At 62.7% G+C, this 57671-nt stretch carries 51 protein-coding genes (1 of these 51 cut by a window edge); 20 read left to right on the plus strand and 31 right to left on the minus strand.

Features of this window, described 5'->3' with window-relative positions; genetic code table 11:
- Nucleotides 1-186: the 3' end of an ABC transporter ATP-binding protein gene (locus tag ABWO17_RS10770; protein ID WP_353118399.1), read on the plus strand. The gene continues 816 nt to the left of window position 1, outside the view; 186 of the gene's 1002 nt are visible here — the last part of the coding sequence; its start codon lies off the left edge, out of view; it ends in the stop codon at nt 184-186.
- A 13-nt stretch (nt 187-199) separates the two neighbouring features.
- Nucleotides 200-1219, plus strand: coding sequence for an ABC transporter ATP-binding protein (locus ABWO17_RS10775; protein WP_353118400.1), 1020 nt, complete (start codon nt 200-202; stop codon nt 1217-1219).
- An 83-nt stretch (nt 1220-1302) separates the two neighbouring features.
- On the opposite strand, the gene ABWO17_RS10780 is transcribed toward ABWO17_RS10775, so the two are convergent.
- The 7 genes from ABWO17_RS10780 to ABWO17_RS10810 form a co-directional block, all read right to left on the minus strand.
- Entirely contained in the window at nt 1303-2520 is a 1218-nt protein-coding gene (locus ABWO17_RS10780) for a MalY/PatB family protein (protein ID WP_353118402.1), read from the minus strand.
- A gap of 135 nt (nt 2521-2655) precedes the next feature.
- Nucleotides 2656-4701, minus strand: a complete 2046-nt coding sequence (locus ABWO17_RS10785; RefSeq protein ID WP_353118404.1) for a ribonucleoside triphosphate reductase — start codon at nt 4699-4701, stop codon at nt 2656-2658.
- Nucleotides 4601-5317 (minus strand): radical SAM protein, encoded by a 717-nt coding sequence (locus tag ABWO17_RS10790; protein WP_353118405.1) that lies wholly within the window; start codon nt 5315-5317, stop codon nt 4601-4603. Before ABWO17_RS10790 ends, ABWO17_RS10785 begins: the two co-directional genes overlap by 101 nt.
- A gap of 562 nt (nt 5318-5879) precedes the next feature.
- Entirely contained in the window at nt 5880-6344 is a 465-nt protein-coding gene (locus ABWO17_RS10795) for a chemotaxis protein CheX (RefSeq protein ID WP_035067211.1), read from the minus strand.
- A 403-nt stretch (nt 6345-6747) separates the two neighbouring features.
- Nucleotides 6748-7074 carry a tetratricopeptide repeat protein gene (locus ABWO17_RS10800; protein WP_353118406.1) on the minus strand — a complete coding sequence of 109 codons (327 nt, stop codon included), beginning with the start codon at nt 7072-7074 and terminating at the stop codon, nt 6748-6750.
- Between the two features lie 197 nt (nt 7075-7271).
- Entirely contained in the window at nt 7272-7550 is a 279-nt protein-coding gene (locus ABWO17_RS10805; protein WP_353118408.1) for a DUF2325 domain-containing protein, read from the minus strand.
- A gap of 385 nt (nt 7551-7935) precedes the next feature.
- Nucleotides 7936-8130 carry a ferredoxin gene (locus ABWO17_RS10810; protein ID WP_353118410.1) on the minus strand — a complete coding sequence of 65 codons (195 nt, stop codon included), beginning with the start codon at nt 8128-8130 and terminating at the stop codon, nt 7936-7938.
- Between the two features lie 99 nt (nt 8131-8229).
- On the opposite strand from ABWO17_RS10810, the gene ABWO17_RS10815 reads away from it, so the two are divergent.
- The gene (locus ABWO17_RS10815) at nt 8230-8862 is read left to right on the plus strand and encodes a hypothetical protein (protein WP_353118411.1); all 633 of its coding nucleotides are present in this window, start codon (nt 8230-8232) and stop codon (nt 8860-8862) included.
- Between the two features lie 297 nt (nt 8863-9159).
- Here the strand turns inward: ABWO17_RS10815 and ABWO17_RS10820 are convergent, their stop codons facing one another.
- Nucleotides 9160-9429 carry a hypothetical protein gene (locus tag ABWO17_RS10820; protein ID WP_353118413.1) on the minus strand — a complete coding sequence of 90 codons (270 nt, stop codon included), beginning with the start codon at nt 9427-9429 and terminating at the stop codon, nt 9160-9162.
- Nucleotides 9430-9821: 392 nt separating this feature from the next.
- On the opposite strand from ABWO17_RS10820, the gene ABWO17_RS10825 reads away from it, so the two are divergent.
- The 5 genes from ABWO17_RS10825 to ABWO17_RS10845 all read left to right on the plus strand — a co-directional run bounded on the left by ABWO17_RS10825 (nt 9822) and on the right by ABWO17_RS10845 (nt 19142).
- Nucleotides 9822-10610 (plus strand): type III pantothenate kinase, encoded by a 789-nt coding sequence (locus ABWO17_RS10825; RefSeq protein ID WP_353118415.1) that lies wholly within the window; start codon nt 9822-9824, stop codon nt 10608-10610.
- A 277-nt stretch (nt 10611-10887) separates the two neighbouring features.
- Nucleotides 10888-12192, plus strand: a complete 1305-nt coding sequence (gene eno / locus ABWO17_RS10830; protein ID WP_353118417.1) for a phosphopyruvate hydratase — start codon at nt 10888-10890, stop codon at nt 12190-12192.
- Between the two features lie 313 nt (nt 12193-12505).
- Entirely contained in the window at nt 12506-13372 is an 867-nt protein-coding gene (gene folD, locus ABWO17_RS10835) for a bifunctional methylenetetrahydrofolate dehydrogenase/methenyltetrahydrofolate cyclohydrolase FolD (RefSeq protein WP_353118418.1), read from the plus strand.
- A gap of 487 nt (nt 13373-13859) precedes the next feature.
- Nucleotides 13860-15365 (plus strand): flagellar hook protein FlgE, encoded by a 1506-nt coding sequence (locus ABWO17_RS10840; protein WP_353118420.1) that lies wholly within the window; start codon nt 13860-13862, stop codon nt 15363-15365.
- 336 nt (nt 15366-15701) lie between these two features.
- Nucleotides 15702-19142: an AAA family ATPase gene (locus ABWO17_RS10845; protein ID WP_353118422.1), complete on the plus strand. Its 3441-nt coding sequence runs from the start codon at nt 15702-15704 to the stop codon at nt 19140-19142.
- Here the strand turns inward: ABWO17_RS10845 and ABWO17_RS10850 are convergent.
- The 7 genes from ABWO17_RS10850 to ABWO17_RS10880 form a co-directional block, all read right to left on the minus strand.
- Complete coding sequence (locus tag ABWO17_RS10850; RefSeq protein WP_353118423.1) at nt 19128-20087, minus strand: glycosyltransferase family 9 protein; 960 nt, start codon at nt 20085-20087, stop codon at nt 19128-19130. The genes ABWO17_RS10845 and ABWO17_RS10850 overlap by 15 nt on opposite strands.
- Nucleotides 20088-20099: 12 nt before the next feature.
- On the minus strand, nt 20100-21044 hold the full coding sequence (locus ABWO17_RS10855; protein ID WP_353118425.1) for a tyrosine-type recombinase/integrase: 945 nt from the start codon (nt 21042-21044) through the stop codon (nt 20100-20102).
- Nucleotides 21045-21395: 351 nt separating this feature from the next.
- On the minus strand, nt 21396-22343 hold the full coding sequence (locus tag ABWO17_RS10860; RefSeq protein WP_353118427.1) for a DMT family transporter: 948 nt from the start codon (nt 22341-22343) through the stop codon (nt 21396-21398).
- Nucleotides 22344-22734: 391 nt separating this feature from the next.
- Complete coding sequence (locus ABWO17_RS10865) at nt 22735-23136, minus strand: Ros/MucR family transcriptional regulator (RefSeq protein ID WP_353118429.1); 402 nt, start codon at nt 23134-23136, stop codon at nt 22735-22737.
- A 398-nt stretch (nt 23137-23534) separates the two neighbouring features.
- Nucleotides 23535-24149: a VOC family protein gene (locus ABWO17_RS10870; protein WP_353118431.1), complete on the minus strand. Its 615-nt coding sequence runs from the start codon at nt 24147-24149 to the stop codon at nt 23535-23537.
- Nucleotides 24150-24185: 36 nt separating this feature from the next.
- Nucleotides 24186-25061 (minus strand): redoxin domain-containing protein, encoded by an 876-nt coding sequence (locus tag ABWO17_RS10875; protein WP_353118433.1) that lies wholly within the window; start codon nt 25059-25061, stop codon nt 24186-24188.
- Nucleotides 25062-25108: 47 nt separating this feature from the next.
- A complete protein-coding gene (locus tag ABWO17_RS10880) occupies nt 25109-25795 on the minus strand; it encodes a TlpA disulfide reductase family protein (protein ID WP_353118434.1) in 687 nt (228 codons plus the stop codon).
- A gap of 165 nt (nt 25796-25960) precedes the next feature.
- Between ABWO17_RS10880 and ABWO17_RS10885 the strand changes: the two genes are divergently transcribed.
- The 3 genes from ABWO17_RS10885 to ABWO17_RS10895 all read left to right on the plus strand — a co-directional run bounded on the left by ABWO17_RS10885 (nt 25961) and on the right by ABWO17_RS10895 (nt 28915).
- Complete coding sequence (locus ABWO17_RS10885; protein ID WP_353118436.1) at nt 25961-27028, plus strand: DMT family transporter; 1068 nt, start codon at nt 25961-25963, stop codon at nt 27026-27028.
- 236 nt (nt 27029-27264) lie between these two features.
- Nucleotides 27265-27630: a helix-turn-helix transcriptional regulator gene (locus tag ABWO17_RS10890; RefSeq protein WP_353118438.1), complete on the plus strand. Its 366-nt coding sequence runs from the start codon at nt 27265-27267 to the stop codon at nt 27628-27630.
- A complete protein-coding gene (locus ABWO17_RS10895; RefSeq protein ID WP_353118440.1) occupies nt 27620-28915 on the plus strand; it encodes a type II toxin-antitoxin system HipA family toxin in 1296 nt (431 codons plus the stop codon). Before ABWO17_RS10890 ends, ABWO17_RS10895 begins: the two co-directional genes overlap by 11 nt.
- An 87-nt stretch (nt 28916-29002) precedes the next feature.
- Here the strand turns inward: ABWO17_RS10895 and ABWO17_RS10900 are convergent, their stop codons facing one another.
- Both ABWO17_RS10900 and pspF read right to left on the minus strand, forming a co-directional pair.
- On the minus strand, nt 29003-30970 hold the full coding sequence (locus ABWO17_RS10900) for a molybdopterin biosynthesis protein (RefSeq protein WP_353118442.1): 1968 nt from the start codon (nt 30968-30970) through the stop codon (nt 29003-29005).
- A 64-nt stretch (nt 30971-31034) separates the two neighbouring features.
- Complete coding sequence (gene pspF / locus ABWO17_RS10905; RefSeq protein WP_353118444.1) at nt 31035-32234, minus strand: phage shock protein operon transcriptional activator; 1200 nt, start codon at nt 32232-32234, stop codon at nt 31035-31037.
- 188 nt (nt 32235-32422) lie between these two features.
- Here pspF and pspA point away from each other — a divergent pair, with 188 nt between their 5' ends.
- The 3 genes from pspA to pspC all read left to right on the plus strand — a co-directional run bounded on the left by pspA (nt 32423) and on the right by pspC (nt 34306).
- Entirely contained in the window at nt 32423-33163 is a 741-nt protein-coding gene (pspA, locus tag ABWO17_RS10910; RefSeq protein WP_353118445.1) for a phage shock protein PspA, read from the plus strand.
- 250 nt (nt 33164-33413) lie between these two features.
- Nucleotides 33414-33722 (plus strand): envelope stress response membrane protein PspB, encoded by a 309-nt coding sequence (gene pspB, locus ABWO17_RS10915; protein WP_353118447.1) that lies wholly within the window; start codon nt 33414-33416, stop codon nt 33720-33722.
- 2 nt (nt 33723-33724) lie between these two features.
- Complete coding sequence (gene pspC, locus ABWO17_RS10920; RefSeq protein ID WP_353118449.1) at nt 33725-34306, plus strand: envelope stress response membrane protein PspC; 582 nt, start codon at nt 33725-33727, stop codon at nt 34304-34306.
- Between the two features lie 132 nt (nt 34307-34438).
- Here the strand turns inward: pspC and ABWO17_RS10925 are convergent, their stop codons facing one another.
- From ABWO17_RS10925 to ABWO17_RS10980, 12 genes are all read right to left on the minus strand, one after another.
- Nucleotides 34439-35524, minus strand: a complete 1086-nt coding sequence (locus tag ABWO17_RS10925) for a tetratricopeptide repeat protein (protein WP_353118451.1) — start codon at nt 35522-35524, stop codon at nt 34439-34441.
- Nucleotides 35482-36618, minus strand: a complete 1137-nt coding sequence (locus tag ABWO17_RS10930) for a ThiF family adenylyltransferase (RefSeq protein ID WP_353118453.1) — start codon at nt 36616-36618, stop codon at nt 35482-35484. Before ABWO17_RS10930 ends, ABWO17_RS10925 begins: the two co-directional genes overlap by 43 nt.
- Before the next feature lie 4 nt (nt 36619-36622).
- Nucleotides 36623-37753, minus strand: a complete 1131-nt coding sequence (locus tag ABWO17_RS10935; protein ID WP_353118455.1) for a ThiF family adenylyltransferase — start codon at nt 37751-37753, stop codon at nt 36623-36625.
- Nucleotides 37754-37966 carry a hypothetical protein gene (locus tag ABWO17_RS10940; RefSeq protein ID WP_353118457.1) on the minus strand — a complete coding sequence of 71 codons (213 nt, stop codon included), beginning with the start codon at nt 37964-37966 and terminating at the stop codon, nt 37754-37756.
- 152 nt (nt 37967-38118) lie between these two features.
- Nucleotides 38119-39195: a 3-isopropylmalate dehydrogenase gene (leuB, locus tag ABWO17_RS10945; protein WP_353118459.1), complete on the minus strand. Its 1077-nt coding sequence runs from the start codon at nt 39193-39195 to the stop codon at nt 38119-38121.
- Between the two features lie 259 nt (nt 39196-39454).
- A complete protein-coding gene (locus ABWO17_RS10950; protein WP_353118461.1) occupies nt 39455-39946 on the minus strand; it encodes a 3-isopropylmalate dehydratase small subunit in 492 nt (163 codons plus the stop codon).
- 53 nt (nt 39947-39999) lie between these two features.
- Nucleotides 40000-41256: a 3-isopropylmalate dehydratase large subunit gene (gene leuC, locus ABWO17_RS10955; protein ID WP_353118463.1), complete on the minus strand. Its 1257-nt coding sequence runs from the start codon at nt 41254-41256 to the stop codon at nt 40000-40002.
- A complete protein-coding gene (locus ABWO17_RS10960; protein ID WP_353118464.1) occupies nt 41257-42801 on the minus strand; it encodes a 2-isopropylmalate synthase in 1545 nt (514 codons plus the stop codon). It lies immediately after the preceding gene.
- 228 nt (nt 42802-43029) lie between these two features.
- Entirely contained in the window at nt 43030-43779 is a 750-nt protein-coding gene (gene pssA / locus ABWO17_RS10965; RefSeq protein ID WP_353118466.1) for a CDP-diacylglycerol--serine O-phosphatidyltransferase, read from the minus strand.
- A gap of 58 nt (nt 43780-43837) precedes the next feature.
- Nucleotides 43838-44482: a phosphatidylserine decarboxylase family protein gene (locus tag ABWO17_RS10970; protein WP_353118468.1), complete on the minus strand. Its 645-nt coding sequence runs from the start codon at nt 44480-44482 to the stop codon at nt 43838-43840.
- 236 nt (nt 44483-44718) lie between these two features.
- Nucleotides 44719-45507: a TVP38/TMEM64 family protein gene (locus tag ABWO17_RS10975; RefSeq protein ID WP_353118470.1), complete on the minus strand. Its 789-nt coding sequence runs from the start codon at nt 45505-45507 to the stop codon at nt 44719-44721.
- Nucleotides 45508-45914: 407 nt separating this feature from the next.
- On the minus strand, nt 45915-46586 hold the full coding sequence (locus ABWO17_RS10980; RefSeq protein WP_353118472.1) for an HAD family hydrolase: 672 nt from the start codon (nt 46584-46586) through the stop codon (nt 45915-45917).
- A 287-nt stretch (nt 46587-46873) separates the two neighbouring features.
- Here ABWO17_RS10980 and ABWO17_RS10985 point away from each other — a divergent pair, with 287 nt between their 5' ends.
- The 6 genes from ABWO17_RS10985 to ABWO17_RS11010 all read left to right on the plus strand — a co-directional run bounded on the left by ABWO17_RS10985 (nt 46874) and on the right by ABWO17_RS11010 (nt 54143).
- Entirely contained in the window at nt 46874-47869 is a 996-nt protein-coding gene (locus ABWO17_RS10985; protein WP_502914908.1) for a YbgA family protein, read from the plus strand.
- Nucleotides 47870-48261: 392 nt separating this feature from the next.
- Nucleotides 48262-49350 carry a metal-dependent hydrolase gene (locus ABWO17_RS10990; RefSeq protein WP_353118476.1) on the plus strand — a complete coding sequence of 363 codons (1089 nt, stop codon included), beginning with the start codon at nt 48262-48264 and terminating at the stop codon, nt 49348-49350.
- 310 nt (nt 49351-49660) lie between these two features.
- The gene (locus ABWO17_RS10995) at nt 49661-49936 is read left to right on the plus strand and encodes an HU family DNA-binding protein (RefSeq protein WP_012612903.1); all 276 of its coding nucleotides are present in this window, start codon (nt 49661-49663) and stop codon (nt 49934-49936) included.
- Nucleotides 49937-50114: 178 nt separating this feature from the next.
- Nucleotides 50115-50843, plus strand: coding sequence for a chemotaxis protein CheD (locus ABWO17_RS11000; protein WP_353118478.1), 729 nt, complete (start codon nt 50115-50117; stop codon nt 50841-50843).
- 316 nt (nt 50844-51159) lie between these two features.
- The gene (locus tag ABWO17_RS11005; RefSeq protein WP_353118480.1) at nt 51160-52023 is read left to right on the plus strand and encodes a glycosyltransferase; all 864 of its coding nucleotides are present in this window, start codon (nt 51160-51162) and stop codon (nt 52021-52023) included.
- A gap of 437 nt (nt 52024-52460) precedes the next feature.
- Nucleotides 52461-54143 carry an aldehyde dehydrogenase family protein gene (locus tag ABWO17_RS11010; protein ID WP_353118482.1) on the plus strand — a complete coding sequence of 561 codons (1683 nt, stop codon included), beginning with the start codon at nt 52461-52463 and terminating at the stop codon, nt 54141-54143.
- 188 nt (nt 54144-54331) lie between these two features.
- Here the strand turns inward: ABWO17_RS11010 and ABWO17_RS11015 are convergent, their stop codons facing one another.
- Nucleotides 54332-55555, minus strand: a complete 1224-nt coding sequence (locus tag ABWO17_RS11015; protein WP_353118483.1) for a class I SAM-dependent methyltransferase — start codon at nt 55553-55555, stop codon at nt 54332-54334.
- A gap of 1 nt (nt 55556) precedes the next feature.
- On the minus strand, nt 55557-57656 hold the full coding sequence (locus ABWO17_RS11020; RefSeq protein WP_353118484.1) for an ATP-binding protein: 2100 nt from the start codon (nt 57654-57656) through the stop codon (nt 55557-55559).
- Nucleotides 57657-57671: the final 15 nt, after the last annotated feature.

The following is a 57671-nucleotide window of genomic DNA, read 5'->3' on the forward strand; positions in this document are numbered from 1 at the left end:
GCCGCGCCGCGTGCGCGCCGCCGCCTGAACCAGATTCCCGGCAGCATGCCCAGCCTTTCCGACGTGCCGCGCGGCTGTCCGTTCAACAACCGCTGCGAACTGTGCGAAACCGTGTGCACCACCACCCGGCCGCTGCTGGAAAAGAAAAGCGACGGGCGTTTGGCCGCCTGCCATATGGTAGCCTAAGGGGGACGCCGGAATGACCAACCAGAATACCGCACTGCTTTCGCTGCGCAACGTCGTCAAGCATTTCGACATATCCGGCGGGCTGCTGGACCAGCTGCGATTCTCGGGCGGGCGCATCATCCGCAAGCACACCGTGGTGCACGCCGTCAACGACGTGAGCTTCGACATCCTGCCCGGCGAGACCCTGAGCGTGGTGGGCGAATCGGGCTGCGGCAAGTCCACCCTGGCGCGCACCGTCATCGGCCTGTACCGGGCCACCGGCGGCGAGATACTGTACCGGGGCGAGCGCATCGACAACCTGAGCGACAACGGCATGCTGCCCTATCGCACCCGCATGCAGATGGTCTTTCAGGATCCCTACGCCTCGCTGAACCCGCGCATGAAGGTGCGCGAAATACTCGAAGAACCCGTCCGCTTCCACAACCCCGGCATTTCCGACGCCGAGGTGCGGGCCCGCGTGGCTGCCGTCATGGAGCAGGTGGGCGTCAACCCGCTGTGGGGCGTGCGCTATCCACACGAATTTTCCGGTGGGCAGCGCCAGCGCATCTCCATCGCCCGCGCCCTGGTGGTGGACCCCGAGTTCATCGTGGCGGACGAACCCATCTCGGCGCTGGACGTATCCATCCAGGCCCAGGTGCTGAACCTGATGATGGACCTGCAAGAGCAGCGCAACCTGACCTACCTGTTCATCAGCCACGACCTGTCGGTGGTGGAGCATATCTCCACCCGCGTGGCCGTGATGTACCTGGGCAGCCTGTGCGAGCTGGCCGACGCCGCCGACCTGTTCGGCAGCCCGCGCCACCCCTACACCCAGGCCTTGCTTTCGGCCATTCCGCGCGTGGGCGGCAAGGCCGCCGCGCACATCAAGCTGCCCGGCGACGTGCCCACGCCCATCAACCTGCCCTCGGGCTGCGTGTTCCATGGCCGCTGTCCGCACGCCAACGCGCGCTGCATGCAGGAAGTGCCCAAGGCCCGCCAGCTTGAAAGCGGCGCGCTGGTGGCCTGCCACGGCGTGGAGGAAGGGCGGATCTAGACCATTCAAGACCCTGAAAGAAACCGGGGGAAGGAGCCGTGCAACGGTTCCTTCCCCCGGATCTTTTTTGGGCGTGGCTGGCGTTACTTGTCCAGCACATCCGCCATGCGTTCCAGCGCGGTGCGCAGCAGCGCGCGCGGGCAGCCCAGGTTCAGGCGCAGCCAGCCTTCACCTTCCGGCCCAAAGCTGGAACCGGGGCTGGGCACCACGCCTGCCTCGTGGCGCACCCGGTGCAGCAGGTCCGCCTCCGCAAGACCCAACGGGCGAAAGTCCACCCATGAAAGGTAGGTGCCCTGCGGCGGCATGACGCGGACTGCGGGCAGGCGCTGCCCCAGCACGTCGCGCACCAGCGCGGCGTTGCCCGCGATGTAGTCCATCAGCGCGTCCAGCCACGGGCCGCCGTGGCGGCAGGCGGCCTCGGTGGTGGCCAGCCCGAACATGTTGGGATGGCGGATGCCAAGGCCGGTGAGTTCCGCGCGAAAGGTGCGGCGCAGGGTGTCGTCTTCGATAACCACGTGCCCCAGCCCCGCGCCGGGCACGTTGAAGGTCTTGGCGGCGGAAACGGTGGTGATGGTGCGCTCGGCAACTTCCGGCGACAGGCTGGCCAGCACGGTGTGTACATGGCCGGGCAGCAGCAGGTCGTGGTGGATTTCGTCGCTGACCATGAGCGTGCCGTGCTTCAGGCACAGTTCGGCCACGCGGGTCAGTTCCTTGCGGGTCCAAACCCTGCCGCCGGGGTTGTGCGGGCTGCACAGCAGCAGCACCTTGGCCCCGCGCCCGCCGTCGGCAAGGGCCGCATCCAGCGCGTCGAAATCCATTTCGTGGAAGGGGTTGCCGTCGGCATCGGTGGTGAGGGCCAGCGGGTTGGCCAGCACCCGGCAGCCTGCGTCCTGCACCGCCGCGCGGAAAGGCGGGTAGATGGGCGTCTGGATGACCACGCCGTCACCGGGCCGGGTGAACAGCCGCACCGCCAGACACAGCGAGGCCACCACGGTGGGCACGGGCAGCAGGTGGCGCGGGTTTACGGTCCAGCCGTGCCGATCGGCCAGCCAGTGGGACACGGCTTCGCGGCAGGCGATGCCATCCGCCGGGTAGCCGAACACGCCAAGCTCGGCCAGTCGGGCCACGGCATCGCGTATCGCCGGGGGCGAGGCAAAGTCCATGTCGGCCACCCACAGGGGGATGGCGGTGGCGGCTTCATCCGGCGAAAGGTTGAACATGCGCCCCATGTCGTCCCATTTCAGGCTGCCGGTGTTGCGCCGGTCGGGGGCGTGATCGAAGTCGAAGTTGCGGTCGGGCATGGCGATGGGTGACGCGGTCGTCGGGTTTGGCGGGAACTGCCCGCATACGTGAAAGAGCCGCCCGGTAGGCGGCTCTGGATTTCTGTCCGGAGAGAGGGCAGTCCGCATTCACGGAAGCTGCCGAAGCACAGCCGCCTAGAACCCGTTGTAGCAGACGCGGTCGTCGTATTCGACCTGCTTGCCCTTGTTCCACTGCGACACGGGGCGGTAGTAGCCCACGATGCGGGTGTACACTTCCGTGGTCTGGCCGCAGTCGGGGCATGCATGCTGTTCGCCTTGCAGGTAGCCGTGGTCCTTGCACACCGAGAAGGTGGGGGTGACGGACAGGTACGGCAGGCGCGTCTGGGTGAAGGCCTTGATGATGAACTTCTTCAGGGCCTCGGTGTCGGCCACGGATTCGCCGAGGTAGGTGTGGAACACCGAACCGCCGGTGTACAGCGGTTGCAGCTTGTTCTGGTGGTCCAGCGCGGCGAACACGTCTTCGGTCATGCCCACGGGCAGGGCGGTGGAGTTGGTGTAGTACGGGGTGCCGTTGCCCGAGGCCTTTATTTCCGAGTAGAGCGACTTGTCGATCTTGGCCAGCCGGTAGCTGGTGCCTTCGGCAGGGGTGGCTTCCAGGTTGTACAGGGTGCCGGTTTCTTCCTGAAAGCGCGCGGTCAGGTTGCGCAGGTGGTTCAGGGTGCGCTGCATCAGCCGCACGCCCGATTCGGTTTCTATGCCCTTGCCCAGCAGGTTCTGGCAGGCTTCGTGCCCGCCCACCAGCCCGATGGTGGAAAAGTGCCCGGCAAAACCGTTCTTGAGGTACCGGCGCGACCACGGGAACATGCCGCGTTCAAGGTTGGCGGTGACCAGCTTGCGCTTGAATTCCAGCGAATCGCGGGCCAGTTCCGCGTACTCGGTCACCATGTCCAGAAAATCCTCTTCCCCCTGGGCGAGATAGGCGAGCTTGGGCAGGTTCAGGGTGACCACCCCGATGGACCCGGTCAGGTCGCCCGCGCCGAACAGCCCCCCCACCTTGTTGCGCAACTGCCGCAGGTCCATCTGCAACCGGCAGCACATGGAGCGCACGTCTTCGGGGTTGAGGTTGGAGTTGATGAAGTTCTGGAAGTAGGGCGCGCCGTACTTGGCGGTAAGCTTCAGCAAGAGGTCGCCGATCTCCGAATCCCACGGAAAGTCCTTGGTGACGTTGTACGTGGGAATGGGAAAGGAAAAGATGCGGCCATGGAAGTCGCCGTCCAGCATCACTTCCAGGAAGGCGCGGTTCAGCATCTCCATTTCCGGCGCGTATTCGCCGTAGACCGAATCCTTGTATTCGCCGCCGATGATGATGGGCTCGGTGGCGATGTGCTTTGGCGGCACAAGGTCGAAGGTCAGGTTGGTGAACGGACTCTGGCCGCCCCAGCGCGAGGTGGTGTTCAGGTTGAACACGAACTTCTGCATGGCCTGGCGTACCTGCTTGTAGGTCAGGCCGTCATTGCGCACGAAGGGGGCAAGGTAGGTGTCCACGTTGTTGAAGGCCTGGGCGCCTGCCCATTCGTTCTGCAACGTACCGAGGAAATTGACCATCTGGCCCATGGCGGTGTCCAGATGCCTGGCGGGTCCGGCGCTGGACCGGTTTTCGAGGTTGAACCCTTCCAGCAACAGGTCGCGCAGGCTCCAGCCCGCGCAGTACCCCGCAAGGCCAAAGGACAGGTCGTGGATGTGGAAGTAGCCGTGGTCGTGGGCCTGGCGCACTTCCTCGGGGTACTTCTCGAGCGCGTACTTGGCCTGCAACGTGCCGGAAAGGTGCAGCATCAGGCCCTGGAACGAGTGCGTCATGTTGGCGTTCTCGTGCACGCGCCAGTCGGCCTTGGTGAGGTAATTGTCGATGGTCTCGGAAATGTCGAGGAAGGCGGCTTTCTGCTCGCGCAGGGTGCGGCGCGTTTCGCGGTAGATGATGTACCGCTTGGCCACGGCGTACAGGCGCGATTCCATCAGCACCTGTTCCACGGTGTCCTGCACCTGTTCCTGCTCGGGAACCTCGCAGTCCGCGAGTTTCAGCTCCACCCTGTGGGCGATGCGCTTGGAGAGCAGCGGGTCCTTAATGCCGTTTGCTTTCAGGGCCTTCAGGATGGCTTCCGCGATGCGGTCCGTGGACCACGTCTCCAGCCGTCCGTCGCGTTTCAGAATCTGCTTCGGCATGCTTCCTCCGGGGGGGCACGTAATCCTGTATCTTCAGTTCGAAGCCGACGGGAAGCTGGCGGCGGGCCTGCTCCACGTCGTCATCGGAAAGCACGGGAACGCGGGTGAGGCGGAACATGAACGCGTCGGGCTGCGCCTGGGCCAGCGCGAAGATGCGCGAAAGCGCGGCGCGGGCCTCGTCCGGGGCGGTGGTGCCGCCGGACAGGCGCGGGTAAAGGGCGAAGGGTCCCTTGACGTCGATGGAGAAGGCATCGGCCAGGCCGTCGCGCAGCAAGAGTTCCACCACGTCGGGGCGCAGGCCGTTGCTGTCCACCTTCACGGGCAGGCCGAAACGGCGCAGGTCGCGGAGCAGGTCGGCGAAGCCTTCCACGGTGGTCGCTTCCCCCCCGGTCACGACCACCCCGTCCAGCCAGTGGCGGCGGGCTTCGATGTACGATTCGATAGCGGTGCGCGAAAGCACGGGCAGGGTGTCGGCATGCCAGGCCAGCTGCCAGTTGTGGCAGGTGGGGCAGCGCATGTTGCAGCCGCCCAGAAAGATGACGCAGCTGCTGTAGCCGGGCCAGTCGCAGAGGCTCAGGCGCTCGAAGCCATGCACGTGGTTCCATGCGGAGGACATGACGGGAAGTATCCTTGTCCGGGTGGCGAGATCCCGGAAATGAAAAGCCCTTCGGCGGCGCCTTGCGGCAGGTGCGTTGCGATGCTCCGCGCCGTCAAGAAAGTGTCTAGTAAATTTTTAACCCAGCGGGTTAGTTCGAGCCGAAGCCTACTGCACCCCATTTTTTTTGTATAGTGGGGTGTTTTGGAAAAGCCAGTCCTTAACCTGTTAGGGGGTGGAATACCGGGGTATTTTTTCCCGGTTTGGCGCCTTTGGCAGGCCCGGAACGGGGCTTCTTTTTTGTCTTTTCACAGGCCGCGCACGCAGAAGTTCACATGTGGCGCAGCGTTGTGTCTTTGTTGCTGTGGGTGGGGTGCTTTTGCGCGAATAATGGCCGTAATGCCGATGGGATATGTTGTGAATTGTGTGTCGTGAAAAGCATGCGCCGCCGGTGTTCCGGCGGCGCCGTGCACAAAAGGGCAAAGGGGGTGTGGAGGCGTGGGTTGTGGAAAACTCTCGTGCGTTCCCGCACGGGTTCCCGGCGCTCCGTCGTCAGGTCGCCAGGTCGCCAGGTTGCCAGAGGCTACTCGAAGCAGAACTCCACGGTGAAGTCGCCGTGGGGCGTGCCGAAGGGAATGGCGATGATGGGCGCCTTGGTGATGTGGCTGATGGTGTGCCCGTCGCCCATGATCACCGAAGGGGTGGCCCCCTGGAAGGTCATGCCCATTTCGGCAAGGCCCGCACGGGCCTGACCGGAGATCATGTTGGTCACTTCACCCACGGCGTCCTTGATGTCCTGGACGATGTCCTGGATGTCGTCACCCAGCATGGCCTTTACCAGGGCTATGGCGCACTTCTTGGTGAAGGTTACCGAGATGGTGCCGTTCTTGTACCCGGTAATGCCGATGACGGCCGACACGTCGCCTTTGGCCACGTTGTTCTTCTTCACATAGGGCGCCCCGGCCGTGGGGGTTATGCCCGCCATGGTGGACAACACGTTGATGGTGGCCGCGACGAAGGGCTTTGCGACTTCAATGCCGCTGCTCATGGTATGGCTCCTTGACGGTAGGCGTGCCCCCTTCCGCGATGTGGCGGAGTGGCGGAGGCGCACTGAACAACCTACTGGAAACGGGCGGGGGCCGTCCAGTGCCAAGGCGCTCGTTTCACGCAAATGGCCGGGAAACGCTGTTCCTGCCACACGGCGTGTGCGGCGACTGTGGCGTTGCGGCGTGAAACTGCATCCAGCAGGCATGGCGCATGCACGGGGCATGCGTCATGCGGGTGGTGAAGGCGAATCGGGCGCGTGAGATCGGCAGCGTCATGCGGAGCCGGTGTGGGCCGGGCGCATTACGGCGCAAGGGCTCCCGGCAGGGGCGGGAAGGTGCTGCGGAGTCGTAGGTGTCGCAACAGGCACGCGTGGGCTGGGGCGCTCCTGATGCCCGCGCGATGGCCTAGTGCAGGACGTTGGTGGTGGCTTCCGCCCGGGCGGCATCCAGATTGCCCGCGATGGCGGTGTAGACGCGGTGCTGCGTGCCCACCTTGGCTTCCAGATGCGCCAGGGCGGCGGAGAAGTGGGCCACGGCTTCGTCGATGCGGCCGCGCAGGCGGCAGACCAGCCCGAGGTTGTTGCGAATCTTGGCCTCGAAACCGGAAAGTCCAAGGGCCATGGCCTGCCGCAGGGCCTGCGAGAGCAGGAAGTCCGCGTTGGCGAGGTTGCCCTCCGAAAGGGCCTGCATGCCCTGTCTGTTCAAGGCGCCGATCTGGCTTGCTGCGCACATGGTCTCGTCCTTGGTCCTGAAATGTGATGCGGTGGCCGCGTGTTTGTCCGTGCACTTTCCGCATGCGGCGCATGGGGAGCGCCGCCGCGGAGCCCCGGCATGAAGCAGTGGGCCGGATGCGCCGGGCTGGGTGCATCCGCGTGCTTCGCGGGTCAGTGCCGGGGTTCCACGGTGGTGGCGTCGTCGTGCCTGAAATTCTAGTTGGTGGTCACCAGGGCCTGGCGCAGCGTGGAGACGCCGCAGCTGTGCAGCATCTGCACGGGAATGCTGTTGGCCTTGGCGTGCTGCACCACCTCGCGCTTGGCGGCATGCGAGATCTTGTTGGTGAACACGATGACCATGTCCGCCTGGCCGAGCTTGTCGGCAATGCGGTTCTCCTTGCCCGTGAACACCTTCAGATCCACACCGCTGGCTAGAGCCGCATTGATGTAGTCGCGCTTCAGTCTGTCCATTCCGCCGATGAGTGCTGCGCACATGAGAGGCTCCTTCCGACGAGTCTCGCGTCGTTTTGTCCTGTTTAATGAAAACGATTTTCATTGTCAACAACGATGCGTGATTTTTTGCGCTCCCCGTCGTCATTCGGTGCGCTTTCCACGCCGTTTCAGCGTGATGCGGCTGCGATGAAGGGGGGGGGCCGCCAGCCACCGGGCGCGCGAAAGTGCACGCTCTGGGCGGGAGCGACGCGCCGGGGAAGGGGCGGATGCGCGGTGTACGCGCCCGGCGTGGCGGGAACGCATGCGGGCCGCACGTCCCGGCAAGGAGGTGCGGCCCGCATGGAATGTGTCGAAAAAGGGCAGGGAATGTCATGCCCGGGCGCGCCGGGCGCGGAACGAGGCGGGACGGGGGATTCGGGACGCGGGGCTATTCCTCGCGCCACTCGATACATTCCACCGGACAGGTGGAGATGGCGTCTTCCACGCATCCCGCGGTGGTATTGGGGTCGATGACCTCCGCGTATTCGCCCGCGCTGGACATTCTGAACGCCTCGGGGCAAAGTTCGACGCACGATTCGCACGCCATGCATTCGTCCTGATCGAGGTACAGATACTTCGCCATGGTGGCCTCCTTGGGCTGTTTGCATCATGGTGTAGCATGGCCGAAGCGTCGAGCACAACGGGCGGGACGCACGGCGTCCAGCGCAGCGGAGGCAACCCGGTGTCACCAAAAGGAGACGCGCGCCAGGCGCGCGAGTACCTGGCGCGAGCCAAGGCATATTTTCACAGGCACGACGTGCCCCGCGCCCTGGCGGCCACCGCCGCAGGCGTGCAGCCCATCGTGGACGGCGGCGTTGTCGGGCGCGACCTGGCCGAGTTGCACGGCGCGCTGCGCGAGATGGTGCAGATGCTTTCTCGCGACGAGGACGTGAAGGCTCGGGCCACGGCCATTTCGCCGCGCGGGCTGACGTTCGAGAAAGGCGCCGAGAAGCAGTTGCTGGCCATGCTGGCCCGTATCCTGCGCTCCATGCGCGACGAGCAGGAACAGGAAACCTACGATCAGGCCATCGCCCGCAAGCAGCAGTTGGACAAGCTGTTGCTGCACGGCAGGCGGCTGCTGGAACACAGGAAGGTGGCCGAGGCGGACGATGCCTTCACCGAGGCCACGGGGTTCTACCGCAACGAGCACCGGCTGTTTCTGCTGATGGGCAAGGCCATGCTGGAGGCGGGCGAGCCCAAGCGCGCCCTGCGCCACCTGCGCAAGGCCATGGAGGTTGACCCGGACAAGGAGCAGGCCAAACGGGTGCACGATACGGCCCTGGCCCGCAGCAAGGGCGAACCTGATCCGGCCTGATCCGGCCAACTCCGGCCAGATACGGCCAGCTCCGGCCAATGCGGCCTGACGCGGTCTGGCCCTGCCCGGCGCCAGCGCAACGCACCGACGACGGAAATCCGACAGGCACGACGCCCTCATGCACGCGAAACGTTCCGCATGCATGAGGGCGTCGTGCCGTTGCGGCATCGGAGGGAGGCCGGGTGCCCGTGGGCAGGTGCGTCCGGCGGAATGATCCGGACGGGCGCCCTGGTCCGGGCACAGGTCCAGCCGTCGGGCTACAGGTCCAGCCGTCGGGCTACAGGTCCAGCAGCCGGGCTACAGGTCCAGCAGCCGGGCTACCCGTTCCGGGTCCAGCGAGCGGTGCGCATCGCTGGAGGGAGCCGCCAGCATGTCCATGACCGCGCTGTAAGCCTGGTCGGCCTCGGCGGTGGGGACGGGCGTGGTTGTCTGCCCTGCCGGGGAAGTCTGGGTGCCGGTGGCGTCGAGCGAGGTGCGCTTGGCTTCGGTCGCCTCGCGGGCGCGGGCCAGCAGCGAGTCGATGTGCGAGAAGGTATCCTGCGAAAGGGGGGTAATGCCCGTGGTCATGGCGGTCTCCTGGAAGTTTTTTCCGTATGCCCCGGCAATGATGCAAGTGACGTGCAAAGCTGCACGGAATGCACGCTTCGGCCTGCGCGGCACGGGCTGCATGGTCGGCAGGCGCCAGGGGCCGGACCGGCGCCGAAGAAGAAGGCGCGCGTTGTTGCCGACATCCGGTGGTGGGCCGGGTACCCCGGGTACCCCAGGTGCCCCAGATGCCCCAGATGCGCCGGAAGGTCGGGTGCTTCGGATGACCCGTGGCGGACCGTTGCGAATCGGGCCGCTTTGAGGTAGGCGAAGCGGCGCGCCACGGTTGCGTTTCCGTCCGAACAGGCTACACTTGCGCACAGGTGCATCGTGCACGGGACGCGCGCGGCCACATCCATATATTCGGAAGCGGCATGACCCAGCATTTCCTGCTGTTCGACATCGGCAACACCAACGTAAAGATCGGCATAGCGGTGGAAACCGCCGTGCTGACCTCGTACGTGCTGCCCACAGACCCCGGCCAGACGGCCGACTCCATCGGGCTGCGCCTGCTGGAGGTGCTGCGCCACGCCGGGCTGGGGCCGTCGGACGTGGGGGCCTGCGTGGCCAGTTCGGTGGTGCCCGGCGTCAATCCGCTGATCCGCCGTGCCTGCGAACGCTACCTGTATCGCAAGCTGCTGTTCGCCCCCGGCGACATCGCCATTCCGCTGGAAAACCGCTACGAGCGACCTGCCGAAGTGGGTGCCGACCGGCTGGTGGCCGCCTATGCCGCCCGGCGGCTGTACCCCGGCCCCCGGTCGCTGGTATCCGTGGATTTCGGCACCGCCACCACGTTTGACTGCGTGGAGGGGGGTGCGTATCTTGGCGGTTTGATCTGTCCCGGTGTGCTTTCGTCCGCCGGGGCGTTGTCGTCGCGCACGGCCAAGCTGCCGCGTATCAGCCTGGAAGTGGAAGAAGATACGCCGGTCATCGGCAGGTCCACCACCACCAGCCTGAACCACGGCTTCATTTTCGGCTTTGCCGCCATGACCGAAGGGGTGCTGGCCCGCCTTGGCGGCGTGCTGCCCGGCCCCATCGAGGTGGTGGCCACGGGCGGTTTTGCCCGGGACATCGCGCGGGTGAGCCGCTGTTTCGACCACGTCAGGCCCGACCTTCTGCTGGAGGGCCTGCGGCTGTTGTATCTGGAAAGCGGCCTGCGCTAGCGTTTTCGCGCGGCGCGCCGCGTCTGGCATGGACGTTTGCGAACATTTCGACGCTTCGCGTCTGGGCCACGTTTCGACGCTTCGCGTTTGGCACACGTTTCGACGCTTCGCGTCAGGCCGCACGTTTCGACGCTTCGCGTCAGGCCGCACGTTTCGACGCTTCGCGTCTGGCACACGTTTCGACGCTTCGCGTCAGGTACGGACATTCGACGCTTCGCGTCTGGTATCGACATTCCGACCGAAACCCGACGAACATGAAAGGACCAAGGAGATGCAGATGAGCACCATCGTATCCGTCTGGGCGAGGGAAATCCTTGACTCCCGCGGGAATCCCACCGTCGAGGTGGAGGTTTCCGTCGAATCGGGCCACACCGGCCGCGCCGCCGTGCCGTCGGGCGCCTCCACCGGCACCCGCGAGGCGCTGGAAATGCGCGACGGCGACAAGGGCCGTTACAAGGGCAAGGGCGTGGAAAAGGCCGTGGACAACGTGATGGGTGAAATCGCCGAAGCCGTCGTGGGGCTGGATTCCCTGCGTCAGGTGCAGGTGGACAACACCCTTCTGGACCTGGACGGCACCGACAACAAGTCGCGCCTGGGTGCCAACGCCATGCTGGGCGTGTCCCTGGCCACCGCGCGCGCCGCGTCCAGCTTTCTGGGGCTGCCGCTGTACCAGTATCTGGGCGGCGTGAATTCCAAGGTGCTGCCCGTGCCGCTGATGAACATCATCAACGGTGGTGCGCATGCGCCCAACAACCTGGACATCCAGGAATTCATGATCATGCCCATCGGCGCGGCCACCTTCCGCGACGCGCTGCGCATGGGCGCCGAAACCTTCCATACCCTGAAGGCGCTGCTGGCCGCCGACGGCCACGTGACCAGCGTGGGTGACGAGGGCGGCTTTGCCCCCAACCTGAAGAACCACGACGAAGCCTTCCGCTACATCATGAAGGCCATCGAGGAAGCGGGCTACATTCCCGGCGCGGAAATCGCGCTGGCCATCGACGCCGCTGCCTCCGAATTCCACAAGGACGGCAAGTACGTGCTGGCGGGCGAGAACAAGAACCTGTCCAACTCCGAGATGGTGGAGTGGCTGGGCGAGTTCACCACGCGCTACCCGCTGATCTCCATCGAGGACGGCCTGGCCGAAGCCGACTGGGACGGCTGGCGCGAACTGACCTACAAGCTGGGTGACACCATCCAGTTGGTGGGCGACGACATCTTCGTGACCAACCCCGACATTCTGGCCCAGGGCATCGACGAGGGCGTGGCCAACTCCATCCTCATCAAGCTGAACCAGATCGGTACGCTGACCGAGACCCTGGACACCATCGAGATGGCCAAGCAGGCCGCCTACACCACGGTGATCTCGCACCGCTCGGGCGAAACCGAGGACCACTTCATCTCCGATCTGGCCGTGGGCCTGAACGCCGGTCAGATCAAGACCGGCTCGCTGTGCCGCAGCGACCGGCTGGCCAAGTACAACCAACTGCTGCGCATCGAGGAAGACCTGGACGACACGGGCATCTACTTCGGGCCCATGATGAGCGCGCACTTCGGCTTCGAAGAAGAAATCGAGGAGTAGCGCACTGTTGCGTGATAATGGGGAGGGGGCCTGCGTGGCTCCCTCCCTTTTGCTTTCGGCGTGCAGGCGCGGCAGAGCGTTGCACGTGGTCCGGCAGGAAATTTCGGTATGAACCCGCCCCCAAAACGGGGGGGCCGGGGGAGCATGCTCCCCCGGCGGGGCACGGGGCAGCGCCCCGATATCTCGCCGCCTACTCTCCTGAGGGGGGCAAGGCGGCGATACATGGCGAATGCAACCGGAACGCAAGACGGTGCCGGGCAGCGGAATCGGACAGGCGGCGCGCACGCGCGCCGGATTTCGGGAGGTTGGAGACATGTTGCTGCTCGACGGCAAGGCGACGGCTGCGGCCATTCGCGCGGAATTGAAGGAAGATGTGTCGGCGGGGCTTGCAGCGGCTGGCCGCGCGCCGGGGCTGGCGGTTATTCTGGTGGGCGAGGATCCGGCCTCGCAGGTGTACGTGCGCAACAAGGAGCGCGGCTGCGAAGAGGCGGGCATCCGCTCCGAGGCGTTCCGCCTGCCTGTGGACACCACGCAGGAAACGCTGGAAGTGCTGATCGACGAACTGAACGGGCGCGCGGACATCGACGGCATCCTGCTGCAACTGCCGCTGCCCAAGGGGCTGAACAGCCAGCGCTGCCTGGAACGCATCAGCCCGAAAAAGGACGTGGACGGCTTTCACCCCGAAAACATGGGCCGTCTGGCGCTGGGCCTGCCCGGCTTTCGCCCGTGTACCCCGGCGGGGGTAATGACCCTGCTGGAGCGGTACGACCTTTCGCCTTCGGGCAAGAAGGCCGTGGTGGTGGGGCGCAGCAACATCGTGGGCAAGCCGCTGGCGCTGATGCTGGGCGCGCCCGGCAAGTACGCCAACGCCACGGTGACGGTCTGCCATTCCGGCACGCCGAACCTGGCCGAGGAATGCCGCCAGGCGGACTTTCTGTTCGTGGCGGCCGGGCGGCCCTGCCTGGTTACCTCGGACATGGTCAAGCCCGGCGCGGTGGTGGTGGACGTGGGCATTCACCGTACCGACGAGGGGCTGGTGGGCGACTGCAAGTATGACGACATCACCTGCATTGCCTCGGCCATGACCCCGGTGCCCGGCGGCGTGGGGCCCATGACCATCGCCCAGTTGCTCATCAATACCGTGATTTCGTGGAAGGCCCGCACCGGCATTGCCGGGTAGTCGTGCTGGCGGGATTTGCGGAGGGAGGCGGGCCATTGCGCCCGGCTTCCGAGCGTGACGCTTTTCAGGGCCGCGCGGCGATTGCCGTGCGGCCCTGCCGCGTTGGGGCGATTGTCGCGTTGAAGCGGTTGACGCGTAGCACGGGACAGCGCGCGGCATGCACCGGAGCCGTGTGCCTGGCCCGTTGCCCGTTGGCGTGCGCGGAAGCGGTGCGCCCTGCCGCATGATGTCCCGTAAGGGGTGTGTCCGGTACCCGAGCCGGCGGCCTTGCCCGGACCCTGGGCAGGTTCTGCCGCCCGTTGGAATGCGGGGGGTACGCCTGTCTTTACATTCCGCAAGGTTGCTTCGTGTTGCTTAGCGCTGGCACGGCTCGTGCTTTGCGACCCCTCAGGGAAGAATCTTCCCCGGTTCCGCGTGCCTGCCTTCCGTCGGGAAGGCAGTCGAAACGCGTCACGGACCGGGGTACTTCGCGCCCGAGGAGATACGCATGTTACGCGCCCTCTATTCCGGCGCCACCGGCATGAAAACCCTGGCGCAGGGCATGCAGGCGGTCAGCAACAACCTGGCCAACGTCAACACCGTGGGGTTCAAGCAACAGCAGGCGCTGTTCGAGGACCTCATGAGCCAGTACGCAGGCACGGGCAACTCGGCAACCACCTCCATCAGCCAGGTGGGCCTTGGCACGCGCCTGACGGACATCCGGACCCTGCACGGACAGGGGCCGTACGAATCGGGCTCCGCTGTCACCGACCTGTCCATCAACGGCAAGGGGTTCTTTCAGGTAACGCTGGACGGCAAGACGCACTACACCCGCGCGGGCAACTTCCGGTTCGACAAGGACGGAAGCCTGGTGGACCCCAACGGCTTCGTGCTGAACGGGCGAGCCATCACCGACGGGGTGGAGGGGGCCACCGGCCCCATCAGCCTGCCGCCGGGCGCGGACGGGCGCAACGTCATGCCCCCCAAGGCCACAACGTCCATCACGGCACTGAACAACCTGGGTTCGGGCGACAGGTCGTCGGATGCGGCCAACCCGTACTTTTCGCTGCTGTCCAAGTGGAACGGCGCGGCGGACACCCCGCTGGGCGATTCGGCCTATACGTACAAGCAGTCTATCAAGGTCTACGACGCCACGGGCAACGCCCACGACGTGACCATCTATTTCGACGGTGCCGGGCAGAGCGGCGGCAACAAGTATTTCGAGTTCGTGGTGGGCATGGACCCTGCGCACGACGGTTCGGCCATGGCCGGAACGTCCGCTGCGGGGCTGCTGATGTCCGGCACGCTTACCTTCAATTCATCCGGGCAGTTGGTGAACATGTCTGCCTACACGCCCACGAGCACGGACGCCACCAACCTCAGCAACTGGGCACCGGCGTCGTTCGGGGCGGACGGGTTGCCGCAGTTCATCGCCACCTTCGCGAGCGGCGGGGGGACACAGGTGGTGGGGCTGGATCTCGGCCTGTCCTCGTCCACCGGGGCATGGACGGCGGGGGCGGGCAGCCCGGCGGCGGTCGGGTCCAACGCCACCAGCCTGATGGGCATGGCGGGGGCCACCCTGGCGGCGGTCAGCACCACGGCCTACGGCGGCAGTTCGTCGGAAATCCGGGCGAAGCAGGATGGCTACGCCCAAGGCATTCTGGTGGACATCGACATCAGCTCGGACGGGATCATCACCGGTCGCTACAGCAACGGGCAGAAAGACGACCTGTACCGTCTCACCCTGTACCGCTTCACCAGCGAAGACGGCTTGCGCCGTGAGGGCATGAACCACTTCTCTGCCACGAAGGAATCGGGCGCGGCGGAAGAGGGGCTGCCCGACACCGAAAACTACGGCACCGTGGCGGCCAAGAGCCTGGAGCAGTCCAACGTGTCCATGGAGCGGGAATTCGTGAACATGATCATCTACCAGCGCGGCTTTCAGACCAACTCCAAGTCGATCATGACGGCGGATTCCATGATCCAGAAGGCGCTGGAACTGAAGCGTTCGTAGATTCGCAGTCCTGACAGATTACCCAAGCTGCATGAAAGGCCGCCTCCAGTACTGGGGCGGCTTTTTGCATGACGTGAAAAAACGTAAACAGGGAGCTCCGACACGTTGCATAACGATTAATCCATACGCCATGAGATGCGCTGCATTGAGGCAATATCATTTCAGGGCGATTCGTATGGGAACCACTCTCGAGTGTTCATGTGGACAGCGTCGAAATATGGTTGTACATGCGCCATGGGTGACTCGTTTGCAACTATTCATGATCTTTTTGTTGAAAATGTCCTTGTAGGTGACAGGCATAACAACCGTGAAGATAAACATGGATAACTAAGAATTATGATTAATCATAAGGTGACGTTTGACGAGAGCAAGCTGTCATGGGCCGACTATCAGCAACGCGTCATTGATGCGTTGAAGAAAGAAAATTATTCTCTGTTTGACGAAGGGCGTGTGTATGTCTCAAACGAGGAATTCAGTGGAATCGCAGATATTGAAATTCGGTGCAATATCCCGAAGCTTCGCGTTGGCGGAAAAACATCCAAGAACAATGACATAATTATTGCTGCAATAGAATGTAAAAGAAGATCAAGAACGCTAAGTCTTGATGTTGTAGGTAAAATATTTTGCTATGCGATATTAAACAGACCGCATAATCTATTTATTGTTTCTCCGAAACCGCTTTCTGCTCAAGCAAAGATGTACGCAGAAAGATTGTTCGGTTCGTCACACGTCAGGGGAAATTTTGACCATACGCAGTTCCACAACATGACGCTTGGGCAGTTGTTGGCGCGACGTAAATCAGAGGAGAAGGAAGAGGCTGGTGAAATTCGCATCGAGCAATTGATTGTTCGCATCGAGCATAATTGGGGAGTTGAGATCGTCGCTGACGATTCTTTCATGCCGGACCAAATTGAAGTTCCCGTAGGCGCACGAGTCGTTTTCGATATCGTCGTTTCCGGGATGTCGGGGGCTAATCTTTTCCTGGCGATTGCTGACGCGGCCGAACAGCCTTTGGGTTCTTTTCGAGCAGGCCCCCTCGAGCCATCACTTCCAGTCTGCTTGGATTTGTCCACAGGACGCAATGTGACAGTGGCCGGCGTGCTCGCCAAGGTGGGTGTTGCCGATTCAACCTTCCTGCCTACGGATATGATTCGCTTCATCACCGCCGGGAGCGCAGAGCCCTTTGGCGACTTGAGGAACTCTGAGGCCCAACATTTTGCCCAGAGCCAGGCGCGCCATGGTTCTGCTCGCGTGGTCGCTATTCATGGCGAAGCCGGTGTCGGGAAAAGCCATTTCTGTGAGTCTGTTGCGCGCCAGCTCAAGGACGATTTCAACTATGACTGCTTTCAGGCTATCGCAACTGAAACTGCAGGCAGCGATCTGTTCGCTCGCATACTGAAGGCGCGCCTGTTCTCAAACGTGAGGGACCGCCGCACGCAATCAGCCGAAACCGAGTACGAACTTGCCGAGGCTGCCGTTGCCCAATTCGCAAATGGCGTCGAAGCGTGCGATGATATCGCCAACGCACTGAAAAGGGCAACGGATGGTCAAGCCACAACATCCGATGGGTTGGCGATATTGGATTCACTCACGCACGCAATCCGGCACTGTCCGCGTCCCTTGTTGATAGTTTTGCGCAATTGCCATCATTTTCCGCCCGCTACGATTCGTATGCTACGCGAGTTGTTTTTGAGGCTACATGCCGAAGGATGGGGCAGCACTCATTTTCTTCTGGAATACCGGGATACCGACCGACGGGAGAACCCGGCCTGGGATAACGCGCTGGTTCAATGCGCCAATGAGCTTGGCTATGCGTTTAAGTACCACCCTGTCGTACCTTTGACGTGCGCGGAGGTCGAACACCGGGTTTGCGCTCACATAGAATGCCCGGAAGCATCAGATATCGCCATCACTCTCGTTCGAATGACTGGGGGCAATCCGATGTTTCTTGAACATGTAGTGCGCCAGTTCATAGACGACGGCATCATCATTCCAGGCGACCGCAAGCGGTACCGCGTTGACCACATGGATATTTTCAAGCGACGCATTGAGAACGTCCCGCATACAATTGAAGACTTTCTCAGCTTCCGGATCGGCGAAGTGGTGAACAGGGCAGAGCATAGGCTTCGCCCGGTCATCAAGGCATACCTTGGCCTCAGTGCGCTGTCGCTGAGCTCCCGCACTTCGGATGTCACCAGCCTTGACGAAGCCCGAATCGCCAAAGCCCTCCATGTCCGCCCTGTAACGCTCGAACGCATTCGTAGCCGTGTCCTTGGTGGGGGCGTGATGAAATCAAGCCTGGCTGCCCCGCCAGCAGTGTTTTCCCATGACATGATGGCCGCATCGGCATTGGCTGTCGTGCGAAAGGACTCCAGTTTCCGCGATTACGGTTTGAACTACTTGAATCTATTGGATAGCCGCGCCATCGACGACGCTGTGATCGGTGGGCGGCTGAGCAGTGTCCTTGATCGTCCTGCCGATGCTCTCATGCATTTCGAACGTGGTGCCCGGCTTTCCGCTGACGAGGGAAGCTTCATCCACCAACGGCGCTGCCTTGAAGGCGTGTGCCAGATATTCGCCGATCAAGAGGCTGCGGGTGATGCCATCAACTACGCGGCGTTCGTGCAGAGCCAGATGGATTTCTTGTGGAACGAAATTCAGCGCGGATCCCAGTATGTTGCCGAGCGCATGCTGAACGGACTCAAAAGTCGCTTTCAAGCTGACGAAACAAACGGGCTGGAGCGCGCGACTGTGGCCCGTGAGGCAATGGGGATATTGGCGAGGTATCGTTTGATACTGGACCTGCGGCAAGGCTTGGCTCGAAGCTTTGTGGAGGATTTCGAAGCGTTTCTCAATTTTGAGCCTCGCGGACCAGCTCTGGCTGCCGGACTGACCCGCCTGTTGCTTTTGGCTACTCATACATGCAATCCGGTTCAGGCGGTAAAAGTGCTTGAGCTTGTGTATGCGAACGGGAATCCGTTCGAAGGTCAAAGTGAAGAAGCACAGTCGAGCTTCCTTTCTGATGTGGGGCACCTCTTTCTGTTGCAGGAGCCAATGGTGACACAGCGGCTTTGGGAGGACGGGGTGACCCTGGCCGCGCGTTGCCTTGTTCGGCAGACTATCGAGGGATATCGGCAGTGGGCACACTCTCGAACCAACGCGCTGATTGTTCGCGCAATACTACAGCCAGACGAGACCCGGTGCGACGAACTCGAGGTCTTCATGGCGCACCTGAAAGAGAAGGGGATTACAAATCCTCTGATTCGACTGATAAATTGCTATGCCGCCTTGCTGCTGCATGGTGGAAGGTTCTTGGAGGCCAAGGCTCAATTTATGGCAGGGCTGAGTCTTGCCCGCTCGACAAGCAGCAGGCAGTTCGAATGGCTATTCTGCCATAATCTTGCCATAACGGCCTTAATGGAGGGAGAGCAGGGCCAGGCAAGCGCGTTCCTGTCCGACAGTATCCGGGCTTCGGAGGATCTTTTGTCCGGCATTGGAATGGGCGCGCGGATCAATCGCTTGATCTCGCGCCTGCAAACTATCGCTCCACAACACGACGCCGAAACACAACTTCCGGTTTCATCCGATGAGAGGCACGGTCTGCGTATTTGCGGCACACTCACTCGACTTGCTCGGACCTACCGTCTTTTTCGCTGCTTGCATGTCGGGAGTGTGGAAGCTTCACCCGATCTCGATGCTTGGCCTGACGTGGAGAATACCTCTTCCCTGTTAGAGGTGAGGGCTGCGGGGGGCCTTTTTATTCTAGCCGTCGAATAGTCGAAGATGCGCCCCGCTGTTGAATGTTTTTATGAAATCACCAATTATATCAACCACTTCGTTGCGTTTCTCCCCCAACAGCAGAATGTTCCTGTTTTGCGGATAGCCCCAGCGGGCCATGGCCGCGAATGAGAAACCTGGTTGCTTGCATTCTTCTATTGGTGCCTTATGCGCCGCATCCCACAGTACCATTGCAGGCTTCTCGAATGCCGTTGCGACATGAGCTAATCCGCTATCGAAGCCGATGAAGGCATCGGCTGCCCAGATCAATGCGAATGCTTCTCGGATGGATGTTTCGATGAAACATGTCTGCAACTCCTTGAAGCGATAATCCTTTCGTCCAAGTTGAATGAATGTCACGCGTCGGTGGTAGCGGCGTACCAAGGTCCGCCACCGCCTTAAATGCCAGGGGGTTCCTTCAGGACTTGAAGTCACCCCTGAAGGATGAAGGCAGATCACTGGGCGCAGGAACCCAGACAGCGCTTTGATCGCCCATGCCATCTCTGCAGAGGAAAGGAAGAGCGACGGGCGGAGGCATGATGGCGGTACACCATAGTGGAAGCCCATGTTCTGGAGCACATGGCCGTATTGGAAGTGGTTGTCCTTTTCGATGATGATTTCCGCCATGGCCTCTGGCCCGGGGTCAATCATGGTACGAACGAACGGGTTGTTTTCCCAGACAGGGTTGTCGCCATCGCGCGAGTGCGCCCCGTAATGCAGGTTCATTGGTGCTGTCAGAAGGGATATCGGTCTCCCCAAGGCGCGGGATACGTCCTCTACTAATCGAGAAAAGCAGACGATGTCGCCGAGCCCGGGTCCGTTCGGCACCGCCAGATCTGCATTGTGGGCAGCACAGTGGCGTCTGGCTGCTGCGAAGGGCGGGGCCTCAAAGATGCGGCGGGAAAACGTTACGGCTCTGTATTCTTGGGGGACTATGTCGTGCATGATAATTCTTAGTTATCGATAGTCCCCCTTCAAATTCAACGCCTGCCGGGGATGCCCCTTGCCTAGGGCTTCGCGTTGGGCGGACACGCTTACGTGGGTGTATATTTCCGTGACGGCCAGTGAACTATGGCCGAGCAGCGTCTGGATGTTGCGAATATCCACGCCGTTTTCCAGCAGCAGGGTGGCAATGGTGTGCCGGAACATGTGCGGTGTGGCGTTCTCTGGAATGCGTGACAGCCGCTGATATTTCCTGATGATGAGCCGGACGGACTGGTCGGAAAGTGGGCGTTTGTTCCTGTTGAGGAAAAATGCATCGCCGTGACGCAGGAATTCGGCGCAGCTTGTGCGGTAATCTCCCAGCGCGCGTAGTGTGGCCTCTTCGCACAGGGGGATGACGCGTTCCCGCTTGCCTTTGCCCATGACCAAAATGCGCTGCTGTTCAAGGTCGACATCGGTGGTTTTCAGCCGACAGAGTTCGGAAACACGCACGCCTGTAGAAAACAGCGTTTCCAGTACGGCAATATCCCGCGTGACCGCCAGATGAGTTTCGGATTGCGGCGGTAGCCCGCGCCGAGCCTCATAGGCGCTTGCAAGCAGCCGTTCTACGGATGTCACGGGCAGGGTGCGGGGAAGGCTTTTGGCCCGTTCCATGCGCAAACGCAGTTTCCGGAACGGAGACGTTTCGACGTATTCTTCCTGTTCCAGAAAAGCGAAAAATGATTTCAACGTGGCAATCTTGCGTTTAATGCTGCGTGGCTTGTAGCGTGTGTCGAGCCAGTTCAGATGTGTGCGGATATGATGTTTGTCGATATCCGCAACGCAGAGCTCTTCGGTATCGGCAGCAATTGCCAGAAACTGGCGGAGATCGATTTGATAGGCGTTGGTGCTCAGGTTCGAGAGGCCGCGCTCTATGCGGCAGTGCTGTAAAAACAGATGAATGGCTGCGGACAAGTGCATGAGGCCTCTCCTGTTGTGATGTATCGAAGAGGGGGTTTTGGCTGAAAAAATGCAAATGTCACATGCTTGCGGCTGTCTACAGGTGGTCCGATATCCGGCTGTGATGTTTTTCAGTTCGCACATGCGTGTATTCGCGGGTGTTCTTGCGCAAGCACAAAGCATCAATTGTGTGAGTGAGATGTCATCTTGCGGGACAAAGTGAAATTGATTTCGATTGCGTCAGCGCCATAACGTGAAGGCCCGACAACATCTAAAGATGGTGCCGGGCCATTTGCGCGTGGAGAGAATGAATGACGTGAGACGGGATGCAGGGCAAGGGGTTGCGCCGGCACGTGTGCGAAGCTGAAAGTGCTACCGTCCCGTACCCGGCTGTAGCGCGGTGTCGTCCGACGCGCCCTTTTCGGGCACGGTGGCGCCCCGGCCCTGCGAAAGCACCACGCCCACCAGCACCAGGGCGGATGCCGCGTACTGCTGCGGCGTCAACTGATCGCCCAGCAGCACCCGGCCCATGAGCAGGGTGATTACCGGAATCAGGTTGATGAACGCCGAGGCCTGCCCGGCGGGCAGGCGGCTGACGCCGAAGTTGTACAGCCCGTAGGCACCCAGCGAGATGCACGTGCCCAGATAGACCACGGACAGCGTGGGCAGCAGCGGGAAGGCGTCCGGCAGTTGCGTGGTGGGCAGGAACAATAGCGGCAGAAAGAACGCGCTGCCCGCCAGCGACTGCACGGCGGTGATGAACAGCGGGGGATAGGTGGCGGACAGCTTCTTGGCGTTGATGACGTAGCCCGTGGCGCTGACCATGGCGCAGAGTTCCAGCAGGTTGCCCAGCAGCGGGTTGGGCGCGTTGTCGGAACTTGCCCCGCCAAGGCTCAGCCAGATGACCCCGACGATGGCCAGCGCGAAGCCGAACCACACCCGGCGGGCCAGTCGTTCGCCCAGTACGGTCCACGCGGCCACGGCCACGCACAGCGGCATCACCGAAACGATCATCCCCGCCTGAGAGGCCGATGTGTAGCGCAGGGCATGCGCCTCGAACACGAAGTACAGGCACGGTTCGCACAGGGCCATGGCGCCCAGGCGTTTCCAGTCGCCCTTGCGGTAGCGCACGTGGCGAAAGTTGCGCCACAGGGCCAGGAACACCGCCGATGAAATGCCCATGCGCCCGAATACCACCACCATGGGGTCGAACCCTTCCAGCGCAACCTTCATGGCGATGAACGAACTGCTCCACAGCAGCATGGCGAGCAGCAGTGCCAGTGTGGCGGAAGAGACGGGGGCGGTGCGTGGTGCGGTCATGGCGGTGGTTGGCGCAAGGGGTGCGTGGCGCGCGTCGCGCCGGAATGCCGGGCGGGCGTGTCGCCGGGGGCACGACCGGTGGGCTGGCCGGTGACGTGAATTGTGGATGGCCAGGGAACGACCGGTGGGCGCACACTATCCGCGCGGTGTTCATGTGTCCACTGGCACGGGCTGGAGCGGCGCTTCAGCGCTGCTCCCTGTTCTTGTGGGGGGGGCGGGCCATCCCGTTGTGGTCCGCCCGTAGCTGCGGACGTGCAGCGTCGGGGCGCGCGCCGCAACGGCAACGCCCCGGCGGCAGGTGCCACCGGGGCGTCCGGAATCCTTCATGCGCGGCATGAATGGTGACGAGCGGGATGGAGGACGGGGGGCAGGGCGGATTGCCCGCCACAGCTTACACCGGCTTGCGGCGCTTCTCCCACAGCTTCATGTCCTTCATCTTCTTGCGGCGGTCGCGTTGCAGCGACTTGCAGACCAGGGGCATGTCCTTGCGGTAGCCGTACTTGTCCCGGTAGCTGTCGGGCGTGAGGTCGTGCGAGGCAAGGTGCTTGCGGGTAAGGATCTTGAAGGTCTTGCCACATTCCAGACAGGTGATGGACTTTTCCTTCAGTGCCTTCGAGGCGTCGGGCAGCGGCGCCTCGGGGGCGGCCTGCTCCTCGCAGGGTGCGCCATCGCTGATCTTGCGGATGGCCAGCGCGATCTTCTGCACCATGGAGCTGATCTCTTCCTCGTTCATGGTGCGGACGCTGGCCTGTGCCTTCACGATGTCGAGGGCCTGCTTGAGATATTCTTCCATTTCGGTTCTCCTTTGCGGTGGCGGAGGTGCAACGTCATCGATGGGGCCACGCCGGCCGCCATCGTCGCACTCCGCATGCGGGAAGCGGTTCAGGCTGTTGCATGATCCACCGTTTTGTCGGTAAACACCATGCTCTGGCGCACTCCGCTACGCGCATGGGCACTGCATTATCACCACGCGATGCTCAATTCCATTATTTTTTTGCATGCAACGGAATACACCTTGGCTTGAGTGGCAGTAGGGGAAAACGCAACGCCGCTCCCGGATGCGGCCAGGGAGCGGCGAATGAGTTGCTGCACTCGCGGAATGGGCAGTGCACGCATGCGGAAAGAACGGCTGAAGAAGGCCGGGGACATGCGACGCCGTGTCGGGGGGCCGTTGCGCACCCCCGCCTGGCGTCATGCCGGGTTGCGCTTCAGGGTGTCCCAGGCGTTGCGCTTGGCCCGCAGGAAGTCGTCGCCTTCACCGGGGTACACCCGACGATCGGCCAGTGGCGTGGGCGCGGCAACCGGCGGCCAGTGGCCGGGAACGGGTTCCGGCCCTTCCTGCGCGGCGGGCACGGGCTGGGTATCGGTCATGCGCGGGGCTGCCCGTACGTCCACGCCGGGCACCGGCGCGGAAAATTCGATGGCCAGCCCGTTGGGGTCGAAACTGTACAGCGAATGGATGAAGCCGTGGTCCACCAGTTCGGAGCACCAGAATCCGGCGGCCTCCAGCCTGTCCTTGAGCTCCCACAGGTCGTCGTCCGCTGCCACGCCCACGGAGATGTGGTCGAACACCACGCCCCCGCGCACGGGCGCGCCGTGGTCCTTTTCCTCCACCGGGGTCACGCCGTCCCATTCGAAGAAGGCGATCATGTCCACGGACGACACCTCGAAGAAATACTGGCGGTAGCCTGGGTGGCCCAGCCCGGCCACGATGCGCATGCCGAGCAGGTCGCGCCAGAAGCGCACGGTGGACTCCATGTCGCCGGTGACCATGGCCAGATGGTTGAAGCCGGTGTAGCGGGGCATTGGGGCTCCTGGGGGCTTTGTTGATGCCGGGGAAGGCTAGGGCGCGGGCAGGGCGTCCAGCGCCCGCAGGATGATGTCCAGCGGGGGGCGCTTGTTCACGTCGGAAACATGGATGTGCCGGATGATGCCCTGCCTGTCGATGATGACGAGGGCGCGTTCCGCCATGCCGTCGCCGCGCAGCACGCCGTAGGACGCGGCAACCGCGCCGTGCGGCCAGAAGTCGGACAACACCGGAAACCACACCCCGGTGGCCGTGCCGTCCGTACCGACCGTATCGACCGGGCCGTTCGGGGGGCCGCCAGTTCCGCCGGGCTGGGGTGCGGTTGTCCGTCCCTTGCCGGGCGGGGGCGAGGACTGGCCCGCGCCGTGCCCCTCGTCGTTTCCGCTGCCGGTTCCGGGAAGGCGTTCGCCCATTTCGCGGGTCCAGGCGTACAGCGAGGGCAGGTTGTCGGTGGTGATGCCCAGCAGTACCGCGCCGCGCCGCTCGAATTCGTCGCGGGCGATGTTGTAGCCCGGCCATTGACCGGAACAGATCGGGGTGAACGCGGCGGGCACGAACGAGATGACCACGGCGCGTTTGCCCCGAAAGTCGGACAGCCGGATTTTGCCGGTGCCGCCTTCCTGGGTGTACGCGCCGGGAAGGGCGGGCAGGACGAAGTCCGGGGCGGGGTCGCCCACGGCCACTTTGAGCACGCTGTCCATCGGCTTGCGGGGCCCTTCCGGGTAGATCAGGTCTTGCAGCCCGACGGCTTGCGACGGCACGGCGGCGGTCAGGCCCGCCAGAAGGGCCAGCGCCAGGATGGCCACCGCCAGCAGGCGGGCGGGCAGCCGGAGCGGAATGACGCGGCAGGGATGCGTCCGTCCGGCGCAAGCGGGCACCCTGACCGTGGAATGTGCGGTATTGCGCGGCATGTCGGCTACCTTTCAGGGGGCTTGGGGGTGCGGCCTGCCCGGCGGGTTCAGTTGTTCCGTCGGGCGATGGCGGAAAGTTCGTCCAGAAAGGCCTGCGGCGAGGCCATGCGGCCTGTGCGCGAGAACAGCGTGGTCGGTGCCGTGCGGTTCTTCAGCGAAACCAGGAAGAAGTGCGGCGTGCCGGGCTCGCCCACCTGTTCGTGCACGGTCAGGTCCGCGTCGGCAAACAGGGGGATGGTCACCCCGTAGCGTTCGCGGAACAGGTCCACTTCCGTGCGGGTGTTGCCCGCGCCCACCCCGATGACCGTGATGCGGTCCTTCAGGGGCGAGGCTGCCAGCAGTTCGGCAAGGCGGTTCATGTGCGGTGCCTCGCGCTGGCAGTGCGGGCAGTACATGCTGAAGATTTCGATGAGTACCAGCGGCGCCATGTCCGATGTCCTGGACAAGGCGGGGCGGATGTCCGAAAGCTTCCACGGCCCTTCGCCCGAAAGGCCCAGTGCGGTCAGTTGGGCGGGCGTGGCGGCGTTCTCCAGGGGGATGTCCGGAAAGGGGGCACTGGCCGCAACCGGCTCCGCCAGGGTGGGCGTGGCGCAGGCGGGCAGCAGAGCCAGCAGGACGGCCAGCAGCAGGGAACGCAACAGCGTCAGGGGTGCCGCCGTGGTGGGGTGCTGCGCGCGCAGGTCGGTCGGGTCGGTCTGGGAGGTCAGGGTGGTCGGGGCGGGGTGCGAGGGCATGGCGGCCTCCGGTGCTGGCGGTGCGGATTGTCCTCAAGCATACAGCAGGAATCCGGATTGCGCAAAGGCGTGATCCTTTGCATCCGGTTCCGTACCGGACGCAGCAGGCCGTCGCCATTGGCATTGTCTGTCCGGCGGTGCTAGTACACGCGACAGGAGGCGCCCATGACCACTCCCCACGGCGGTACGCCCGACACTATGGCTGACGACATGGCTGGCGATGCTGCTGGCGTTTCGACGGCCCCCCCGACCGGTGTCCGGGGCGGCAGCAGGGCCGCCGGGCCTTTCGGTGACGGCACGCCCGCATCGCCTGCCCCCATCCCGCCTCCCGCTGCCAAGCCGCGCACCGACCAGCGCAAAGCCTATCTGTACGGCATCGCCACGGTGGCCATCTGGTCCACGGTGGCCACGGCCTTCAAGCTGGCCCTGCGCCAGTTGGACCCGTTGCAGTTGCTGCTGGTGTCCACGGCGGTGTCGCTGCTGGTGCTGGCCGCCATCCTGCTGGTGCGTCACGGATTCGGGGGACTGGTCCGCGAACTGGCGGGGGTGCCCCGGCGCGAACTGTTGCGGGCCGGGCTGTTGGGCGTGCTGAACCCCTTCGTCTACTACATCGTGCTGTTCAAGGCGTATGCGCTGCTGCCCGCGCAGGTGGCCCAGCCGGTAAACTACACCTGGGCCATCACCCTGACGCTGCTCTCCGTGCCGCTGCTGGGGCACCAGGTGACCCGGCGCGAACTGCTGGCCGTGGCCGTGAGCTATGCCGGGGTGGTGGTCATCGCCACGCGGGGCGACGTGGCCGCGCTGGCCGGGGGCAATGTGACCGGGGTGGCGCTGGCGCTGGTGAGCACGGTGATCTGGGCGTTGTACTGGATCGGCAACGCGCGCAGCCCGCTGGAGCCGGTGCTGGGATTGTTCTGCAATTTTGCCGTAGGGTTGCCGCTGGTGCTGGCGGCCACGTGCATTTTTTCCACGCTGCCGCTGCGGGCGGACCTGTTGCCCGGCCTTGCCGCCGCCGCGTACGTGGGCGCGTTCGAGATGGGCATTGCCTTCGTGTTCTGGCTGAAGGCCATGCGGCTGACGGAGTCGGCTGCGCGCATCGGCAACCTGATCTTCTTTTCGCCGTTTCTGTCGCTGGTGTTCATTGCGCTGCTGCTGGGCGAGCGGATACTGCCCACCACGCTGGCGGGGCTTGTGCTCATCGTTGCGGGCAACCTGCTGCAACGCCGGGGGTAGGCACTGAGGGATTTGCGGGCTCAGTGTGACACGCGTGCCCCAGGGCTGAAGAGGAGGTTGCCTCGGTGAACGTCGCCGCGCATGGCCAGGAGTCCGGCAAGTGGCGTGATGTTCCGAGTGGCGAATGACCGGGGTGCCGGTCGTGGTGCATTTTCATGACCGGCATGCCGGTCATTGGTTGCTTGCAGTGAGGGGGCTGTGCTATTTGCCCGTTATGGCGGTCATGAAATGGTTTCATGCCTGCCATAACAGTCAGCGAGGTTTCCATGGGAGCGCATGTCCGCACCTATTCCCGAGTGACCGCCGAGGCCCTGGCCCTGATGGGCAGGCAGATACGTCTGGCACGCAAGCAGCGCAGGATGTCGGAAGCCGAGTTGGCGGCACGAATAGGCATAGCGCGCAGCACGCTGCAACTCATCGAGAAGGGCCATCCGAAGGTCGAGATCGGGCTGGTTTTCGAAGCTGCGGTGCTTGTGGGCGTGCCGCTGTTCGTTGCCGAGCCTCAAGGGCTTGCCGCGCAGGTCGCGCGGGTGGATGACAAGCTGGCCCTGTTGCCGCAGTCGGTCCGGAAGCCGCGAGGGGAGGTGCAGGATGACTTCTGAGCATGTGCCAGCCCGTCATGCGCCCGCCACGGAAGCTTTCGTGTGGATCTGGCTGCCCGGCGCGCTGGAACCCGTGGTTGCGGGGCGGGTTGTCCTCGAGAATCGGTTGCATGTCTTCAACTACGGTCGTTCCTATCTGGAACGGCCGGACGCCATTCCGATCTATCTGCCGGAACTTCCGTTGGAGCAAGGGGCCATCCCCCCACGGGCGCCGCTGGATATGGCCAGTTGCCTGCGCGACGGAACGCCCGATGCCTGGGGGCGGCGCGTTATCATCAACCGGCTGACCGGGCTTCACGGTGACGCCGCAAGTACCATCGATTTCGGTGAGTTGACCTTTATGCTCCATTCCGGATCGGACCGGATTGGTGCCCTTGACTTTCAGGCTTCTGCGACTGCCTACACGCCGCGCGAGCAGGAAAACGCAACGCTTGCGGATCTGCTGGAGGCCGCCGAACGTGTCGATCGCGGAGAGCCCGTTCCTCCCGCGCTCGATAAGGCGCTGTTTCACGGCAGTTCCATTGGCGGGGCGCGGCCCAAGGCATTGATCGACGGGGACGATGGTAAATGCATCGCCAAATTTTCCGGCTCCAATGACACCTATGCAGTCGTGAAGGCCGAGTACGTGGCCATGCGCCTGGCGGCAATGGCGGGGCTGGATGTCGCGCCGGTACGGTTGGAGAAGGCCAATGGCAAGGATGTGTTGCTTGTCCGGCGGTTCGACCGGCAGCCTGGTCCGAATGGCTGGGTACGCCGTGCCATGGTCTCGGCACTGACCATGCTTGGTTTGGGGGAAATGCAGGCGCGCTACGCAAGTTACCAGGACCTGGCCGAAATGGTGCGCGCGCGTTTTGTCAATCCGCAGGCGACGCTGCGCGAATTGTTCGGGCGCATGGTCTTCAACGTGCTGGCCGGGAATACGGACGATCACGCTCGCAATCACGCAGCCTTTTGGGATGGCGAGCGTCTTGAACTTACCCCCGCGTACGACATTTGCCCGCAAGCGCGCACGGGCCGGGAAGCCAGCCAAGCGATGCTGATCCATGGAGATGACCGCCGCAGTCAGCTGGAAAGCTGCCGACTGTCGGCATCGTCCTTTTTGCTCACCGACAAGGAGGCGCGCGGGATCATCAACAGCCTCGTGGACAGTATCGTGATCTCTTGGGGCGATGCCTGCGATGAGGCGGAACTGAGTGCGGTGGACCGGGCCTTCCTGTGGCGGCGCCAGTTCCTCAACGGGTATGTCTTTGATGGCTATGCCGATGGAGTGCCGTCCGGTCTTTGAGCGGAGCGCCGCGCAATGTCCCGGATGAGCCGAGGGCAACGTCTTGAGGCTGCGGGGGGTGCTGCCTTCGCTCAACCTTTCCGTCGCTTACCCATCCAGCCCCATACCCTTCTCCATCACCCGTCCGGACAGCGCCGTCTCGTACCCCCCCATTCCTTCCACCCGCTTCAGGAACCGTTCGTCCCGCAGCAGGGCCAGCACGGCCTGCACCCGTGCATCGTCCATGTGCGCGGCGGGAATCACGATGTCGTACCGCTCCCGCGCCAGCGGCACGAAGTCCAGCCCCAGCGCCCGCGCGGCGGCGTGAATGCCCAGGCCGCAATCCGCCGCGCCGGTCAGCACGTTCACGGCTACGGCCATGTGGGTGAACTCTTCCTTGTCGTAGCCCTGCACCAGTGAAGGGGCGATGCCCGCCTGCCCCAGGTGCCAGTCGAGCAGGATGCGCGTGCCCGCGCCGCGCTGGCGGTTGATGAACCGCACATCGCCACGCGCAAGGTCTTCCACGCTCCGGATGTTCCTGGGGTTGCCCGCCGCCACGATGAGCCCCTGATGCCGGATGGCCAGGTTCACCACCCGCACGTCCATGTCGGGCAGGTACTTGTCCAGGAAGGGAAAGTTGAAGTCGCCCGTTTCCGGGTCGAACAGGTGCGCCCCCGCGAAGTGGCACGAGCCGCCGCGCAGCGCGGTGATGCCGCCCATGCTGCCCACGTGGGTGGAAATGAGCCGGAAGGGCCGCTCGCCGCCCATCAGTTCGTCGGCCAGCACGTCCAGGGTGTTGTCGTGGCTGCCCACGCAGACCAGGATGGAATCCAGCACCGCCTCGGGCACGGTCAGCCGGGCGCGCAGCACATCGTGCTCGGCGGCGCCCTCGGACAGGGCGGGCACGCGGGCCACGGCCTGCGCCCGCGACAGGGTAGTGATGTTGCCCGCGCCGCGTCCCAGCGGGGTGCCCACCAGCCGGTTGCCCACGCGGCCCACGGCCAGCCGCAAGAATTCCTCCACCCCCAGCTTTGAGGGTACCTTGCGCGTCAGGTGCACCTCGGCTGACGGTCGGTCCGCCGGTACGGTGCGGCCCATCCACGCCACCAGCGGGGCCACCAGTTCGTCGAAGCAGACCACCGCGCTGACGGGGTAGCCGGGCGCGCCCACCACCAGCCGTCCGCGACATTCGCCCAGCAGCGAAGGCTTGCCGGGCATGGCCTGGATGCCGTGCACCAGCACCCGGCCTTCCGCCGCGATGACCTGCCGGGTAAAGTCCTTGCTGCCCGCCGACGAACCCGCGCACAGCACGGTGACGTGCATGCCGTCATCCAGGCTGCGGGCCAACTCGGCGCGCAGGGTGTCAGGGTTGTCCGGCACCGGGGGGATGCGTTCGACGATGCAGCCCATGTCGCGGGCCATGGCCGCCAGCACCTGCGAATTGGATTCCACCACCTGCCCGGCGCCCGGCTCCGGCCTGGTGGTGAAGTCCAGCACCTCGTCGCCGGTGGGGATGATGCGCATGCGTACCCGTTCCCACACCTGCACCTCCCAGATACCGCCGGACAGCAGCGCGCCCACGTCGCAGGCGGCCAGCCGGTGGTTGCGCGGAAACAGCAGTTCCGTGGCCACGATGTCCTCGCCGATGCGCCGCACGTGCTGCCACGGAAAGGCCGGGGCCTCGATTTCCACGGTGTCCGCGTCCAGCTGGGCCACGTGCTCGATCATCACCACCGCGTCGCACCCTTCGGGCATGGGGTGGCCGGTGTTGACCGGGTGATAGGTTTGGCCCCGGCGCAGGACCACGGGGTGGCCTTCGCGTGCGGCAAAGGTGTCCGCCGCGCGCACGGCAATGCCGTCCATGGCCGCGCTGTGCATGGTGGGCGAGGAATAGCGCGCGTACACCGCCGTGGACAGCACCCGCCCGGCGGCCTCGTGCGAGCCCACGGTTTCGGCGCGGACCAGCGCGGTGCGGTCCAGCGCGGCGCGGGCGCGGTCCACGGCTTCCCCGATGGGCAGGGTTTCGAGGTAGATGTTGCGGGTGGCGACGGTGGCGGACGTATCGGTATGGGACATGGCGTGCCTCCTGGTGCTGACGGTGTGCGCGCGACGCGGCGAGGTGCCGTGTGGAGACGGCTGGTTACGGTTCCATATCCTGCCGGTGGCGACGGTACAAGCCGCGGAATTGATCGTAGGAGATGCCCAGCAGTTCCGCGGCCACCCGGCGATTGTGCCGGGCGCGGTCCAGCGCGGCGCGCAGGGCGGAAAGTTCCAGTTGGCGGATGGCTTCCGGCAGGGGCACGCCGGGCAGGGGCGGGGCGATGAGAGACGACGCAGCGGGAGCGTCCGGGCGGGGACCATCGGGGCAGGCGCCATCCGGATTGGCGCCAGTGGGCGGTACGGTGCCGGGACCGCGCCTTGGCCCGGCACCGTCCGCCATGGCCCCCGTGGAGGGTGGGGGCTGCGTGGCCGGGGCGGAACGGGGGACTGCCGGTCCCTGCCGCCATGGCCGCGCGAAAGGATCAAGGTCGAAATGTTCGATGCGCGGGGCGCGGCCCGCCGGTCTCGCGCCGTCTCGCCGCATGCCCCCATCGTCCAGCCGGGCCACGGCCCGTTCCACCGCGTTGCGCAGTTCGCGCACGTTGCCCGGCCAGGGGTGGGCCAGCAACTGGGCCAGCGCGGCGGGGGACAGGTCCGGCGTATCGGGCAGGTCCAGTTCCGCCGCCATGCTGGCCGCGAAATGGCGGGCCAGCAGGACGACATCGTCGCCCCGTTCGCGCAGGGGGGGCACGGCCAGCACCTCGAAGCTCAGGCGGTCCAGCAGGTCGGCGCGAAAGTGCCCCCGCGCCACCATGGCGGGCAGGTCGGCGTTGGTGGCGGCCACCACGCGCGCGTCAACGCGCACGGGCTGGGTGCCGCCCACCCGTTCCAGCACGCCGTATTCCACCACCCGCAGCAGCTTGTCCTGCACGCCCGGGGGAATGTTGCCCACCTCGTCCAGGAACAGCGTGCCGCCGTCTGCCCGCTCGAAACGCCCGGCCCGGCGCGCCCCGGCCCCGGTAAAGGCCCCGGCCTCGTGGCCGAACAGTTCCGCCTCGGCCAGGGTGGGGGCCAGCGCCGCGCAGTCCAGCACCACCAGCGGCCCCTGCCAGCGCGGGGACAGATAGTGCAGCCGCGCGGCGGCCAGTTCCTTGCCGGTGCCACGTTCGCCCGCCAGCAGCACGGGCCGGTCCACGCGCGCCACGCGAGAAAGCGCCTCCTGAAAGGCGAGAAACGCGTCCGACTGGCCGATGGCCTCGGCCAGGGCAGGTGACGCGGCAGCGCGCGTGCGATCGTGCATGGTTAATTCAACCATATTTTGGTGATTTTCACCAGAGATTGGGGTAAATCAATTTTGCGAGCGATATCCATCGCTCGGCATGTTGAGGTAATTCCCCGTGATTGCTCGTGGTTGCCTCCTGCGGGCTGGCTGGCACGGTTGCTGCTTTTCCTGGCGGACCAACGTACAGCGCACCGCAGGAGGCGATCATGGGTATCTTTTCGCGATTCAAGGACATCGTCAGTTCCAATATCAGCGCCATGCTGGACAAGGCCGAGGACCCGGAAAAGCTGGTCCGGCTGATGATCCGCGAGATGGAGGAAACGCTGGTGGAACTGAAGGCCGGGTGCGCCGCCAGCATGGCCGAGGCGCGCCGGGTGCGCCGCGAACTGGACGGCGTGCTGGACCAGGTGGACCGCTGGAACCGCCGCGCCGAACTGGCCGTGACCTCCGGGCGCGAGGACCTTGCGCGCGAGGCGCTGTTGGAACGCCGCCGCGAGAACGAGCGCGCCGACGCGCTGCGCCGCGAACTGGACGAGATCGACGCGCTGGTGGCCCGCACCCAGGGCGACATGGACGTGCTGGACGAGAAGCTGGCGGCCGCGCGCGACAAGCAGCGCATGCTGGTGCAGCGCCACGTGCATGCCCGGGTGCGTCGCCAGGCCCGCGAGGACGTGCGCCGCGCCGCATCGCTGGAAGTGATGCACCGGTTCGAGGAACTGGAGCGCCGCGTGGAACACATGGAGGCAGAAGCCGACGCCGTGCGCATGCCCTCGGGCAGCCGTGGCGGCCCCAACGGGCTGGATGCGGCCTTCGCGGACATGGAAACGCGCGAGGAACTGGAGCGCGAACTGGCCGCCCTGCGCACCCGCGTGGACGAGCGCGCGGCCGGTTCCGGCAAGGGCAATGCCGCCCCGCGCCACGGTGAAGTTTCCGGCACTGCGGAGTAACCGCCTTGCGCCCGCAGGTTGCAGAGGCTAGGCTGGATGCCCGCGCGGTATCGCTCCTGCCGGAACCGGTCGCGCACCGTCCCGCATGTGGGCGCACCGGTCGCGTCGGGCGTGCCAGTCGCACCATCTGCGCCGCACGTGTTGACGCCCGCGATGCCATTCGGGTTTGCCACCCCGCTGCCCGCGCCACGGCCCAGGCCCCGGCGCACGGCGGCACTACAGTTCGAGGCCACGCATGCATGAGCCGTACATGTTCGAGGAACTATTCGCCGTCATGGCGCAGCTGGGGCCGGTCATGATGTTCTGGTTCATGGTGTTGCCCGCCCTGGTGGCCGTGTTGTTGCTGGCCATCCTGTACCGCCTGCTGCGCACCCGCGAGGGCGCCACCCCGGCGCACGACGACGAGGCCCGGATGATCCAGGAGATGTACCGGGCCATGGGCCGCATGGAGGAACGGGTGGAGGCGCTGGAAACGCTGCTGCTTGATCCGGACGGCACGGCGGGGCGGGCCCGGCATGACGCCGGGCGCGATGCCGCGCGCGAGCAGGGGAGGGAATGACCATGGCTGGCCCCGAAGACAGGTTCGACAGGCGTTCCGGAATGGGCCGGGGCGGGCGGCATTGCTCCAACGGTGAGGGCCGCGACGGGAACGGATTCGACCGTGACGGCTCGTGCCGGGCCGGATGGCATGGCGGCGGTTTTCGCCACGCGGGCACGCAGCAAGAAGACGCCTGGGACGGCCTGCGCGGCGGGCGCGATGCCTGGCAAGACCGTGGCCCCCGCACCCTGTACCGCGCCCGCGACGGCAAGCTGATGGGTGTTTGTAAAGGGCTTGCGCAACATTTCGGAATGTCGGTATTCATGGTGCGCGCGCTGTTCGTGGCGGCGGCCCTGTTCACCGGGTTCTGGCCCGTGGTGGGGCTGTACGTGCTGGCCGGGCTGGTGATGAAGCCGCGCCCGGTGCTGCAACCGGCCAACGTGGGCGAGCGCGATTTTTACGGCAGCTACGTGTCCTCGCGCGGCGAGGCGCTGCGCAGGCTGAAGGAAAAGTTCGACCGGCTGGAAGGTCGCATCCGCCGCATGGAGGATGTGGTCACGCGACGAGATTTCGACTGGGACCGCAGGTTTGGCGCACAACGATAGCGCCGGGGCGGGGCAGGCGCTGACGCGCAGTGCTCCGCACGAACCGGGCGGTTCCGGACACCATAGTCCTTAGGGATGGAGAGGCGTCTCCGGACGGGGGCGAGGACGAACGTTCTCGCCCCCGTCGTTGTGTCAGGAGGCGGAAGTGAACGTTTCGTTGAATGCGCCTATACTACATTCCTTTCGGATGCTTTCTAACGTGATATGATGAGTGTCTTTGGATAGATATTTTGCGTAAAGAAGGAGTATGTAAGCTTTTTTTGTATTGAGATGTGGTGCTGCGGTGGATCTTTCGAGAATTCCCATTATGTTAGAGAAATCTTTGTGGTCTGCTGCGGTTTTCTGGTGTATGTAGAACCATTTAGCGCAATATAAGAAGGCGCGTTCGTCGTGTGTTGGTGCGAGAGTGTGATATTTTTTGTAAAACGCTAGTGATTCATCGTCATTTCCTAAATCTGAAAGTATCTGAGCAATATCAAGGTAGTAGTCATAATTTTCATTTAATGCTATAGCTTTTTCTAATAGAAGTTTTGCTTTGTTCAGTTTTTCAAGACTTGATTCTGTGTGCGATACTTCTGATTTTGACAGTGTAATTCGTGAATGGTCGCCTTGTAAGAAGCTGTTGTAGTCTTCTTCTGGCGGTGGTGTTGCTGTCTTCCCTCTTCCTAGTGTAGCTTGGTGGGCGAGTGCACGGCCTAGGCCTGAGAGGGCTTCTGCTCCTTGTGGGTCAAGTGTGAGTGCTAGTTCATAATTGTCTATCGCTATTGCTATGTCGCCATTTGTTGTCGTTGTATCGCCAGTGCATCCTTTTAGAAAATATGTATCTGCGAGGCGTGTGTATATGTAGTAGTCGCGCTCATGGTCTAGTGCATTTTTATAGCACTCGATTGCGGATGTGTAGTTTTTGCAATCAGGCAAAAGGTAGAATTCTGCTTGCTTTATTTTGTTATATTTTTTGATTTGCGCCGATATATTTTCTGCCTTATCTAGGTATTTATCGATTTCTTTTTTTGTTATATGTGCGTTTATTGCAGTTATGGCTGCAACTAATGTTAGTGTGCTTGATAGTAGTGTTGTTGCTGTTTGGTACCATGCTGTCGGGTCATGTGGATTTTGTATAGAATAGCAAGAGTAGTATAGAACTGCTGAAATGAAAAGTATTATAATTGATGTTATTAGCGTTGTCCTTGTATAAATATTTGCCTTGTTGACGTGCATTTTATGCAATCCGTCCATTGTGAGTACTCCTCACGTATAAGTTGCTTTGTGTGAAAATTAAATTCACCTCGGCCGCCAGTCATCGTAGGAGGGGTCTTGGGGTTACGTATGACAATCTTCAAGAATTCATGCGCTACAAATGAGGCAGAAATGCTCGCAAGAGGGGCAATGTTTCCAATGTTCCGGTGGATTTTATTCAGGCGCACGGCGCGTGTTAAGTCTTCTGGATTGTTTGCATCCATTCCATGACGGATGCAATGCAGGCAGGGTGATGTATGCGGTATTACTGTCGGACCAATAAGGCTGAGATGCATATTGTATCCGCCAGCAACAATATAGGGGATATCTTTAGGGTAGGCGGCATCGTGTACTGCGGCTGCGACCTCGTAGGCGGAAGGCTCGTCGGCGCAGCTGATAACCACAGTGCTTTGAGGGGGCTTGTTTTCGATAATGTCTGAAAGATGGTCGGGTTTTTCGATCCTTCGCAAGAAATATGCTGTGTTGTAGTATGCCGGATTTCTGGATCGTACGCTGTCGGCCAAGGCGATTGCTTTGCTCTTGCCAATATCTTCGTTCTTGAAAAAGGACCTGTTCAAGTTGTGTGCAGAAACGATATCGTTGTCGATTAATGTAAGGTTTTTGACGCCAAGCTGCGCGATGTTCAGGGCAACCCAAGACCCCACGCCCCCTGCGCCGACAATGACGGCATGACTATTTGACAGCCGTTCAAATGCGTCGTCCACCTCATGATACGGCAGAAGAGAGCCGAGAAAGTTCTGCACTCTGCGGTATGGGTGGTGCAGCCTGGCTGCGACGGCGTCTGCGTCTTCAATGATACTCTTATTGATGAGTGTCTCAAACAGCTTGAAAATGCCGAGTTTCTCAGGGGCTGAGACACTATGCTTTTGAATGAGTTCAGACGTGGTAAGGTTTCCGGACAGGGCGGAAATGATCTGTATGTAAATTTGATGTTGAATGATGAAGTGGACACTTTTCCGTGTGTCGGAAATGAAGAAATGGCAACGTCCATCTTCTTTTGGCGGGATGAACGAAACCGAAGGGCGAATCCGGAATCTTGTTGTCTCGATGTTCATGAAGCTACTTGACGCCGCAGTATGGGCACGCAGGGTTTGGTTCTACTGTAAAGGAATCGATCCGATAGTCCGTGAATAGAAATTCTCCCCTGCCGCCGGTGAAGTTGGGCGCCGTGGACTGTGGGAAGAAATAGCGCAGAATGTCGATTGTGGATGATGCGGCGCTGAAGGAGGAAAGTGCTCCAAGACCGCCAAACCATCCCTCTCTGTCGGCAACGGGGTGGGGAGCAGGGGTCCAATCTTTCAAGGCATCTTCAAAAAAAGTGGCATAGCAGTCTGCGCACGGCGTCTCGTGAGGAATGATGAGTTCGCCCAACGATCCAAGGTGGGCATCAAACCCGCCGGCGGCAAGAAGCGGGATATTGTGCGCCACCGCATACCGTGAAAGCTTGATGTTCGTGTAGCCGATGTATGGTGTGTCTGCCGTGTTGACAATCAACGTCGTACCTTTGGCAAGTACGTCAATGTCGCTTTTTGTCGTGAGGGCAGTTTCGATGGTTTCAATGTTTGGCGCATATGCGTGCTCAGCGACCAGCCTGTGTGCCGCAAGCGTTTTTGGAATGCCGATTTGGTCGGAGAGCGCGTAGGGCGTGCGCGCGATGTCTTGTGCATCGATTTTTCCGTGGTCGATCAAGCGAAAGTTCCGGAATCCAAGCATGCACAATTGCAGCAAAATATTGCTGCCAATTGCCCCCAGGCCAAATATTGTTATGTGAGCATTGTATATTTTTTCTTGAGTTTCGATGGCGGCTGCGGGTGAGCGCAGCACATCTATCAGAAAGAATATTTGGCGTTTTTGGCGCTCGATATATTCTTGGGGGAGGGATGACCCAGCAAGCGGATCGCTGGCAGTGATAATGCTGTTTTCAAGAAGGAAGGTAAGAAAAGCCTTCGTTTCATCGGTGAGGTCCAATCCAGCGTAGGACAGTACTTCTTGGAGCGGCTTTGACTGGGCCAGCCCTTCGAGAAGTCTTACGAAGTGATTACGGCACCTGATTTTGAGTTTTCTTCTGTTGGAAAGAAAAAGGAACAGTACTTCGCTATCCTGCTGCGTATCGTCAGGAAAAACAAAGACCTCTACACCATCGCGAAGCTCAGGCGTAGAGGTCGGATCAAAAATCTTGTCGCCGACCATCTAGTATTGTACCTGGCCAGCCTTCATTTCAAGATACCTGTCCCAGGCGTCTGCATTTTCGGTGAAATTTGCGTTTGCCGAGCACGTTCTGGTACAACAGGCAGACCGGCTGCCAGAGCATGTTGCAGTATACGCAACACTTTCCATACCATCTTCGTCTGAAACAACTGCAAAACCATATTGTTCAAGCGAATCTGCGACGTTATCTTTCATGCTAAGCTCCGGGGTAGACGTTAGCCAGGGTTCGGTGTTCTCGCAAAACTCTATTTCCCCTTTTTATCTCATAGCGGGACAAACGGCAATTGGTGGTGGGTAATGGAGCGCCCCCAAAGCTCTCCGAGTTGCCTTGGGGGCGCGCGGTTACATTACACCCGCTCGGTCACCAGGTTCCCCATGCTCACGGTGCCGACAAGCGTCTTGCCTTCTTCCATGATGTCGCCGGTGCGGTACCCTTCGCGCAGCACGCCGCTGACGGCCTGCTCGATGGCCACGGCTTCCTTCTCCAAGCCGAAGGTGTGGCGCAGCATCATGGCCACGGAAAGGATGGTGGCCACGGGGTTGGCCTTGTTCTGCCCGGCGATGTCCGGGGCGGAACCGTGGATCGGCTCGAAGATGCCGGGGCCGCTGGCGCCCAGCGAGGCCGAGGGCAGCATGCCGATGGACCCGGTGATCACCGCCGCCTCGTCGGACAGGATGTCGCCGAACAGGTTCTCGGTGACGATGACGTCGAACTGGGCGGGCCAGCGCACCAGCTGCATGGCCGCGTTGTCCACGTACATGTGGGTCAGTTCCACGTCGGGGTATTCTTTGGCCACCTCGATGACCACGGCGCGCCACAGGCGCGACACGGCCAGCACGTTGGCCTTGTCCACCGAGCAGACCTTCTTGCTGCGCTTGCGGGCCGCCTCGAAGGCCACGCGGGCGATGCGGCGCACTTCTTCTTCATTGTAGATCATGGTGTTGTAGCTGGTGCGCAGGCCGTCGCGCAGCTCTTCTTCGCACACCGGCTCGCCGAAGTAGACGCCGCCGGTCAGTTCGCGCACCACCATCACGTCCAGGCCCTGCGCGGCAATGTCGGCGCGCAGCAGGCAGGCCCCGGCCAGTTCGGGCAGCAGGGTGGCCGGGCGCAGGTTGGCGAACAGCCCCAGCGCCTTGCGGATGCCCAGCAGCCCCTTTTCCGGGCGGGTGGCAGTGGGCAGCGTATCCCACTTGGGGCCGCCCACGGCGCCCAGCAGCACGGCGTCCGCCGCCTTGCACGCGGCCACGGTGTCGTCCGGCAGGGGGCCGCCCGTGGCGTCGATGGCCGCGCCGCCGATGAGCGCATTACTGTAGCTGACGGTGTGGCCGAACTTTTTGGCCACCTTGTCCAGTACCTTCACGGCCTGTTCCACGATTTCCGGGCCGATGCCGTCGCCCGGCATCAGGCAGATCTTCATGTCCATCTGGATATCCTTTCTCGATGACCGATGCGCGCTATGGGTGGTGCGGCGGCGGGACGATGGTCCGGCCCGCCGCCGGAATGGTCAGAATGCGACTTTCTGCCTGAATGCCTTCATCTGTTCAGGCTTGGCAGAACGGGCATTCGAGGGATTTTGCTCTCTGGCAAGGAAGGCGAGTTCCGGGCGAAGGGAGTGTATTCTTGCATACTCGACCTTCGGACGGAGCGAGCCTGACGAAGCCAGAAAGCAAAAGACCCGAATGCTAGGCAAGCTTCTCGCGGACGTAGGGGACAAGGCCGCCTTTATCGAGCAACTCCCGCATCGACGCAGGCAGCGGCGGGCAGGTGATGGTGGCCCCGGTGGTGCGGTTGGTGATCAGGCCCTTGGCCGCATCCACTTCCACGGTGTCGCCGTCGGCGATCTTGTCCACCTCGTCGCCCACTTCCAGCAGCAACAGCCCCATGTTGAAGGAGTTGCGGTAGAAGATGCGCGCGAAGCTGTGCGCGATGACCACGGGCATGCCCGCGCCCAGGATGGCGATGGGCGCATGTTCGCGCGACGAGCCGCAACCGAAGTTGCGCCCCGCCACCATCACGTCGCCGGGCTTCACCCGTTTCACCCAGCCTTCCTCAAGGCCAGCCATGCAGTTTTCGCCCAGCTTCTGGGTGTCGGTGGTCACCAGGAAGCGCGCGGGGATGATGGCGTCGGTATCGATATGCTCGCCCACCTTGTGGGCGGTGCCGGTGTAACTCATGGTGCGTAAACCTCCATACGTGGCGTGTGGGACTGTCCTTGGTCTACAGGGGCCTACAGGCTGCCGGGATGGGCGATGACGCCCGCCACGGCGGACGCGGCGGCAACTGCCGGGCTTGCCAGGTAGACTTCGGACTCCAGGCTGCCCATGCGCCCGCGGAAGTTGCGGTTGGTGGTGGCGATGGCGCGTTCGCCGTCGGCCAGAATGCCCATGTGTCCGCCAAGGCACGGCCCGCAGGTGGCAGGGCCCACGATGCAGCCCGATTCCATGAAGGTTTCGATCAGCCCTTCCTTCAGGGCTTCCTTCCACACGCCGGGGGTGGCGGGCAGCACGATGCAGCGCACGCCCTTGGCCACCTTGCGGCCCTTCAGCACTTCCGCCGCCTCGCGCATGTCGCTGATGCGGCCGTTGGTGCACGAGCCGATGACCACCTGGTCCAGGGTCACGCCCTTCACCTCGCCCACGGGCTTCACGTTTTCGGGCAGGTGCGGGCAGGCCACCACGGGTTCCATGCCGGACACGTCGAAGGTCAGTTCGCGTTCGTAAACCGCGCCGGGGTCGGCGGACAGGGGGGCGTCCTTGCGGCCGCGCGCGGCGGTGTAGGCAAGGGTCTTTGCGTCGGCGGCAAACAGGCCGACCTTGCCGCCCGCCTCGATGGCCATGTTGGCGATGGTCATGCGGCCCTCAACGGACAGGGCCTCGATGGCGGCGCCGTCGAATTCCAGCGCGCGGTACAGCGCGCCGTCCACGCCGATCTCGCCGATAAGACGCAGGATCAGGTCTTTCGCGCCCACCCACTTGGGCAGGGTGCCGGTAAAGGTGGCCCGGATGGTGGGCGGCACCTTGAACCACGTTTCGCCAAGGGCCATGGCCCCGGCAACGTCGGTGGAGCCAAGGCCGGTGGCGAAAGCGCCTAAGCCTCCGTAAGTACAGGTGTGGCTGTCGGCCCCCACCACCACGTCACCGGGGCCGACCAGCCCCAGTTCCGGCAGCAGGGCGTGTTCCACGCCGCAGTCGCCGCCCTCGTAGTAGTGGGTCACGCCCATTTCCTTGGCGAATTCGCGGGTCAGCTTCACCTGCTGCGCCGAATCGATGTCTTTTTGCGGGGTGAAGTGGTCCATGACCAACGCCACCTTGTCGCGATCGAACACCTTTTTCGCCCCCATGGCCCGGAAGGACTTGATGGCGAGCGGAGCGGTGATGTCGTTTGCCAGAGCCAGCGAGACGCGACAGCGGACGATTTGCCCCGCGGCGGTGATCGCCTCGTCGGTGTGCGCCTGCAGGATCTTCTGCGCAAGCGTGTGTGCCATCTAGATGCCCTCCTTCTCTTGCTCTTCTTCTTTCTTTGCCAGGCGGTTCAGCGCGTTCACGTACGCGCGGGCGCTGGCGAGTATGATGTCGGGGTCGGACCCGCGTCCGACCGCGCTGCTGCCGTTCTGCCGCAGGCGCACGGTCACCTCGCCCTGGGCGTCGGTGCCGCCGGTGATGGCGGTGACCGAATACCGTTCAAGGCTGGGCGTGCGGCCCACGATTTCGCCGATGACGTTGAAGATGGCGTCCACCGGCCCCACGCCGAACCCTGCGGCGCGCTTCACTTCGCCCATGACGTCCATGACCACGGCGGCGGTGGGGGGCATGCCGGTGTCGCTGCACTGCACGGAAAGGTTCACCAGCCGGTACAGGTCGGGCAGGCGGTAGACCTCTTCAAGCACCAGCGCCTCGATGTCCTCGTCATAAATCTGCTTCTTCTTGTCCGCCAGCTTCTTTACGGCCTCGAACACGGTGACCAGCTGGTCTTCCTCCAGCCGGTAGCCCAGTTCTTCCAGCTTGTTCTTCACGGCGTTGCGGCCGGAATGCTTGCCGATGACGAGGTCGGTCTTGGTCTTGCCGATGGATTCCGGCGTCATGATCTCGTACGTTTCGCGGTTCTTGAGCATGCCGTCCTGGTGGATGCCCGATTCGTGCGCGAAGGCGTTGGCGCCCACGATGGCCTTGTTGGGCGGAATGGGCTGGCCGATGATCATGGACAGCAGGCGGCAGGTGGGGAACAGCTGCTCGGTGACCACGCCGCAGTCCAGCTGGTAGAAGTCGCGCCGGGTGTGCAGGGCCATGACGATCTCTTCAAGCGAGGCGTTGCCCGCCCGCTCGCCGATGCCGCTGATGGTCACTTCCGCCTGCCGGGCCCCGGCCTTCAGCGCGGCCAGGGTGTTGGCCACGCCCATGCCGAGGTCGTTGTGGCAGTGCACGCTGAACACGGCCTTGTGGCTGTTGGGGGTGTTTTCGATGACGTACCTGATGAGCCGCCCGAATTCCTCGGGCTGGGCATAGCCCACGGTGTCCGGCACGTTGATGGTGGTGGCCCCGGCGTTGATCACCGCCTCGAACACCCGCACCAGGAAGTCGGGGTTGGAGCGCGAGGCGTCCTCTGCCGAAAATTCCACGTTGCTGGTGTATTGGGCGGCGTGGCGCACGGCGGCCACGGCCATTTCCACCACCTGGTCCGGTTCCTTGCGCAGCTTGTACTGCATGTGCACCGGAGAGGTGGCGAGAAAGGTGTGGATGCGCGGGCTTTCGGCCACCTTCACGGCGTCCCAGGCGCGGTCGATGTCGGCGGGCATGGCGCGGCACAGGCCCGCCACTTCCACGCCCCTGACGGCGCGGGCAATGGCCTGCACGGCCTCGAAGTCGCCCTGGCTGGATGCGGGAAACCCGGCCTCCATGATGTCCACGCCAAGGGTTTCCAACTGGCGGGCCAGCCGGATCTTTTCCTGAAGGTTCATGGTGGCGCCGGGCGACTGTTCGCCGTCGCGCAGGGTGGTGTCGAAAATGCGGATGCGACCGGATTCGATGGTCATGGTTCGTGCTCCTCTTGCTGCGGTCCGTGCCCGTGATGGTTGGGGGCGGGACCATGGCGCTGATGCGCGGTCGTCACGTGCGGTGTGTACGCCTGACGGATTGCTGCATCTGTTCGTTAGCTGCGCGCCGGCCCGGGAGACGGGACTCTGGCTGAGAGGAGGGTACACGTCCGCCCGGGAACGGCGGGCGTTCCTGACACGGAGGTACGGGGCGCTGCTACGACAACCCTAGGATAGGCTGCGTAGTAGCTTGTGATTACGGCGGGGAATGATGACGAAGGTGTACACGGGACCAGAGATGAGGTAGCCCGCAAACACCAGGAAACCCAAGAGCTTGGGTTCGGAGGAGACGAGTACGAACAGCAGGATGGCGGTAACCATCGAGCTGAACGGATGGGCCTTGATGAGCCCGTATTCCTTGAAGGATGCGTAGCGCACGCGGCTCACCATGAGGAAGGCGAGCACGAAGGCGAGCGCAAGGCAGAAGCGCGGGAAAACGTTCGCAAGCTGGTCGGGCACGTAGGGGCTGAACAGCACCAGCGTGGCCACGGCGCAACCGGCCGCCGGAATGGGCAGGCCGATGAAGAACTTCTTGGAGGTGGTGGCGGTGGAGATGTTGAACCGGGCAAGGCGCAACGCGCCGCACACCGCGAACAGGAAGGCGGCGGCGATGCCGAGGCGCCCGTACTGGTGCAGCTGCCACTGGTACATCATGAAGCCGGGGGCCACGCCGAAGGCCACCAGGTCGCACAGCGAATCGTACTGGACGCCGAATTCGCTGGCGGTGTTGGTGAGGCGGGCCACCTTGCCGTCCAGGCCGTCCATGAGGGCGCTGAACAGAATGGCCATGGCGCAGTCTTCGTACCGCCCGGAAACGGCCCACAACATCGCCAGGAAGCCTGCAAAGAGGCTTGCCGTGGTGAAGAGGTTCGGGAGGATGTACACTCCCTTGTGGATCGGGCGGGCGGGCTGTTCCATGGCCTTGCGGCTGTCCTGTGCCTTTCTGCGGTATGTGAACCTAAGGAATTGATGGGGGTTAGGCGTTGCGGCGCGCCACTATGGTCTGCCCGGCGAACACCTGTTCGCCCACGTTCACCGCCGGAGAATAGTCGTCCGGCAGGTAAAGGTCAACCCGCGAGCCGAAGCGGATCATGCCGAAGCGCTCGCCACGGGCCAGCGTATCGCCTTCGTCGGTCCGGCACACGATGCGCCGGGCGATCAGCCCCGCGATCTGCACGAAGGTCCAGGTGGAGCCGCCTTCCTCGGTCATCTGGTAGGCGCAGCGCTCGTTGTCGGTGGACGCCTTGTCCCACGCTGCGTTCAGGAACTTGCCGGGATGATAGGCAATGCCGGTCACGGTGCCCGCCACCGGGGCGCGGTTCACGTGCACGCTGAACACGTTCATGAAGATGCACACTGCCGTGCGGGACTGGCCGGTGAACGGGTCGGGCATGGTCTGCACGCGCACCACCTTGCCGTCGGCGGGGCTGATGGCAAGGCCGGGCGCGGTGGGGGTGACCCGTTCCGGGTCGCGGAAGAAGTGGCAGCAGAACCAGGTCAGCAGCATGAACACGAAGCTGCCGGTGGCGCAGCCGAGCATGGCGAGGGAAAGCGTGACGAGGGCGCACAGGCCGATGGCCGGTACGCCTTCGGGGGTGATGCCGATGGAGGCTTTGCGCATGTGGGGTGCCGTTGGTTGCGGTGGTTTGCGGTATGCCGGGGCCGCCTGTGCGGCCCGCGTGCGGGCAATATGGCGGGAGTGTAGGCAAAAGCCGCCGCGCTGGCAACCTGCGGGCAACCGGGGAAGACAGGGGGGGCTGCAACTGGTGATGGAGGTGTTCAGCCAGAGGATGGAAGGCGTGAGGCGCGTGACGGGAAATGGGCGGCAGACACGCGGGCTTTTGCAGCCGGGCAAGACTACCGGGTTTGCCCCGGTGCCGACGTGCAGCGGTTGCCCGCCTGCCGCCGCCCCGCCATCGCGCCCGCCACCCGGCGCAGCAGCACGGGCGCCACGGCCAGCAGGCACAGGGCAAGGCCGGTGCGCAGCGAGATGATGTCGCCAAGGTGGCGAATGCGCCCCAGTTCCGCCCCGGCATGCACGTAGATGGCGTTCAGCGGCAACATGCCGAGCAGCGAGACCGTGGCGAAGGTGTAAAGGCGCATGGCCGTGACCCCGAACAGCAGATTCACCAGCCAGTAGGGCATCACGGCCACGCAACGCAGGCCGAGCAGGCACAGCGCGCCCGGAGAGAAGAGCCTGGAGCCGGGGGATTGTTCATCGGTGGCCCCTGCCGCGTTCGTCGCCGTGCCGCCGTTGTCACCCCCTTCCGCCATGGCCGCGTCGATGCGGGCCAACTGGCGGGGCCACAGGCGGCGCACCGTGGTGCGCAGCAGATGCCGGGAGCTCAGGAAGGCCAGGCAGGCCCCGATGGTGCTGGCAGCGCTGACGGCGGCCAGTGCCGTGCCGAAGCCGAACACGGCCCCGCCGGTCAGGGTCAGGAACACCGCGCCGGGGATGGAGCAGGCGGTCATGGCCACGTACCCCGCGACATACGCGGCCACGCTGGCCACGGGATGGCGGGCGTGCAAATCCAGCAGCCGGTCACGCAGGGCCAGGGCCTGGTCCGGCCCGGGGGGTGCAAGGTTGCCGGTCAGGGCCAGCAGGGCAAGGCATGTCAGCAGCAGGGCGGCCAGTGCGAACCGCACCGCCGTGTCACGTGAAGGGCGGGGGATGCGCCGCGTCATCCGGCGCATCTGGTGGATGGCCCGGTGCAGGGCGGTCCGGTGCGTGTCCGTATCTTTGGCGTGGTGGTGCACACGCGCGGCGGCAGGCCCGTCGTGCGCCGGGCAGCGGGGGGTGCGGACTGGGGGTGGGGGGCGACGGGGAATGCGCACGGACGGGCCTGCCTGCCGGGGTGTGGGCGGCCTTTGCGGAGAAAGGCAACGCCGTGCGCACCATGCCCAATGCCCATGGCGAAATGATGATGGCCCGGTGACGGAACGCGGGCGATGCCGGTGTGCGCCCCGCCGTTACCAGTTTTGCGCGGGTGGTGTCCGCTCGTTGTGCGGTAACTGGCCGACCGCTTTCCGGCCATTGCCGGTTCGACTGACGGCTATTCGGCTGGCCGCCATTCCGGCCAGCCTTCCGGCAGCGCCACCTGCGGGGCCAGTGCGGCGAGATCGGCGCGGAAGGCATCGCGCCCGGTGAACAGCCGGGCATGGATGCCCAGCGTGGTGGCCCGTCCGATGTGCCCGGCGTTGTCGTCGAAAAAGGCCGCGTGCGCCGGGTCCACGCCCATGATGGTCGCGGCATGGGTGAAAAAGCCGGGGTCGCGCTTGTTCAGCCCCTCGCGGAACGAATTGAACACCCGGTCGAAGTGGCGGTACACGCCGTGCGCCGCGTCGATTTCCTCCAGCCAGTTGGTGTGGTCGCTCAGGATGGCCGCGCGCAGCCCGGCGGCGCGCACGGCGTCTGCGGCGCACAGCATTTCCGGGCGCACGGTGAAGCGGTTCATGATCTCGGCGCGCAGGGCGGCGTCGGTGCCGGTCATGCCGGTGGCCGCGCGCACGGCGCTCCACCACGCGGCCTCGTCGGTCTGGCCGTTGACGTAGCCGGTGGCGTAGCACAGGTCGGTGGCCGTGCGCATGGTGGCTTCCGGGTCCAGGCCCTGGGCGCGGCCGATGGCACGCAGGCCCTCGATGAAGCCTTCCTCGGCCAGCACGCCGCTGAAGTCGAAGAAGATGACGTCGATGTGGGGTGCGGCATTGCCGCGCGAGTGTGTCATGGGCTATCCTTGTCGTCTGCGGGGCCTCGCTGTGCATGTGGCGCGGTTTCCCGGTTCCGGAATGCCGCCGTTCCCGGTGCCAGAAAGTCGGCGCGGACGCAGGCGGCAACCCGTTCAGGATAACCACGCGGAGGCAAAGCGCAATGGAAGAAACCACCCAGTCCGCCCCGTCCGGCCAGTCCGGCCAGACAGTCCCGTCCGGCCAGACAGGCCAGTTCGACCAGGCAGGCCAGACCGCCCAGGCAGGGAATTTCGGGGCGCCCGCCGATGCTGGCGGCGATGACCGGCTGCGGGTGGGCATCAGCTCGTGCCTTCTGGGCAACAAGGTCCGCTTCGACGGCGGGCACAAGCACGACCCGTACATTACCGGCACCCTTGGCCAGTACATGGATTTCGTGCCGGTCTGTCCGGAGGTGGAATGCGGCATGCCCGTCCCGCGCGAGGCGCTGCGGCTGGTGGGCGCCCCGGCCCATCCCCGCCTGGTCACGGTGAAGGGGTATGAGGACTGGACGGAGCGCATGCGCGCCTTTGCCCTGCGCCGGGTGGAACAGTTGGCCGCCGAGCGGCTGGACGGATTCATCTTCAAGCGGGCCTCGCCCTCCAGCGGCATGGAGCGGGTGAAGGTGTACGCAGACCACGACCCCCGCGACGTTCCGGAAGGTACGGGCCGCGCCGATACTGCACGCATCAATCTGGGACCGCCGCAGGAAAAGGGCGTGGGCATCTTTGCCCGCGTGTTCATGGACCGCTTTCCCCTGCTGCCCGCGGAAGAGGAAGGCCGCCTGAACGACCCGCGCCTGCGCGAAAACTTCATCGAACGGCTGTTCGTCATGCGCCGCTGGCGTGCCCTTGCCGAGGGGGGGCTGACGCGCGGCGCCCTTGTGGACTTTCACACCCGGCACAAACTGCTGCTGATGTCGCATTCGGTGGAGCACTACCGCGCGTTGGGCAGGCTGGTGGCCCATGCGGCCAGCCACGACCCGGCGGACCTGGCCCGCGACTACCTGACCGGCCTGATGGACGGGCTGCGCCTGCCCGCAACCACGGCCAAGCACGCCAACGTGCTGCAACACTGCATGGGCTATTTCAAGCGGGTACTGACCCCGGACGAAAAGCTGGAAATACTGGAGATCATCCAGCGCTACCGCAAGTTGCAGGTGCCGCTGGTGGTGCCGGTGACCCTGCTGAACCACTATGTGCGCAAGTATGGCGAGCCGTATCTGGCCGGGCAGTTCTACCTGAACCCGCACCCGGTGGAGCTGAAGCTGCGCAACCACGCCTGAAGGGCGACAGGGGGCGGTGGCCGCAAGCTGGCCGCGCCCCCCTTTCGTTCCTTCTCTTCCGGCTCTGCCCTGCTCCGTCCCATTCCTCCCCCCGTCCGGCCCCGCGCACCCATCTTGCCATTCGCCGTCCCGATGACGATATATCCGGGGCAAGACCCTGTCCGGTTGCCGCCGGTGCGTTCAGGCCCGCCATGCGGGCGGCTGCCCGGCGTAGTGCGTCCCGAGCCCGTTCGCCCCCGTTCGCCCCCGTTCACCCCCGTTCACCCTTGTCCGTCCCGGTTCGTGCCCCCTGCCATCCCGCTGCGTCCGTGCTCCCTCTTCCCCCTCTCCGTCCCGTCCACCCCCGCGTGTCACGCACGCATCCCCAATATGCTCCCCACGGAGGTCGCCCCATGGACCCGGTAACCCATCTTGCCAGCGGCGCGCTTGTGGCCATGGCCCTGCCCGATACCCGGCGCAGCCGCTGGTTCATGCCCTTTGCCCTGACCTGCGCGGTGCTGCCCGACGCGGACGTGCTGTTCGGCGCGACGCCGCTGGCCTACCTGACCCAGCACCGGGGCATCACCCATTCCTTCGTGGGCGGCGCGGTCATGGCCCTGCTGATGGCGCTGCTGTTCCTGCCGCTGCTGCGGCGCGCCCCGCGCGATGTCGTCGGCAGCGGCGGCGTGCACACCTGGGGCTATGCCCGCTACGCCCTGGCGGCGTACGGGCTGATCCTGCTGCACATCTTTCTGGACTGCATCACCACCTACGGCACGCAGGTGTTCCTGCCCTTTTCGGAGTATCGGGTGGCCCTGCCCGCCGTGTTCATCATCGACCCGATCATGACCCTGGTCATGCTGGCGTGCGTCGTGGCGGCCATGGGCCGGGCGCATCGGCGCACCTTTGCCGCGCTGGGCCTGGCCTGGACCCTGCTGTGGCCGGGTGCCTCGCTGGCCGTGCAGCAGCACGTGCAGTCCGGCCTGGTGACGAAGCTGGCCGCCCAGCCCGTGCCGCCCGTGTCGGTGGCGGTGATCCCCGAGGCGCTGGCCCCGTTCAACTGGAAGGTGGTGGTGGATGATGGCCGCCGCTACGGCATGGCCCGCTACCAGTTGCTGAACCCGGATGCGCCGCTGGCCTTCGAGCTGTTCGAAAAGGCGGACCCGGTGCTGTACCGCCGCCTGTCCGAGTCCGAGGAACTGTTTCGCGTGTATGGCCGCTTTGCCATGTTCATGACCCAGGAAACCCGGCAGGAAAACGGCGCGCCCGTGATCGCCTACCGCGACCTGCGCTTTGCCTCCACCGTGCCGTTCATGCGCATGCTGCGCGGCGAGGGTGTGCCCTTTCAGTTGTGGGCGCGCCTTTCCGCCGATGGGCGGCTGGAAGGGTTCCGCTTCGTGCAGGGGCGTGCAGCAGGCGGCAGCGACGGGACTGGCGGGACTGATGGAACTGGCGGAGGCGCCGGGGGAGACAGCGACGATTGGGTGACCGTGGCGCGCTGACAGCGGCATGGCGTTGTGCACGTACCGATGAAATGTGCCCACCCCCCTTGTCACATGATGGGGGACGGGATATTAATGGAATATTGGGGAGAAGGGAGTGGTGTCACCCTGCGGCAACAGTCGTGGGCGCTCTCGCACCTTCCCGTGGGCGGGGCGCGGAATATGACGGCACAGTGCCGAACGCGCGCATAACATGCCGCCAGAAAACATGTTTCGCACATGGTGCTGCCGCATCGGGGTTCCGGGGCGCGTGCGGCGGTTTGCACCAACACGCCATGCCCCGCACGGACGGGTCCGACTGGAGGTCCACGTGAACAAGAGCGAACTGGTACGAGCGCTTGCCGAGGAGCACGAACTGCCTGTAGAGGACGCCACCGTGGTGGTGAACACCTTTTTCGACTGCGTGCGCGATGCGCTGCTGGAAGGTGACCGCGTGGAAATTCGCGGCTTCGGTTCGTTCAAGATCAAGGGCTATCGCGGCTACAAGGGCCGCAACCCCAAGACCGGCGATTCCGTGGCGGTGCCGCCCAAGCGGCTGCCCGTGTTCCGTGCCGGCAAGGAATTGAAGGATATCCTGAACCCGTAGTGGTTCGGGGCCGCGAGAGGCTTCGCATTTTCGCCATTGGTAGGGCGGCGCGCCAGGCGCCGTCATGCGGGCGGTTGCGCTGTCGGTCGGGGGGCTGGCGGCGCGAGCGCTCGCGTTTGATTTGGGCAATGAACAACGGGGATGCGTGCGGCCCGGCGGGCTGCACAGGGGGGCCTTGATGCGTAACGGCACCGAAGATACCCTGCACGGGCGCAGGTCATGTCCTGTCCCGGCAGTCATGCCGCGCGAGCTGGCGGAAGAGCGGCTGCGCCACCTGCACCTGCGCATCGGCGAGGGCATCGTGGCGCGGCGCCCGGCCATCATCGCCACGGTGCTCGGGTCGTGCGTGTCCGTCACGTTCTTTCACCGTTCCACGGGGCTTGCGGGTATCTTTCATGCCATGCTGCCCACGGCGGAAGGCAGCCGCGACCACGACTGTAATCCGTGCAAATACGTGGATACCGCCGTGGAAGCGGTGCTGAACCATTTTCTGCGCAAGGGCGTGCCGATTCTGGAGATCGAAACCAAGCTGTTTGGCGGCGCGTTCAGCATGAACACCGAAGAAAAATCACTGGTGCGTTCGCTGGTGGATGTGGGCGGCCGCAACGTGCAGGTGGCCCGCGACCTGCTGCGCGCCCGTGGGCTGGTGGTGTCCGGCGAACATGTGCTGGGCGAGCGTGGCCGCAAGCTGCTGTTCCACGCGGGCACCGGCGAGGTGTGGGTAAAGCTGCTGCGCCGCAGCCTGGCCGAACAGGGCCGTGGCGCGGGGCGCCCCGCGCGGGGCGGCCATGCCGAACCCCCGGCGTGGTCGTACGACGCCCAGCCGGAACCGTGGCCCGGTCCCTTTCCCGTTGGCGAATCGGGCGGGGGGGATGGTTCGGACGAGCCGGGCGGACAGACCAGCTAGCTCGGGCCAGCTAGCTCGGGCCGGATAGCAGGCGCCGGACAATTCACGCCGGACAACTGGGGCCGGGTAATCCCGCCGGTTGGTTCTTGCTGAACACGCTGGCCCAGGCAGTTCCGCCGGACACGTTGCCCCGGAGAATCCCGCCGGGCAACCCCGCACCGGGCTGCGCCCCCTGATTTCGTCCCGGATTTCGCCCCCCGATGTTGCGCCCCAGCCCCGCCGCGCGCCCGCGCACGCTGGCCTTGCCACCGGAAATGGGCTACGAGCGGGGGCAGACCCCCATTCCCCACGCACCCGCACGCCGGACCCCTGCCGCATGAAGATCGTCTTCTGCATCGACGACAACCCCCGCTACCTGCTCATGATGCGTGCCGCCGTGCGTTCGCTGCGGCGCCTGCATGGCGATGCGGCCCCCTGCGTGTGCGTGTACGGCGGCAGCAACCCGGCGGTCATGGATGCGGTGCGCGCCGAGGGCGTGCAGCTTGCCCGGCACACCCCGGTCATTGGCGTGCACAACGCCCCGCCGCAGTTCCACCGCTGCATCGGCGCATTCCTGAAGCTGGAGCTGGCCCTGCTGCCGGAATTGGCCGACGACGAGTACGTGCTGTACTGCGACGCCGACGTGTACTTCCACCAGCCGATCCTGGGAGCCGGGGGGGGCGATGCCTCGTCCGGCGGGGCAGAGCACATCCGTCCGCAGTACATGGCCATGGCCCGCGAGGCCACGGCCCCTTTCCACCACGTCCACGAACAGCTGGACTACGAATGGCGGGGGCGCCGCTACGTGGTGCCGCTGCCCTTTCCCATCTGGACCTTCAGCAGCGGGGTGGTGCTGTTCAACCTTGCCCGGTTGCGGCGGCACGACCACATCCACAACTTTCTGGCCTTCTGCGTGCAGAACCTGCACCGCATCGGCAACCTGGACCAGTCGCTGCTGAACTACTTCTTCGGCAAGCGGGTGACCAAGCTGGACCCTTCGTGGAACTGCCCACCCTACCGGGCCGACGCGCTGACGCGGGCGCGCATCGTGCACTTTCACGGCCCCAAGCCGTGGGACACCAGGCCCGCGCTGTGGAAGGACCTGCGCATCAACCATTACATGGAATTCCGCCGCCGCTGGCTGGACCTGCTGACGCCGGAAGAGCGCGAGCAGGCCGCCGCGTGGGAGGCGGCGGGGTAGGGGCGTCAGGGGATGTTCGGGGGGGCGGTTTCCCGGCATCGTTCCCGTCCTGCTTTACCCTGCCCGGATGTGCCTGCGGTCCATTCCGCTAGCGTTCCTCCTGTCCCGGCCCCGTCCCGGTCCCGCCCGACCCGTCACGCCCGCGCAGTTGCCTGCCGCCCTGCCGCTTCGTCCCCAATCGTCCCGCCCCCCAGCCCTCGCCCCCCAGTCATTTCACCCCCGCCCCGCCTTCCCTGCTGTCATTGCTGCGCAACCCTGCTATGCTGGTTCCATGTCGCGGCCCGGTCATCCCGCGCGGCCTCGTGCGGCCCAGTTCTGGCCAGTCCCGGGCCAGTCCCGGCCTGTACCGCCCGGTACATCTGCCGACCACTCCGCGCCGTTCCGCAGCCATCGCCGCCATCCCACAGCCCGGCCCCTGCCGGATGAAGGAGTTTTGCATGTCGTCCCAGCCGTCTGCCACAGCCACTGGTCCCGCCGCCAGCCCTGCCGCCGCCCACACCCCCGAAAGCCTGCGCGCCCTGTTTCCCGTGGCCGGGCAGCCGCTGCCGGAGGCCGCCCACGCCTTCGCCCCCATAGAGCAGCGTACCTGCCTCATCGACGGCAAGCTGGAGGAATGGCCCGGCGAGATGCAGCAGGTGTTTTCGCCCATCGGCGAAATTGACGCTGCGGGCGGCTTCACCCCGCGCCTGCTGGGCCGCTGCCCCATTCTGGACGAGGCCGCCGCCCTGCGCGCCGTGGACGCCGCCGACCGCGCCTGGGCCGACGGCATGGGCGCATGGCCCACCATGGGCGTGGCCGAGCGCATCCGCCACGTGGAGGATTTTGCCCGGCGCATGGCGGCGCGGCGCACCGAGGTGGTGCGCATCATGATGTGGGAAATCTGCAAGTCGTGGCAGGACGCCAGCGGCGAATTCGACCGCACCATGGAGTACCTGCGCGACACCATCGACGCGCTGAAGGATCTGGACCGCGCCTCGTCACGCTTCGTCATAGAGAAAGGCATTTACGCGCAGATACGCCGCGCGCCGCTGGGGCCGGTGCTGTGCATGGGGCCGTACAACTACCCGCTGAACGAAACCTTCTGCACGCTGATGCCCGCGCTGATCATGGGCAACCCGGTCATCGTGAAAACGCCGCGCCTGGGGCGGCTGCTGTATTCGCCGCTGATGGAAGCCTTCCGCGACGCCTTTCCTGCCGGGGTGGTCAACATCCTGCATGGCGACCGGCGCATCGTGAAGCCCATCATGGCGTCGGGCCGCATCAACGTGCTGGCGTTCATCGGGTCCAGCACGGCGGCGGATGCGCTGCGCCTGGCCCACCCGCACCCGCACCGGCTGCGCTGCGTGCTGGGGCTGGACGCCAAGAACGCGGGCATAGTGCTGGACTGCGCGGACATGGACCTGACCGTGGCCGAGGCGCTGCAAGGCTCGTTCTCGTTCAACGGGCAGCGCTGCACCGCGCTGAAGATGCTGTTCGTGCATCAGAAGCGGCTGGACGAATTTCTGGCCCGCATGGACGAGGGCATCCGCAAGCTGCGTATCGGCATGCCGTGGGACGAGGGGGTGCGCATCACCCCGCTGCCAGTGCCCGGCAAGTCCGCCTATCTGGACGACCTGGTGCAGGACGCCGCCGCCCACGGCGGCAAGGTGGCCAACAGCGGCGGGGGCACCCACGCCGAAACCCTGTACCACCCCACGGTGGTCTGCCCGGCCACGACGCAGATGCGCGTGTACCACGAGGAGCAGTTTGGCCCGGTGATACCCGTCATCCCCTTCACGGACATAGAAACGCCGGTGCGCTACGTGGTGGGGTCACAGTACGGGCAGCAGCTGAGCATTTTCGGCAACGACCCGGACGACGTGGCCCGGCTGATCGACCCCATGGTCAACCAGGTGTGCCGGGTGAACATCAACAGCCAATGCCAGCGCGGGCCGGACACCTTTCCCTTTACCGGCCGCAAGGATTCCGCCGAGGGCACCCTTTCGGTCAGCGATGCGCTGCGCTGCTTCTCCATCCGCACGCTGGTGGCGGCCAAGGGCAGCGATGCCAACAAGGAGATTCTGACCAGCATCATCAGGGACAGGCGGTCGAATTTCCTGTCGAACGATTTCATTCTGTAGCGAGGGGGGGCGGCTATGTGCCGCGAGAGCGAGAGTGGGAGCGTATGAAAAAGCAAAGGCCCGCCGGTGACGGCGGGCCTTTTGGCGTATAGCGTGCTGCCTTTAAACGTAGGTCCCTTCATGTGGCGAAGGGTATGTGGAGGGCTCTGCGATCAATAGTTGTCTGCACGATGGGGTGGTGCCGAAGTTTATGGTGCATACCTTGTTTTCTCATACACTATTACGAATTCATGATTCATTGATGAAACAGGTTTTTCGTAAACTGACGATGTGTACTTAGGTGTTCGTTTAAGAGGGATTTCTCGACAAGCCTGAACGACCTTCTTGAAATTTTTATTCTCAAGGTACTTTTTTGTTACATCTGTAAGGTCTATGTTTACTCTGTCTACAGTTCGATTTCCTAGCGTAAGAGCTATGTATTTTTTTGTAACTCTGCATAGTCCATCAAGGAATTTGAAGTAGTCATAAAAAAATGAAAGTACTTTTGCATGTTTAGGTGGGGATATTTTGTTTAGGAAGGGATCCAAAAGATTGCGCTGGTAAGGGTTAAGTGCTGTCAATCTTTTTGCACCACCCATGCTTTTAGTGTCTATGATAGAGTAATTATCGAGCTCCCACCCCTCAAGCTCTAAGTCGTTTGGGGTGATAGTGTGCAGGGCAAGCATAGAGAATTGGCCATATGGGACTGTTGTAGCATTGTCACCATAAGGCGGTGACGTTATGGATAGGTCGATGCTATCTGCGTCCATATGAGGGAGTAGATCTAGGATGTCACATTTGTGTAGTGTGACATCCTTGCCGTAGTTCATAAATTTTGTGTAATTATTTTTTATGGAGAAGATGTAGCTTTCAATGACGTTGTTTTCGATGGATGTGATTTTATTAGGCTCTTTTGTATGAAGTTTGTATGTCGAGCTCCGTGTATTGCTGAATTTTCTAATTATATCGCAGAGCGTATACCAAAAGAATAGCCTATTCTGCTTGCTGTCAATGTGTGTGATTATGCTTCTTATTATTGATATGGATGTTGCAATGTCGTCGCGTAGCCATTTGTGGATGTTTGGAAATGTGAATTGTATTTTTGGGGAATGGCTATGAATATTTTTTGTTATGTAGTGAATATCTTTTTCTATTGAAGGGCCGACTCCCTGTAGTTTGACTTTAGTAATGAGGTTGGCGAGTGGGTTTATGTCGCATCCTATAATCTCAATGTTGTCTGCTAGTTGTAGGGCTTCATATAAGGCTGTGCCTGATCCGTGCATCGGATCAAACACGGAGAGGATGTGGTCTTTTTTCATGAGATCTGCGATAATACTATGCTGTACTGGTGCCACCATAATAGCTGGGTAGAGTATTGTTCCGTGTATGTCGCTGCTTTTTTTGTAATCTCTGAAGCTGATGTCGGTTAGCATGTTATTCTCGTGTAATGTTGGGATTAGTCAGTAGTTCGTTAGCTATTACGACAAAGAGCGCAGCGTCCTTGGCGATGTCTTCAAGCGTGGTCAAGGAGAGGTAAGTTGATGATTTGTGCGCGCCAAGGTGCGCCTTTTCGATCGTGCTAATGAATTTATCTTTATCAAGCATATTTTTAAGGCTATGGAAGTCAATTTTTGTGCTTTGATGAATTTTTGTTAAATAGTCTTTATTGCTCTTGGTGAAATGGATTGTTGCAGCAACCATATCTTCTAGTTTGCTGTGCTCTGCTGGGCGTATTTGTGGGTATTTTGAAGACTTTTCGAGACTGTCGATGCTGATTTCAAACAAAGCACGCAGTGAGCAGCTTATTATTTCTTTGTACTGCGCATGGTCAAGTGTATTAATTTGTGAGATTAATTTTCCAAGATGGTCGTTAAACGAGATGGTGTACCCCTCTTTTGATGGAAGGGTGATAAGTTTCTGTGCAGTTTGAGGTGCGCCGATGATTTCAGATTTAGGCGCGTAGAAATTGATCGTAAGCTGTTCTACGGCTTTTCCTGTGGTGTCATTGAAGGTGTAGTCTATCCGCTTTTTGCAGGGGGTTGTGATTGAGCAGAGGATTCCGCCTTCGATGTCGCATCCATTTTCGCTTATGATGATTTCTGTTGCGGGCCTGAGGGTGGCAGTGCTGTCGTATACCGTTGAAATATAATCGTAGAGATTGATTTGCTTTGAAGGGATTTGTATGTTCTCGCTTTTTGTAGTTAGATTGATTCGGACTGGTTGTAGTTTGGGCAGCGTTGGCGCTGGGGTGTGTTGCTCGAACGGGACACGTCGTGTTCTTCCTAGTAATTCGTAAACAACAGCGGACTCATCTTTTTTTATCTGAACTTTGTTCTTGTGTTTAAAGTCGTTGCGAATGAACATTTTAAATGCATTGAGGTCCGTGGTGTCTTTGTATTTATGGGGGATGGTGTCTGTGGTGATGAATTTGAGCTTGATAAAATCTGCTTTATTGTCTGTGCCAAGTGTTTGAATTTTTTTGTTTATCTGAGATAAGAAGTCGATGATTTCATCTGTGAGTTCGTTTTGTAAGAACTGCGTTCTGTCGGAATTGAAATTGATTTTGCTGTCATTGCTTACTATGCGGATATACCCAATCATTTGATTTAGGGCTTGGCCCGAACGAATGTTTTTCATTATTCCAGGGTCGAACATGGTGTAATTGGCAAACAGGTTTGAGTTAACGTAGAGAAGAGGTGTGAGGTCTTCTTGTGGGTTATAGAATAGGCGATCTATTTGGTTCTTTCCATATGGCGGAAGGTGGAAAGTCATTAGCTCAATGTTGAGTTTGAAACGCGTTGACGTAAATTTATAATGCTCTGTGAATGCGATATGGTTGTTGCAGTAGAAAGTTATGTTTTGATCAGTGCTGTTGTACTTTATGTAGAATGCCTGATGTTCTTTTGCATTGTCTGTAAGTGCAGGCTGTTCTAGGCTTGAAAATTTTTTTGAATCAATATCTAGCGTTATTGCGAATGACTTGTCGTCGAAAGCGCATATTACCTTTTTGTAGTTTTCTTTTTTGCTAAAATATGTTTTGAAAGAATTAGTGTTGTACTCGTCAAGAGTAATTTTTATTGTTGTGCCTTTGTTGGAAATGTTTGCATCTTCAATGCTCACATCGTGGGATGTTATATCTTGCGCAGAAACTAGTGCGTCATAATTTAGTTTAAAACGAAGGCCGGTCTCTTTCTTGGTCGTCCATTCAACGTCACGACCGAATTTGAATACCGATAAAAATCCAAGTCCTTTTGATCCCTGCGTATATCGATCATATTTGTTTACTGTGCCGTATTTTTTTGAACTATTTGATATATGCAGCAGTGTATTGATGTCGTCCAAATCCATTCCTGAACCGTCATCTGAGATAATTAATATTCGCGAATCAGTATTAAGAGCAATGTTCACGCATGATGCACCGGCATCATAGGAGTTTTTTATTAATTCATTCAGGGCGATGATGTTTGAAGGAATTTTTTCAGAAAGTTCACTGATAATGTTGCCGCTAATCCGTATTTTTGGATTTTCTCGCATAAAGTATTCCTTTTA

This window comes from Nitratidesulfovibrio sp., from assembly GCF_040373385.1.
In the GTDB taxonomy this organism is placed as follows: domain Bacteria; phylum Desulfobacterota; class Desulfovibrionia; order Desulfovibrionales; family Desulfovibrionaceae; genus Cupidesulfovibrio.

Bases quoted from the DNA above. Each gene is read 5' to 3' on its own strand.
- ABWO17_RS10880 (WP_353118434.1), bottom strand. From the start codon at position 25,795: ATGCCCTCGCACCCCGCCCCGACCACCCTGACCTCCCAGACCGACCCG.
- ABWO17_RS10775 (WP_353118400.1), top strand. From the start codon at position 200: ATGACCAACCAGAATACCGCACTGCTTTCGCTGCGCAACGTCGTCAAG.
- pspA (WP_353118445.1), top strand. From the start codon at position 32,423: ATGGGTATCTTTTCGCGATTCAAGGACATCGTCAGTTCCAATATCAGC.
- leuC (WP_353118463.1), bottom strand. From the start codon at position 41,256: ATGGCACACACGCTTGCGCAGAAGATCCTGCAGGCGCACACCGACGAG.
- ABWO17_RS10820 (WP_353118413.1), bottom strand. From the start codon at position 9,429: ATGACCACGGGCATTACCCCCCTTTCGCAGGATACCTTCTCGCACATC.
- ABWO17_RS10925 (WP_353118451.1), bottom strand. From the start codon at position 35,524: ATGCACGTCAACAAGGCAAATATTTATACAAGGACAACGCTAATAACA.
- ABWO17_RS10865 (WP_353118429.1), bottom strand. From the start codon at position 23,136: ATGGAAGAATATCTCAAGCAGGCCCTCGACATCGTGAAGGCACAGGCC.
- eno (WP_353118417.1), top strand. From the start codon at position 10,888: ATGAGCACCATCGTATCCGTCTGGGCGAGGGAAATCCTTGACTCCCGC.
- pspF (WP_353118444.1), bottom strand. From the start codon at position 32,234: ATGCACGATCGCACGCGCGCTGCCGCGTCACCTGCCCTGGCCGAGGCC.
- ABWO17_RS10790 (WP_353118405.1), bottom strand. From the start codon at position 5,317: ATGTCCTCCGCATGGAACCACGTGCATGGCTTCGAGCGCCTGAGCCTC.
- ABWO17_RS10875 (WP_353118433.1), bottom strand. From the start codon at position 25,061: ATGCCGCGCAATACCGCACATTCCACGGTCAGGGTGCCCGCTTGCGCC.
- ABWO17_RS10980 (WP_353118472.1), bottom strand. From the start codon at position 46,586: ATGACACACTCGCGCGGCAATGCCGCACCCCACATCGACGTCATCTTC.
- ABWO17_RS10810 (WP_353118410.1), bottom strand. From the start codon at position 8,130: ATGGCGAAGTATCTGTACCTCGATCAGGACGAATGCATGGCGTGCGAA.
- ABWO17_RS10780 (WP_353118402.1), bottom strand. From the start codon at position 2,520: ATGCCCGACCGCAACTTCGACTTCGATCACGCCCCCGACCGGCGCAAC.
- ABWO17_RS10950 (WP_353118461.1), bottom strand. From the start codon at position 39,946: ATGAGTTACACCGGCACCGCCCACAAGGTGGGCGAGCATATCGATACC.
- ABWO17_RS10825 (WP_353118415.1), top strand. From the start codon at position 9,822: ATGACCCAGCATTTCCTGCTGTTCGACATCGGCAACACCAACGTAAAG.
- ABWO17_RS10840 (WP_353118420.1), top strand. From the start codon at position 13,860: ATGTTACGCGCCCTCTATTCCGGCGCCACCGGCATGAAAACCCTGGCG.
- ABWO17_RS10870 (WP_353118431.1), bottom strand. From the start codon at position 24,149: ATGCCCCGCTACACCGGCTTCAACCATCTGGCCATGGTCACCGGCGAC.
- ABWO17_RS10860 (WP_353118427.1), bottom strand. From the start codon at position 22,343: ATGACCGCACCACGCACCGCCCCCGTCTCTTCCGCCACACTGGCACTG.
- ABWO17_RS10795 (WP_035067211.1), bottom strand. From the start codon at position 6,344: ATGAGCAGCGGCATTGAAGTCGCAAAGCCCTTCGTCGCGGCCACCATC.
- leuB (WP_353118459.1), bottom strand. From the start codon at position 39,195: ATGGACATGAAGATCTGCCTGATGCCGGGCGACGGCATCGGCCCGGAA.
- ABWO17_RS11005 (WP_353118480.1), top strand. From the start codon at position 51,160: ATGAAGATCGTCTTCTGCATCGACGACAACCCCCGCTACCTGCTCATG.
- ABWO17_RS10895 (WP_353118440.1), top strand. From the start codon at position 27,620: ATGACTTCTGAGCATGTGCCAGCCCGTCATGCGCCCGCCACGGAAGCT.
- ABWO17_RS10990 (WP_353118476.1), top strand. From the start codon at position 48,262: ATGGACCCGGTAACCCATCTTGCCAGCGGCGCGCTTGTGGCCATGGCC.
- pspC (WP_353118449.1), top strand. From the start codon at position 33,725: ATGGCTGGCCCCGAAGACAGGTTCGACAGGCGTTCCGGAATGGGCCGG.
- ABWO17_RS10900 (WP_353118442.1), bottom strand. From the start codon at position 30,970: ATGTCCCATACCGATACGTCCGCCACCGTCGCCACCCGCAACATCTAC.
- ABWO17_RS10800 (WP_353118406.1), bottom strand. From the start codon at position 7,074: ATGTGCGCAGCAAGCCAGATCGGCGCCTTGAACAGACAGGGCATGCAG.
- ABWO17_RS10960 (WP_353118464.1), bottom strand. From the start codon at position 42,801: ATGACCATCGAATCCGGTCGCATCCGCATTTTCGACACCACCCTGCGC.
- ABWO17_RS10845 (WP_353118422.1), top strand. From the start codon at position 15,702: ATGATTAATCATAAGGTGACGTTTGACGAGAGCAAGCTGTCATGGGCC.
- folD (WP_353118418.1), top strand. From the start codon at position 12,506: ATGTTGCTGCTCGACGGCAAGGCGACGGCTGCGGCCATTCGCGCGGAA.
- ABWO17_RS11020 (WP_353118484.1), bottom strand. From the start codon at position 57,656: ATGCGAGAAAATCCAAAAATACGGATTAGCGGCAACATTATCAGTGAA.
- ABWO17_RS11010 (WP_353118482.1), top strand. From the start codon at position 52,461: ATGTCGTCCCAGCCGTCTGCCACAGCCACTGGTCCCGCCGCCAGCCCT.
- ABWO17_RS10890 (WP_353118438.1), top strand. From the start codon at position 27,265: ATGCCTGCCATAACAGTCAGCGAGGTTTCCATGGGAGCGCATGTCCGC.
- pspB (WP_353118447.1), top strand. From the start codon at position 33,414: ATGTTCGAGGAACTATTCGCCGTCATGGCGCAGCTGGGGCCGGTCATG.
- ABWO17_RS10935 (WP_353118455.1), bottom strand. From the start codon at position 37,753: ATGGTCGGCGACAAGATTTTTGATCCGACCTCTACGCCTGAGCTTCGC.
- ABWO17_RS11015 (WP_353118483.1), bottom strand. From the start codon at position 55,555: ATGCTAACCGACATCAGCTTCAGAGATTACAAAAAAAGCAGCGACATA.
- ABWO17_RS10940 (WP_353118457.1), bottom strand. From the start codon at position 37,966: ATGAAAGATAACGTCGCAGATTCGCTTGAACAATATGGTTTTGCAGTT.
- ABWO17_RS10785 (WP_353118404.1), bottom strand. From the start codon at position 4,701: ATGCCGAAGCAGATTCTGAAACGCGACGGACGGCTGGAGACGTGGTCC.
- ABWO17_RS10805 (WP_353118408.1), bottom strand. From the start codon at position 7,550: ATGTGCGCAGCACTCATCGGCGGAATGGACAGACTGAAGCGCGACTAC.
- ABWO17_RS10855 (WP_353118425.1), bottom strand. From the start codon at position 21,044: ATGCACTTGTCCGCAGCCATTCATCTGTTTTTACAGCACTGCCGCATA.
- ABWO17_RS10930 (WP_353118453.1), bottom strand. From the start codon at position 36,618: ATGAACATCGAGACAACAAGATTCCGGATTCGCCCTTCGGTTTCGTTC.
- ABWO17_RS10970 (WP_353118468.1), bottom strand. From the start codon at position 44,482: ATGCGCAAAGCCTCCATCGGCATCACCCCCGAAGGCGTACCGGCCATC.
- ABWO17_RS11000 (WP_353118478.1), top strand. From the start codon at position 50,115: ATGCGTAACGGCACCGAAGATACCCTGCACGGGCGCAGGTCATGTCCT.
- ABWO17_RS10850 (WP_353118423.1), bottom strand. From the start codon at position 20,087: ATGCACGACATAGTCCCCCAAGAATACAGAGCCGTAACGTTTTCCCGC.
- ABWO17_RS10885 (WP_353118436.1), top strand. From the start codon at position 25,961: ATGACCACTCCCCACGGCGGTACGCCCGACACTATGGCTGACGACATG.
- pssA (WP_353118466.1), bottom strand. From the start codon at position 43,779: ATGGAACAGCCCGCCCGCCCGATCCACAAGGGAGTGTACATCCTCCCG.